The sequence below is a fragment of the Neorhizobium phenanthreniclasticum genome (assembly GCF_040066075.1).
In the GTDB taxonomy this organism is placed as follows: Bacteria; Pseudomonadota; Alphaproteobacteria; order Rhizobiales; family Rhizobiaceae; genus Neorhizobium; species Neorhizobium petrolearium.
Window position 1 is genome coordinate 166,155 of sequence record NZ_JBEAAL010000006.1, and the last position, 54,718, is coordinate 220,872.

56 protein-coding genes, 1 tRNA gene and 1 other annotated feature (2 of these 58 only partly in view) are annotated in these 54,718 nt (G+C 61.7%); of the genes, 29 read left to right on the forward strand and 28 right to left on the reverse strand.

Annotated features, from left to right (window positions below; translation table 11 throughout):
- On the reverse strand, positions 1–570 hold the start of the coding sequence (gene rnd / locus ABK249_RS10835) for a ribonuclease D (RefSeq protein WP_348862850.1). 576 nt of this gene lie to the left of the window's left edge; the window shows 570 of its 1,146 coding nt (coding positions 1–570); its start codon is at positions 568–570; the stop codon falls past the left edge of the window.
- 77 nt (positions 571–647) lie between these two features.
- Complete coding sequence (locus ABK249_RS10840) at positions 648–1,886, reverse strand: MFS transporter (protein ID WP_227702398.1); 1,239 nt, start codon at positions 1,884–1,886, stop codon at positions 648–650.
- 171 nt (positions 1,887–2,057) lie between these two features.
- Here ABK249_RS10840 and ABK249_RS10845 point away from each other — a divergent pair, with 171 nt between their 5' ends.
- The 3 genes from ABK249_RS10845 (at position 2,058) to ABK249_RS10855 (ending at position 5,142) form a co-directional block, all read left to right on the forward strand.
- Positions 2,058–2,588: an isoprenylcysteine carboxyl methyltransferase family protein gene (locus tag ABK249_RS10845; protein WP_037150632.1), complete on the forward strand. Its 531-nt coding sequence runs from the start codon at positions 2,058–2,060 to the stop codon at positions 2,586–2,588.
- Between the two features lie 169 nt (positions 2,589–2,757).
- On the forward strand, positions 2,758–4,548 hold the full coding sequence (gene aspS, locus ABK249_RS10850) for an aspartate--tRNA ligase (RefSeq protein ID WP_348862851.1): 1,791 nt from the start codon (positions 2,758–2,760) through the stop codon (positions 4,546–4,548).
- Positions 4,549–4,560: 12 nt separating this feature from the next.
- On the forward strand, positions 4,561–5,142 hold the full coding sequence (locus tag ABK249_RS10855; protein ID WP_348862852.1) for a hypothetical protein: 582 nt from the start codon (positions 4,561–4,563) through the stop codon (positions 5,140–5,142).
- Between the two features lie 18 nt (positions 5,143–5,160).
- On the opposite strand, the gene ABK249_RS10860 is transcribed toward ABK249_RS10855, so the two are convergent.
- Genes ABK249_RS10860 through ABK249_RS10870 form a run of 3 tightly spaced genes read right to left on the reverse strand, consistent with a single transcriptional unit; the run spans position 5,161 to position 8,777 of the window.
- Positions 5,161–6,312, reverse strand: coding sequence for a serine hydrolase domain-containing protein (locus ABK249_RS10860; protein WP_348862853.1), 1,152 nt, complete (start codon positions 6,310–6,312; stop codon positions 5,161–5,163).
- 38 nt (positions 6,313–6,350) lie between these two features.
- Entirely contained in the window at positions 6,351–7,358 is a 1,008-nt protein-coding gene (locus tag ABK249_RS10865; protein ID WP_227702401.1) for a lysophospholipid acyltransferase family protein, read from the reverse strand.
- A 6-nt stretch (positions 7,359–7,364) separates the two neighbouring features.
- Positions 7,365–8,777, reverse strand: coding sequence for a cytochrome P450 (locus tag ABK249_RS10870; protein ID WP_037150641.1), 1,413 nt, complete (start codon positions 8,775–8,777; stop codon positions 7,365–7,367).
- A gap of 192 nt (positions 8,778–8,969) precedes the next feature.
- Here ABK249_RS10870 and ABK249_RS10875 point away from each other — a divergent pair, with 192 nt between their 5' ends.
- Both ABK249_RS10875 and ABK249_RS10880 read left to right on the forward strand, forming a co-directional pair.
- Positions 8,970–9,293, forward strand: coding sequence for a DUF1236 domain-containing protein (locus ABK249_RS10875; RefSeq protein ID WP_037150643.1), 324 nt, complete (start codon positions 8,970–8,972; stop codon positions 9,291–9,293).
- A 93-nt stretch (positions 9,294–9,386) separates the two neighbouring features.
- Positions 9,387–9,444, forward strand: a sequence feature (sul1 is cis-regulatory element that is thought to sense ions involved in sulfur or methionine metabolism; They are found in Alphaproteobacteria).
- A 72-nt stretch (positions 9,445–9,516) separates the two neighbouring features.
- Positions 9,517–11,004 carry a SulP family inorganic anion transporter gene (locus ABK249_RS10880; RefSeq protein ID WP_227702402.1) on the forward strand — a complete coding sequence of 496 codons (1,488 nt, stop codon included), beginning with the start codon at positions 9,517–9,519 and terminating at the stop codon, positions 11,002–11,004.
- Positions 11,005–11,064: 60 nt separating this feature from the next.
- Here the strand turns inward: ABK249_RS10880 and ABK249_RS10885 are convergent, their stop codons facing one another.
- Positions 11,065–12,255: a hypothetical protein gene (locus ABK249_RS10885; protein ID WP_037150646.1), complete on the reverse strand. Its 1,191-nt coding sequence runs from the start codon at positions 12,253–12,255 to the stop codon at positions 11,065–11,067.
- A gap of 232 nt (positions 12,256–12,487) precedes the next feature.
- Here ABK249_RS10885 and parC point away from each other — a divergent pair, with 232 nt between their 5' ends.
- Positions 12,488–14,773, forward strand: coding sequence for a DNA topoisomerase IV subunit A (gene parC, locus ABK249_RS10890; protein ID WP_037150648.1), 2,286 nt, complete (start codon positions 12,488–12,490; stop codon positions 14,771–14,773).
- Here the strand turns inward: parC and ABK249_RS10895 are convergent, their stop codons facing one another.
- From ABK249_RS10895 to ABK249_RS10920, 6 genes are all read right to left on the reverse strand, one after another.
- Positions 14,774–15,016, reverse strand: a complete 243-nt coding sequence (locus ABK249_RS10895) for an AbrB/MazE/SpoVT family DNA-binding domain-containing protein (protein ID WP_227702403.1) — start codon at positions 15,014–15,016, stop codon at positions 14,774–14,776. It abuts the gene before it with no gap.
- A gap of 61 nt (positions 15,017–15,077) precedes the next feature.
- The gene (locus tag ABK249_RS10900; RefSeq protein WP_227702404.1) at positions 15,078–15,977 is read right to left on the reverse strand and encodes a DMT family transporter; all 900 of its coding nucleotides are present in this window, start codon (positions 15,975–15,977) and stop codon (positions 15,078–15,080) included.
- A gap of 15 nt (positions 15,978–15,992) precedes the next feature.
- Complete coding sequence (locus tag ABK249_RS10905; RefSeq protein ID WP_227705093.1) at positions 15,993–16,754, reverse strand: arginyltransferase; 762 nt, start codon at positions 16,752–16,754, stop codon at positions 15,993–15,995.
- 120 nt (positions 16,755–16,874) lie between these two features.
- On the reverse strand, positions 16,875–17,333 hold the full coding sequence (locus tag ABK249_RS10910) for an RDD family protein (protein ID WP_227702405.1): 459 nt from the start codon (positions 17,331–17,333) through the stop codon (positions 16,875–16,877).
- A gap of 62 nt (positions 17,334–17,395) precedes the next feature.
- The gene (gene hemB / locus ABK249_RS10915; protein ID WP_227705094.1) at positions 17,396–18,412 is read right to left on the reverse strand and encodes a porphobilinogen synthase; all 1,017 of its coding nucleotides are present in this window, start codon (positions 18,410–18,412) and stop codon (positions 17,396–17,398) included.
- A gap of 77 nt (positions 18,413–18,489) precedes the next feature.
- Positions 18,490–18,867 (reverse strand): cupin domain-containing protein, encoded by a 378-nt coding sequence (locus tag ABK249_RS10920; RefSeq protein WP_227702406.1) that lies wholly within the window; start codon positions 18,865–18,867, stop codon positions 18,490–18,492.
- A gap of 117 nt (positions 18,868–18,984) precedes the next feature.
- On the opposite strand from ABK249_RS10920, the gene ABK249_RS10925 reads away from it, so the two are divergent.
- The 7 genes from ABK249_RS10925 to ABK249_RS10955 all read left to right on the forward strand — a co-directional run bounded on the left by ABK249_RS10925 (position 18,985) and on the right by ABK249_RS10955 (position 25,565).
- Positions 18,985–19,422 carry a DUF6163 family protein gene (locus ABK249_RS10925; RefSeq protein ID WP_227702407.1) on the forward strand — a complete coding sequence of 146 codons (438 nt, stop codon included), beginning with the start codon at positions 18,985–18,987 and terminating at the stop codon, positions 19,420–19,422.
- A gap of 233 nt (positions 19,423–19,655) precedes the next feature.
- On the forward strand, positions 19,656–20,171 hold the full coding sequence (ldtR, locus tag ABK249_RS10930; protein WP_037150934.1) for a transcriptional regulator LdtR: 516 nt from the start codon (positions 19,656–19,658) through the stop codon (positions 20,169–20,171).
- Positions 20,172–20,528: 357 nt separating this feature from the next.
- A complete protein-coding gene (locus ABK249_RS10935; RefSeq protein WP_037150937.1) occupies positions 20,529–21,860 on the forward strand; it encodes a L,D-transpeptidase family protein in 1,332 nt (443 codons plus the stop codon).
- A gap of 175 nt (positions 21,861–22,035) precedes the next feature.
- Positions 22,036–23,325 (forward strand): serine hydroxymethyltransferase, encoded by a 1,290-nt coding sequence (glyA, locus tag ABK249_RS10940; protein WP_227702408.1) that lies wholly within the window; start codon positions 22,036–22,038, stop codon positions 23,323–23,325.
- Between the two features lie 29 nt (positions 23,326–23,354).
- A complete protein-coding gene (nrdR, locus tag ABK249_RS10945; protein WP_037150667.1) occupies positions 23,355–23,834 on the forward strand; it encodes a transcriptional regulator NrdR in 480 nt (159 codons plus the stop codon).
- A 13-nt stretch (positions 23,835–23,847) separates the two neighbouring features.
- Entirely contained in the window at positions 23,848–24,951 is a 1,104-nt protein-coding gene (ribD, locus tag ABK249_RS10950) for a bifunctional diaminohydroxyphosphoribosylaminopyrimidine deaminase/5-amino-6-(5-phosphoribosylamino)uracil reductase RibD (protein ID WP_227702409.1), read from the forward strand.
- On the forward strand, positions 24,951–25,565 hold the full coding sequence (locus ABK249_RS10955) for a riboflavin synthase (protein WP_227702410.1): 615 nt from the start codon (positions 24,951–24,953) through the stop codon (positions 25,563–25,565). The genes ribD and ABK249_RS10955 overlap by 1 nt, the downstream gene beginning before the upstream one ends.
- Before the next feature lie 3 nt (positions 25,566–25,568).
- On the opposite strand, the gene ABK249_RS10960 is transcribed toward ABK249_RS10955, so the two are convergent.
- The gene (locus ABK249_RS10960) at positions 25,569–26,183 is read right to left on the reverse strand and encodes a GNAT family N-acetyltransferase (RefSeq protein WP_227702411.1); all 615 of its coding nucleotides are present in this window, start codon (positions 26,181–26,183) and stop codon (positions 25,569–25,571) included.
- Positions 26,184–26,278: 95 nt separating this feature from the next.
- The gene (locus ABK249_RS10965; protein ID WP_227702412.1) at positions 26,279–26,563 is read right to left on the reverse strand and encodes an acylphosphatase; all 285 of its coding nucleotides are present in this window, start codon (positions 26,561–26,563) and stop codon (positions 26,279–26,281) included.
- Between the two features lie 710 nt (positions 26,564–27,273).
- On the opposite strand from ABK249_RS10965, the gene ribH reads away from it, so the two are divergent.
- From ribH to ABK249_RS10985, 4 genes are all read left to right on the forward strand, one after another.
- On the forward strand, positions 27,274–27,729 hold the full coding sequence (gene ribH, locus ABK249_RS10970) for a 6,7-dimethyl-8-ribityllumazine synthase (RefSeq protein ID WP_037150676.1): 456 nt from the start codon (positions 27,274–27,276) through the stop codon (positions 27,727–27,729).
- 4 nt (positions 27,730–27,733) lie between these two features.
- Positions 27,734–28,213 carry a transcription antitermination factor NusB gene (gene nusB, locus ABK249_RS10975; RefSeq protein ID WP_037150948.1) on the forward strand — a complete coding sequence of 160 codons (480 nt, stop codon included), beginning with the start codon at positions 27,734–27,736 and terminating at the stop codon, positions 28,211–28,213.
- Positions 28,214–28,227: 14 nt separating this feature from the next.
- Positions 28,228–29,448, forward strand: a complete 1,221-nt coding sequence (locus ABK249_RS10980) for an MFS transporter (RefSeq protein WP_227702413.1) — start codon at positions 28,228–28,230, stop codon at positions 29,446–29,448.
- A gap of 215 nt (positions 29,449–29,663) precedes the next feature.
- Positions 29,664–31,805: a sodium-translocating pyrophosphatase gene (locus ABK249_RS10985; protein ID WP_348862855.1), complete on the forward strand. Its 2,142-nt coding sequence runs from the start codon at positions 29,664–29,666 to the stop codon at positions 31,803–31,805.
- A gap of 74 nt (positions 31,806–31,879) precedes the next feature.
- Here ABK249_RS10985 and ABK249_RS10990 read toward each other — a convergent pair whose 3' ends face one another.
- The gene (locus ABK249_RS10990; protein ID WP_227702414.1) at positions 31,880–32,404 is read right to left on the reverse strand and encodes an outer membrane protein assembly factor BamE; all 525 of its coding nucleotides are present in this window, start codon (positions 32,402–32,404) and stop codon (positions 31,880–31,882) included.
- A gap of 224 nt (positions 32,405–32,628) precedes the next feature.
- Here ABK249_RS10990 and ABK249_RS10995 point away from each other — a divergent pair, with 224 nt between their 5' ends.
- The 7 genes from ABK249_RS10995 (at position 32,629) to ABK249_RS11025 (ending at position 37,625) form a co-directional block, all read left to right on the forward strand.
- Positions 32,629–33,177 (forward strand): ubiquinol-cytochrome C chaperone family protein, encoded by a 549-nt coding sequence (locus tag ABK249_RS10995; RefSeq protein ID WP_037150686.1) that lies wholly within the window; start codon positions 32,629–32,631, stop codon positions 33,175–33,177.
- A gap of 6 nt (positions 33,178–33,183) precedes the next feature.
- Positions 33,184–33,750 carry a YceD family protein gene (locus ABK249_RS11000; protein WP_037150688.1) on the forward strand — a complete coding sequence of 189 codons (567 nt, stop codon included), beginning with the start codon at positions 33,184–33,186 and terminating at the stop codon, positions 33,748–33,750.
- A gap of 148 nt (positions 33,751–33,898) precedes the next feature.
- Positions 33,899–34,945: a phosphate acyltransferase PlsX gene (plsX, locus tag ABK249_RS11005; protein WP_037150950.1), complete on the forward strand. Its 1,047-nt coding sequence runs from the start codon at positions 33,899–33,901 to the stop codon at positions 34,943–34,945.
- An 18-nt stretch (positions 34,946–34,963) separates the two neighbouring features.
- The gene (locus ABK249_RS11010; RefSeq protein WP_037150690.1) at positions 34,964–35,935 is read left to right on the forward strand and encodes a beta-ketoacyl-ACP synthase III; all 972 of its coding nucleotides are present in this window, start codon (positions 34,964–34,966) and stop codon (positions 35,933–35,935) included.
- A 119-nt stretch (positions 35,936–36,054) separates the two neighbouring features.
- Positions 36,055–36,393, forward strand: coding sequence for an integration host factor subunit alpha (locus ABK249_RS11015; protein WP_037150692.1), 339 nt, complete (start codon positions 36,055–36,057; stop codon positions 36,391–36,393).
- A gap of 156 nt (positions 36,394–36,549) precedes the next feature.
- Positions 36,550–37,086 (forward strand): MerR family transcriptional regulator, encoded by a 537-nt coding sequence (locus ABK249_RS11020; RefSeq protein WP_037150693.1) that lies wholly within the window; start codon positions 36,550–36,552, stop codon positions 37,084–37,086.
- A 104-nt stretch (positions 37,087–37,190) separates the two neighbouring features.
- The gene (locus tag ABK249_RS11025) at positions 37,191–37,625 is read left to right on the forward strand and encodes a BA14K family protein (RefSeq protein WP_348862859.1); all 435 of its coding nucleotides are present in this window, start codon (positions 37,191–37,193) and stop codon (positions 37,623–37,625) included.
- 133 nt (positions 37,626–37,758) lie between these two features.
- Here the strand turns inward: ABK249_RS11025 and ABK249_RS11030 are convergent, their stop codons facing one another.
- Positions 37,759–38,805, reverse strand: a complete 1,047-nt coding sequence (locus ABK249_RS11030; RefSeq protein ID WP_227702419.1) for a phytanoyl-CoA dioxygenase family protein — start codon at positions 38,803–38,805, stop codon at positions 37,759–37,761.
- Between the two features lie 288 nt (positions 38,806–39,093).
- Here ABK249_RS11030 and ABK249_RS11035 point away from each other — a divergent pair.
- Positions 39,094–39,170: transfer RNA gene (locus ABK249_RS11035), tRNA-Pro, on the forward strand.
- Between the two features lie 151 nt (positions 39,171–39,321).
- Here the strand turns inward: ABK249_RS11035 and ABK249_RS11040 are convergent.
- The 6 genes from ABK249_RS11040 to ABK249_RS11065 all read right to left on the reverse strand — a co-directional run bounded on the left by ABK249_RS11040 (position 39,322) and on the right by ABK249_RS11065 (position 44,912).
- Positions 39,322–39,510 carry a hypothetical protein gene (locus tag ABK249_RS11040; RefSeq protein ID WP_227702420.1) on the reverse strand — a complete coding sequence of 63 codons (189 nt, stop codon included), beginning with the start codon at positions 39,508–39,510 and terminating at the stop codon, positions 39,322–39,324.
- 439 nt (positions 39,511–39,949) lie between these two features.
- On the reverse strand, positions 39,950–40,246 hold the full coding sequence (locus tag ABK249_RS11045) for a DNA-binding protein (protein ID WP_227702421.1): 297 nt from the start codon (positions 40,244–40,246) through the stop codon (positions 39,950–39,952).
- Between the two features lie 31 nt (positions 40,247–40,277).
- A complete protein-coding gene (locus ABK249_RS11050; RefSeq protein ID WP_227702422.1) occupies positions 40,278–41,534 on the reverse strand; it encodes an O-antigen ligase family protein in 1,257 nt (418 codons plus the stop codon).
- Positions 41,531–43,084: an undecaprenyl-phosphate glucose phosphotransferase gene (locus ABK249_RS11055; protein ID WP_037150699.1), complete on the reverse strand. Its 1,554-nt coding sequence runs from the start codon at positions 43,082–43,084 to the stop codon at positions 41,531–41,533. The genes ABK249_RS11050 and ABK249_RS11055 overlap by 4 nt, the downstream gene beginning before the upstream one ends.
- A gap of 78 nt (positions 43,085–43,162) precedes the next feature.
- The gene (locus ABK249_RS11060) at positions 43,163–44,323 is read right to left on the reverse strand and encodes a glycosyltransferase family 4 protein (protein ID WP_227702423.1); all 1,161 of its coding nucleotides are present in this window, start codon (positions 44,321–44,323) and stop codon (positions 43,163–43,165) included.
- 13 nt (positions 44,324–44,336) lie between these two features.
- Positions 44,337–44,912, reverse strand: a complete 576-nt coding sequence (locus ABK249_RS11065; protein WP_037150702.1) for a polysaccharide biosynthesis/export family protein — start codon at positions 44,910–44,912, stop codon at positions 44,337–44,339.
- 185 nt (positions 44,913–45,097) lie between these two features.
- Between ABK249_RS11065 and ABK249_RS11070 the strand changes: the two genes are divergently transcribed.
- The gene (locus ABK249_RS11070) at positions 45,098–47,332 is read left to right on the forward strand and encodes a GumC family protein (RefSeq protein WP_227702424.1); all 2,235 of its coding nucleotides are present in this window, start codon (positions 45,098–45,100) and stop codon (positions 47,330–47,332) included.
- A 5-nt stretch (positions 47,333–47,337) separates the two neighbouring features.
- Here the strand turns inward: ABK249_RS11070 and ABK249_RS11075 are convergent, their stop codons facing one another.
- The gene (locus tag ABK249_RS11075; protein ID WP_227702425.1) at positions 47,338–48,585 is read right to left on the reverse strand and encodes a GNAT family N-acetyltransferase; all 1,248 of its coding nucleotides are present in this window, start codon (positions 48,583–48,585) and stop codon (positions 47,338–47,340) included.
- A 104-nt stretch (positions 48,586–48,689) separates the two neighbouring features.
- Entirely contained in the window at positions 48,690–48,902 is a 213-nt protein-coding gene (locus ABK249_RS11080) for a DUF2842 domain-containing protein (protein ID WP_037150708.1), read from the reverse strand.
- Positions 48,903–49,051: 149 nt separating this feature from the next.
- On the opposite strand from ABK249_RS11080, the gene ABK249_RS11085 reads away from it, so the two are divergent.
- Both ABK249_RS11085 and ABK249_RS11090 read left to right on the forward strand, forming a co-directional pair.
- Positions 49,052–50,152, forward strand: coding sequence for a COX15/CtaA family protein (locus ABK249_RS11085; RefSeq protein ID WP_227702426.1), 1,101 nt, complete (start codon positions 49,052–49,054; stop codon positions 50,150–50,152).
- A 98-nt stretch (positions 50,153–50,250) separates the two neighbouring features.
- Positions 50,251–50,676, forward strand: coding sequence for a DoxX family protein (locus ABK249_RS11090; protein ID WP_348862861.1), 426 nt, complete (start codon positions 50,251–50,253; stop codon positions 50,674–50,676).
- Here ABK249_RS11090 and ABK249_RS11095 read toward each other — a convergent pair.
- The 4 genes from ABK249_RS11095 to ABK249_RS11110 all read right to left on the reverse strand — a co-directional run bounded on the left by ABK249_RS11095 (position 50,673) and on the right by ABK249_RS11110 (position 54,341).
- Complete coding sequence (locus ABK249_RS11095; RefSeq protein WP_348862863.1) at positions 50,673–51,512, reverse strand: aminoglycoside phosphotransferase family protein; 840 nt, start codon at positions 51,510–51,512, stop codon at positions 50,673–50,675. The genes ABK249_RS11090 and ABK249_RS11095 overlap by 4 nt on opposite strands.
- Positions 51,512–52,444: an N-acetyl-gamma-glutamyl-phosphate reductase gene (argC, locus tag ABK249_RS11100; protein ID WP_037150716.1), complete on the reverse strand. Its 933-nt coding sequence runs from the start codon at positions 52,442–52,444 to the stop codon at positions 51,512–51,514. The genes ABK249_RS11095 and argC overlap by 1 nt, the downstream gene beginning before the upstream one ends.
- A 65-nt stretch (positions 52,445–52,509) precedes the next feature.
- Positions 52,510–53,466: an agmatinase gene (gene speB / locus ABK249_RS11105; RefSeq protein ID WP_227702428.1), complete on the reverse strand. Its 957-nt coding sequence runs from the start codon at positions 53,464–53,466 to the stop codon at positions 52,510–52,512.
- 83 nt (positions 53,467–53,549) lie between these two features.
- A complete protein-coding gene (locus ABK249_RS11110) occupies positions 53,550–54,341 on the reverse strand; it encodes a phenylalanine 4-monooxygenase (RefSeq protein WP_037150722.1) in 792 nt (263 codons plus the stop codon).
- A 151-nt stretch (positions 54,342–54,492) separates the two neighbouring features.
- Between ABK249_RS11110 and ABK249_RS11115 the strand changes: the two genes are divergently transcribed.
- On the forward strand, positions 54,493–54,718 hold the start of the coding sequence (locus ABK249_RS11115; RefSeq protein WP_037150725.1) for an Lrp/AsnC family transcriptional regulator. The gene runs 236 nt beyond the window's last position; 226 of the gene's 462 nt are visible here — the first part of the coding sequence; it begins with the start codon at positions 54,493–54,495; its stop codon lies off the right edge, out of view.

Here is a 54,718-nt window from a genome sequence, read left to right on the forward strand (position 1 = left end):
GTCGTAGGTCTCGGGCGATTCGAGGATCGCCATTTCCTCGGTGAGCCACAGCGCCCGGCCTTCGCGCTCGAGTTGCTCCTTCAGCGACAGATAGACGTCGCGCAGATGGGTGACGTCAGCCAGCGCATATTCGAGCTGTTTGTCGGAAAGCGGTCGCCGGCTCCAATCGGTGAAGCGCGAGGACTTGTCGATATGCACGCCCTTGATGCGGTTCACGAGCTGGTCATAGGAGACCGAATCCCCGAAACCGCAGACCATGGCGGCCACCTGCGTGTCGAAGATCGGATGCGGCACGAGATTGCCGAGATGGTAGACGATCTCGATATCCTGCCGGGCGGCGTGAAAGACCTTGGTGACCGAAGGGTTCGCCATCAGCTCGAAGAAGGGTTTGAGGTCCAGCCCCCTGGCGAGCGGATCGACCAGCACTTCCAGCCGCGGGCTTGCCATCTGGATGAGGCAGAGCTCCGGCCAGAAGGTCGTCTCCCGGAGGAATTCGGTATCGATGGTGATGAAGTCCGATTTGGCCAGCGCATGGCAGGCTTCCTCGAGGGCGGCGGTCGTTTCGATCATTTTTGCGTTCATTTGAGGGTGATCAACCTTCCTTTCGCGTCCGACGGCATATGTCAATACAGAACGGGATTTAAGTGTTACTCGCGCTCGTCTTTATCGGGAGGACCGGCGAGCCTGTTGAAATAGGCGGAGGTCCGGAGCAGAGCGCGGAAACGCGAGCTGCGCTCGGACGGCGGCACGGGCGGCCGCGCGCCCATGCGCCGGATCGTAAACACCAGGAAGCCCGCAAAGATGAAGGACGTATAGGCGAAGAAGGCCCGCGGTCCGTAATATTCGAGCAGCATGGAGGCGAGCAGCGGCCCGATCGTCGCACCCACCGACCAGTAGAAGAGCAGGCCCGCAGAGACCAGCGCGTGTTCGCCTTCCTTCGCGTAGTCGTTGCCATGCGCCGAGCAGAGCGAATAGAGCGGCATCGAAAAGGCGCCGAACAGGAAGACGCTGACGATGTTGGCCGTCTCGTTGGTTCCGGCCCCGAAGGAGAGATAGGCGCCGGTAATGATCGAGCCGATCGTCGTCCACAGGATGACGCGCCGCCGGTCGAGCCTGTCGGAATAGATGCCGAGCGGATATTGCAGCACGACGCCGCCGATGATGCCGGCGCTCATGAAGGTGGCGATCGAGGTGATGCTCATGCCGATCTCCTCGGCATAGATCGGCCCGATATTGCGGAAGGCGGCCATGGAAAGGCCGACCGAAATGACGCCGACCACCGCGAGCGGCGAGATGCGCCAGACGGCCTTGAGATCGAAGGCGATCTTCTCAGGCGGGGCAGGGCTCGACCTGTCAGCGAGCGAGATCGGCACGAGCGACAGCGTCAAAGCGATCGCAATGATATTGAAGACGAGTGGACCTTCGATACCCGCCACCGGGATGATGTATTGTGCGATCGTCACGGAGCTCAGGTCGACCAGGCGATAGATCGAGAGCGTCCGGGCGCGGTTGGCATTGGTGACCTTGGCGTTGATCCAGCTCTCGACGGTGGCAAAGAGGCTTGCGACCGCGATGCCGATCAGGAAGCGCATGGCGAACCAGACGGCCGGATCGACGATCATCGACATGCCGAGCGAGGCGGATGCCGTGATTGCAGCCATGGCGGAGAAGGTGCGGATATGGCCGATGGCGCGCAGCAGCCGTGTCACGTAGATGCAGCCTATCGCGAAGCCGACGCTGTAGCCGGCGCCGATCATGCCGATGACCGAGGGGGAAAAACCCTCGGCAGAGCCGCGCAACGCGATATACGTTCCCTGCAGTCCGTTGCCGCCGATCAGGATGCCTGCGGTGACGAGAAGGGGGATCAACGGACGGATATGGTTCATCGAACTTTGTTGCGTGAGGCAGGGCTTGAATCGCGCCGATCGATGCGCTCAGAGCAACTCATAGACGAAGAACGTTACATCTGTCTTGGAAAATTCACCCGCAGTCGACCCATGCCTATGGTTTCGCGACGGGGCTTCGGTTAATTGCTGACGACCGGAGGCTTAATCGTCATGAGTCCCATTCTCATTGTTATTTTCCTCGCTGCCGCTGCAGCCCGAATCGCAAGCGTCGTCGTGTCGAAGCGGCATGAGCGGCAGCTTCGAAAGCAGGGGGCGGTGGAATATGGCGCATTGAACAGCGCGCTGCTGGCGCTGGCTCACACGGTCTTTTACTTCGCGGGACTGGGTGAGGGGTGGATCAGGCAGGCTCAATTCGACGCCGTGTCGATGACGGGCCTCGCCATCTTCGTCGCCGCGATGCTGATGCTCGTATGGATCGTCGGACTGCTTGGTGATATCTGGACGGTGAAGATCATGATCGCGCCGAACCATCCGATCAGCCGGCATATGCTGTTCCGCGTGATCCGGCATCCGAACTATTTTCTGAACATCCTGCCGGAACTCATTGGTTATGCCTTGATCTTCCACGCCTATCTCACGCTGGCGATCGGGCTTCCGGTCTATCTCGTCATCCTCGCCATCCGCATCGTGCAGGAGGAAAAGGCGATGCGGGACCTGTTCCGGGGCACTGGCGCGGCTTGATGGCAGTCCTATATCCGGCCTCGGGTTCGAAGCGTTTTTGCCCGCAAACCGGTTCTGCCTTGACAAAGCAGGCCCATCATGCGCTTTTCGCGCCGATTTTCCATGAGACCGGCCGGCAGTGCCGCGCACGCCGACAAGCCGTCACACGCATCAGTCCAGGATTCTTGAAATGCATCGTTACCGCAGCCACACCTGTGCCGCCCTTCGGAAGTCCGATGTCGGTTCCACCATCCGCCTGTCCGGCTGGGTGCATCGCGTGCGAGACCATGGCGGCGTTCTCTTCATCGATCTGCGCGACCATTACGGCACGACGCAGATCGTCGCCGACCCGGATTCGCCGGCCTTCCAGATGGCCGAGACCGTGCGTGGCGAATGGGTGATCCGCGTCGACGGCCTTGTCAAGGCCCGCTCCGAGGACACGGTCAACCCGAACATGGCGACCGGCGAGATCGAACTCTACGCGCAGGAAATCGAAGTGCTCTCCGCGGCGAAGGAACTGCCGCTGCCGGTCTTCGGTGAGCCGGATTATCCGGAAGACGTGCGCCTGCGCTACCGCTTCCTCGACCTGCGCCGCGAGACGCTGCATAAGAACATCGTCAAGCGCACGCAGGTCATCTCGGCCATGCGCCGCGAGATGACCAATGTCGGTTTCACCGAATATACGACGCCGATCCTGACCGCCTCCTCACCGGAAGGCGCGCGCGACTTCCTGGTGCCGAGCCGTATCCACCAGGGCAAGTTCTTCGCGCTGCCGCAGGCGCCGCAGCAGTACAAGCAGCTTCTGATGGTGGCAGGCTTCGACCGCTATTTCCAGATCGCCCCCTGCTTCCGCGACGAGGACCCGCGCGCCGACCGCCTGCCGGGCGAATTCTACCAGCTCGACCTCGAAATGAGCTTCGTGACCCAGGAAGACGTCTGGAACACGATGGGGCCGCTGATGACCTCGATCTTCGAGGAATTCGCCGACGGCAAGCCGGTGACCAAGGAATGGCCGCGCATCCCCTATGACGTCGCGATCCGCAAATACGGTTCCGACAAGCCGGATCTCAGGAACCCGATCGTCATGGAAGCGGTGACCGAGCATTTCGCCGGCTCCGGCTTCAAGGTCTTCGCCAACATGATCGCCTCCAATCCGAATGTCGAGATCTGGGCTATCCCTGCAAAGACCGGCGGTTCGCGCGCCTTCTGCGACCGGATGAACGCCTGGGCGCAGCAGCAGGGTCAGCCGGGCCTCGGCTATATCTTCTGGCGGCAGGAAGGCGCAGTCCTCGAAGGCGCCGGCCCGCTCGCCAAGAATATTGGCGAGGAGCGCACCGAGGCGATCCGCAACCAACTCGGACTGGAAGGGGGCGATGCCTGCTTCTTCGTCGCCGGTGATCCGCAGAAATTCTACAAGTTCGCGGGCGAGGCGCGCAGCCGCGTCGGCGAGGAACTGAACCTCACTGACAAGGACCGTTTCGAGCTCTGCTGGATCGTCGATTTCCCGTTCTACGAATGGAACGAGGACGAGAAGAAGATCGACTTCGCGCACAACCCGTTCTCCATGCCGCAGGGCGGGCTTAATGCGCTGGAAAACAAGGAACCGCTGGCGATCAAGGCATTCCAGTACGACGCCGTCTGCAACGGCTTCGAGATTGCCTCGGGCTCGATCCGCAACCAGTCGCCGGAAACCATGGTCAAGGCCTTCGAACTGGTCGGCCTGTCGCAAGCTGATGTCGAGGAGCGCTTCGGCGGCCTTTACCGCGCCTTCCAGTACGGCGCCCCGCCGCATGGCGGCGCCGCTTTCGGGATCGACCGCATCGTCATGCTTCTGACGGGCGCGAAGAACCTGCGCGAGATCACGCTCTTCCCGATGAACCAGCAGGCGCAGGACCTTCTGATGGGCGCGCCGTCGGAAGCAACGCCGACCCAGCTCCGCGAACTCTCGATCCGGGTCATTCCGCCGCAGAAAAAGGACTGAGCGGCGGCTCTAATGGAGGAGCGCCTTTCGGGCATTCTGATTGCGGGAAGTTCAAACGTCGGCAAGACGACGCTCGCCAGGCTTCTGGCGGACGCGCTTGGCTGGCGGATGATTTCTACCGACAGCCTTGGGCGACATCCAGGCCGCCCTTGGCCTCAGGTCCGCCAGCCCGTTGCCGAATATTATTCTCGCCTTTCGCCTGAGACGATCTACTGGTTTCTGAAGGTACACCACGAGAATATGTGGCCTCGGCTTGAGCAGATCATCAAGGAAGAGAGCGAAGCCGAGAGACGTTTCGTGTTCGAGGGTTCGGCGCTTCGCCCGGAATATATTGCGCCGCTGGTTTCCGAGAAAATTGCGGGGGTGTGTCTTTATGCGGATGCGGATTTCCTGCAGGCAAGGATGCGATCCGAAGCAAAATATGGTGAGGCCGACGACATCAGCCGCGGTCTCATCGACAAATTCATAGAACGATCCTTGCGCGACAATTCCGAAATGCGCGCGTCGGCAAAGGAACATGGATTGGAGGCAATCGATGCCGCCGATCCCGACGCCGTCGCGGGCCTTTTCGACAGGCTGACGTCTCGCGCGTGAAGGCGGCAGGGAGCCTGCCTAGAGCGAAGCGGCAACAGCCTTCTTGATATCCAGCGTGAACTGGCCCCACATGCCTTCGAGCGTGGTGTTGGTGAGCGCCACCACGGTGAGCTTCTTCGCCGGATCCATGAACCAGTGGTGGCCGTAAACGCCGCCCCATTGCAGTGTGCCGGGCGAGACAGGCAGAGCCGCTGCCGCCGGGTCGAGGATGATCGCCCATCCGAAGCCGAACCCGAAGCCCGGTCGCGTCGGCTCCAGGAGGTTCCCGACCTGGTTCGTCATCATTTCCTTGACCGTCTTCTCCGAAAGCAGCGGCGCGCCGCCCTTGCGGACTGTCTCGAGCACGGCCAGCACGTCGCCTGCGGTTCCCGCCATGCCGCCGCCGCCGGAATGGAAGGAGAGGGGATCGAAGATGCGGTCGGGCGCGAAGGTTACGGAGCCGTCGAGTGCCCAGACCTTTTCCGTTTCGCCCATCCGCTTCGGCTCGGGCGATGCGTCCACGTAAGGGGCGGCCAGCCGGCTGCGGTCGACCACCGTGAAAGCCGTGTCGGAAAGGCCGAGCGGCTGCATGACGAGTTCCGCCACCGCATCGCCCAGACGCTTGCCGGTCTCCTTTTCGATGACGGCGCCGAGCACGTCCATGGAGACGGAATATTGCCAGCCGGCGCCGGGTTCAAAGAGCAGCGGCACGGAGGCGATGCGGCGAAGGTTTTCGTCGAGCGACAGGCCCGGCTGGTCGACACCGTCAGAAACGCCGGCGCGGGCATAGGGGCCGTTCTCCGCGGCGAAAGCATAGCTGAGACCGGAAGTATGTGTCAGCAGATGCCGGATCAGAATGACCGGTTCGTTTCCGTCTTCGAGACGCGGCCTGAAATCCGGCAGCCATTTCGTGACGGGAACGTCCAGCCCGATCCGCCCCTGCTCGACGAGCCGCATCGCGGCAATCGTCACGATCGGCTTGGTGACGGAGGCAAGACGGAAGATCGTATCCTCTTTCATGGCGAGGTTGGCCTCGCGGTCCGCAAGGCCGGCGGCGCGGCGATAGACGGTCTCGCCGTCCCTGGCGATCAGCACCACCGTGCCGACCAGCCGTTGCGATGCAAGGGCGGTGTCGATCGCGTTATCGACGGCGAGGTAGGTCTTCTGCTTGCTTTCATCGAAGGGAGTCATAAGCCAAATCTCCTGTCTTGACCGGCCCCGATATGCATTCAGAGCGGCACGATCCGGTTGTCGAGGAAGAACCATTGGCCCGGATGGGCGGCGATGATCGGCTCGACCACGGAATTGAGCAATACTACATCTTCGATCAGCCGGCTTCCCGGCGAGTCCTCCGGCGGCAAATCGACCGGCGGCAAAGCATGGAAGGTGAAGCGCGTCCCGCCGTCGCGGGTCAGATAGACGGGCTGGATGAGTGCGCCGGTCTTTCGCGCCATCCGCGAGACCAGTGCGTAATTGCCTTGCAGATGCGGCCTTCGTCCGAAGAAGGGGGCGCGCATGATCCCGCCGAATCCCTCGTCGCAATAGATGAGTAGGTTGCCGCCGGACTGGAGAATTCTCAAGGCAGGCCGGACATAGCTCCTGCCGGGCGGCAAGAGGCCAAGCCCGCCGCGCCGCCGGATGCGGTCGGTGATCCACTGGTGCGAGCGGCGCTTCGGCGGATCGTAATTGGTGGTGACGGTAAGCCCCATGTTGATCAGGCATTGCCAGAGAATTTCGAGGTTCCCGGTATGGAAGCCGATGAAGATCACCGGGCGGCCGGAGCACTGGGCAACGAGGTCTTTCGTGCCGACGAAGCGGATGTTGCGGCCGGCAGCCAGCCTTTGCAGGACGGAATATTCCGCCCGCTGCCGCCCCTGCGAATCGGCAAACTCTTCCGCCCATCGGTCGATCTCCGCCTCCGATGCATTCGGCCGGATGACCCTGAGATTGTTCCTCACACGGGAGAGAGCCTTTTTATGCCAGCGCGGCACGGCAAAGCGGCCAAGCGCGCCGCCGATTTCGGAAACCGCCTTTGCCGGCAATAGCTTGAAGGCAAAGAACATCAGGATTTCGCCGGCGTTGCTCAGGGCGTCGGGGCGCCAGAAATCGAGGAAGCGCTGCCGGGGCTCGCCGCCGGCGAAGAAATCGCCAAGCGTCGGCGCATCGGTTTCCCTGTAGAGCCAGGCCTTGCGCTTGGTCGGGCTTGCGGTGGGCGGCATATCTCCAGTCTCGGTCATCGACCCTCACCGCCGATGGAGGGTGACGGGCAGGCCGCCGCGGGGCCTCAGCGTCAGCCGGCTGACGGGCTCGACCCTGTGGTCCTCCGGCACGCGCAGGCGAAACCTTTGGGCGAGCACGGCAAGGCAGAGGATCGCTTCCGTGAGACCGAATTGCAGGCCCGGGCATATGCGCGGGCCGCTTGCGAAGGGAATATAGCTGTAGGGCGTCGGCCGCTTTTCCAGGAAGCGCTCCGGCTTGAAGAGATGCGGATCGGCGAAAAGCGAAGGTGTCCGGTGCAGGACCCACGGCACGATCAGGATGAGGGAAGCAGGCCTGACGTCGAGGTCGCCGATCAGGTCGGCCTGCTTCGCCTGTCGGGCGAGGATCGGGACGGGCGGATAGAGCCGAAGCGTTTCCTCGATCACCGCCGTGCACCATTTCAGGTTGGGTACATCCGCGACGGTCGGCACGTTGCTGCCGCAGATCTCTTCGATCTCCGCATGCACCGCCTCCTCGACCCACGGCGCCCTGGAGAGCAGATACCAGGCCCAGGTGAGCGTCGCGGCGGTGGTCTCGTGGCCTGCCATGAAGATGGTCGCCGCCTCGTTGCGGAGCGCGACCACGTCGAGATTGAGTTCCGGATTGCGCTTCTGCCTGCGGATCAAGAGCTCCACCATCGAATTGTCGTCGCCCTTGCCGGCCAGGTGATCCTCGATCACCCGGTCGATAATGCCATGGATGCGCTTGACGGAACGGCGGAGCGAAGGGGTTCGAAGGAGCGGCAGGCCTTCGTCGAAGCCGAGGAAATAGCCGATATTGATGGAGTCGATCAGCGCCTGATAGCTGGTGAATCCGTCGGTGACCATGCCGGCGCGTTCCTCGCCGAGATCATTGCCGAAGACGCTGCGGGAGATGATTTCCGCCGTCAATCCCGCCATCTCGTAGAGCGCATTGACGGACGCGCCGTCCCCGAGTCCCGTCCAGCGTTCGGCCAGTTCGAGCGACGTGTTCTTCATGATATCGCCGAAGGCGGGCACGCGGTGCTTGTGGACGATGTCCGCGACAAGCGGGCGCCTCTGTTTCCAGGTTTCGCCGTCCGAAATGAACAACCCGTCGCCGAGCAGATATTCCAGCGCCCGGCGCATCTGTGGCGTCTTGCGTTCGAAATTCTCGTGCCGGGTCGCGACCACGTATTTGATCGCCTCGGGGGAGTTCACGGCAACGATCTGCCGCCCGAAGAGCTTGATGTCCCGGACCGTTTCCCGGTGGTCGCTCTGTCGCCAGATCGACAGGAAATCCTGGCGTGCAGTCATCAGCCGCTGCAACTGGTTGCCGGGCCGGCCGCTGTAATAGGAGGGGTGGGCCGGCTCGAAACGCTTGCGGGCGGTCTCCAGCTTCTCGATCGTCTGCGTTTCCGCGGCAAGCCATGCCAGCATGGGAATAGAAACCTTTCATAGATAGCGGCGCTCCCCGAACATCGAGCCTGCCCATTGCGCCGCACCGCGGTTTTCACCTGCGCCTGCCTACGGCGTCAAGGTGTCGTTTGCCGCATTCAGCGCAAGCGGGGAGCGCGGGAACGATCGCTCGTTTGCATTGTTAGGTCGGCTCAAGCACAGGGAGAGAAGAACATGCACAAGACTCTCGCGGCTGTTTCCGCAGCGTTGATCGCTCTTTCGGGCGCAGCCTATGCACAAACGACAATCATCACGAAGGATCCGGCGGTTACCGGCTCGACGACGATGGAACTGCCCGGCGAGGTCCGGACCTATGTGATGGAACAGACCGTTCCGTCGGTCACCTATGACGGCACGCTCGCGGTTGGCACTGCGCTGCCGGACACCGTGGAAATCCATACCATCCAGGATCATCCGGACTACGCCTACACGGTCGTCAACGAACAGCGCGTCGTCGTCAATCCGCAAACGCGTACGGTAATCCAGGTTCTGGAATAACGCACCAGGAGAACCAGGAAGCCCGGCAAGGACAGCCGGGTTTTCGCTGTTGGTGTTGCGGCGCAGCATTTCGCAGGCTATTGTGTCGCATCACAAGGACTCGGGTGAAACTCCCGGGTGGCTCTTCCGGCCGCCGATCCGCCGGACAACGCAAAGCATCAGCCGTTCCGACACCCGGATATCTCTTTCCTGGCGGATGCAGTTCTTTTTGCGAAGTTTCCTGATGAACAAACTTTCTGCGTACCGCCGTGAATGGTTTTCCAACATTCGTGGCGATATTCTTTCGGGCATCGTGGTGGCGCTTGCCCTGATTCCGGAGGCAATCGGATTTTCGGTCATAGCAGGGGTCGATCCCAAGGTCGGTCTCTTCGCCTCTTTCGCCATTGCCTGTGTCTCGGCGTTTACGGGAGGGCGACCGGGGATGATTTCGGCCGCGACGGCTGCGACTGCCGTGCTGATGGTGACGCTGGTCCGCGATCACGGCCTTCAATATCTTTTCGCCGCGACATTGCTGATGGGCGCGCTGCAGATTCTGGCGGGGCTTGCAAAGCTTGGCCGGGTCATGCGCTTTGTCTCGAAGTCGGTCATGACCGGTTTTGTCAATGCGCTCGCGATACTGATCTTTATGGCACAACTTCCCGAACTGATCGGCGTTCCGGTCGAGACCTATGTCATGATCGCGGCGGGGCTTGCCATCATTTATCTTTTCCCGAGGATCACGAAAGCCATCCCTTCGCCTCTGGTCGCGATTGCTGTCCTCACCGGAGCATCGGTCTTCCTCGGCATGGATATCCGCACAGTGGGCGACCTTGGAGAACTGCCATCCGCGCTGCCGGTCTTCGCCCTGCCGAGCGTGCCCCTGACGTGGGAGACGCTTCAGATCATCTTTCCCTATTCGCTTGCTCTTGCTGCGGTCGGTCTATTGGAATCCCTGCTGACGGCAAGGATTGTCGACGACATGACCGACACGACCAGCAACAAGAGCCAGGAATGTATCGGCCAGGGTGTCAGCAATATCGCCTCCGGTCTCATCGGCGGCATGGGCGGCTGCGCGATGATCGGTCAGTCGGTCATCAATGTTTCCTCGGGTGGACGCGGCAGGCTGTCGACCTTCGTGGCCGGGGCTTTCTTGCTCTTCCTCATCGTTGTGCTCGACGATCTCGTCCGCATCATCCCGATGGCCGCTCTGGTTGCCGTGATGATCATGGTTTCGATCGGCACGTTTTCCTGGCGCTCGATCGGTGACCTCAGGCACAATCCGCTGCCGTCGTCGGTCGTCATGCTGGCAACCGTGGTGACGGTTGTCGCGACCCACGATCTGGCCAAGGGGGTTCTGGTCGGCGTGTTGCTGTCCGGCATTTTCTTCGCCGGCAAGGTCGCCCGTCTTTTCCACGTCCGCTCGGAACTCAACGCCGATGGCACGAGCCGGACGTATAGAGTTGACGGTCAGGTATTTTTCGCCTCCACGGAAAGCCTGATCAAGGCTTTCGACTTTGACGAGCCAATAAAAAGAGTGCTGATCGACGTGAGCGAGGCCCATCTATGGGATATTTCCGCAGTCGGCGCGCTTGACGACGTCGTGCTGAAATTCCGCCGGCGTGGAATCGATGTGAGCGTTCACGGTGTGAATGAAGCAAGCGCCAGCATGATCGATCGCTTTGCGCTTCACGACAAGGAGCATGCCTCGTTTGCAACTCCGGCATCTCATTGATGGAGAAAGAGCCCCGGAAAGCTCTGCTCTCCGGGGCGCCAAAAATTGAAGCTTGCCGTTTCAGTCGTTCGCCGTGACCTCGATGCCGAGTACCTTCGGTAGCGTGTCGGGGGCGCCCATGGCAGCGCCCATGACCATCGGGAATGGAACGCCGTTTTCGGGCTCGGCGCTGATAGTGAAGCTGCCGGGATTGTCGAGATAGGTGTTGACCGCCGCGCTCACCATGTTCTGCAGTTCCGGCAGGTTGTACTGCGCGAGCATCATCGGCGCCATGCCCTTCAACATCTGGGCCATCTGCTCGCCGGTGGTGCCTTGGCTCTTGCCCGCATAGTCGAGTGCGCGCTTGGTGATGCCGGCATCCTCGAAGCGGATTTCCGCACTGTTGAAGGTGAGGCGTTGCATCAGGCCGAGCATGGCGAGGCTCGCGGCTTGCTGCGCCTCTTCCTTGTTGGGGTTCGCTTCCATCGCCTTGGCGGTCTCGTTTGCCGATTTGATGAAGTCCAGCGTGTAGCCGGAGATGCTGAACGTGAGATTGAGGCGGCCGATATCGGCGAAGTCGAGCGCATATTCGTCGACGTCCAGTGCACCGTCTTCCGGCGCCCAGCTTCCCTGCATCGTCACCTTGCCGTCGAGGGAGGCAATGCCGAGCTGCTGAAGGGCTTCCCTGGCCTTGGCGTCCTCGATGAGGCTCAGGTCGCTCTTGATGCCGTTGGCCTGGAGATCGAAGCCGATGGAGGAATTGTCGTCTGCCACTTCCGTCGTTAGGTTCGTTTCATCGACAGAGAAGGCAGGCTTGCCGTCGATCGTTGCAGCCATCTTGCCGATATGCGCCTCGTCATAGAGAAGGACCGCGTCCAGGCTGTTGGCGGTAGGATCGGATGGGACGACAAGGCCGCTCATCGAGATGTCCGAAGCGGTGAAAGTCGTCTTGTCCTGCGTGATGTCCACATTGTCGAAGGAAGCGGTTTCGATCGTGTAGCCGCCGTTGTTTTCCTCCACGCCTTCGAGGCGGATCGTGCCAAGCGGAAAGCTCGGCTGACCGGAGGTGGCGGTGAACCTGGCATTGGTAAGTGTCACATCCGAACCGTTGACCGCGACCGATTCTGCAGAGAGGCTGCCGCTGCTCTGGACCGAAATCGCATTGCTGATCTTGGCGACGAGGTCGTTGCCGTCCAGCGCGAAGGCCGGCCCGGCCAGTGTGGAAAGCACGACGCCGGCGAGAAGCAGCCGGGCCCTGGTGGAGTATTGCATCGATTTTTCCTCCTGGCGGGCAAAGGTTTGGCCCGCGATCATTTGAGTTGGTGCGGCAGTTATAGGCGAGGATGTTGAAACGTCCATCGGATTGTTCGGTATTTCTCGCGGCGAAATTGCGGCTTTGCCCTGGGAACGAAAGGATGGCGAAATTCATCGCTGTGGCCCGTTCTCCACAGACGCTTCGTACATGATTCTTGCCGGGAATCAGGCTTTCCGGTAGTCAAGGCCCATGGGACAAAATCTGACACCTCCTTCCGGCGGCGACGGCGGAGACAATATTCTTCCGGTGGACCTGAAGGCTGCGCTCGAGGAGCGTTATCTCGCCTATGCGTTGTCGACCATCATGCATCGTGCTCTGCCGGATGTGCGTGACGGGCTGAAGCCGGTCCATCGCCGCATCATCCACGCTATGAGCGAGATGGGCATCCGCCCGAATTCGGCCTTCAAGAAATGCGCCCGCATCGTCGGCGATGTCATTGGTAAGTTCCATCCGCATGGTGATCAATCCGTCTACGACGCGCTTGTTCGCCTTGCCCAGGATTTCTCGCAGCGTTATCCGGTCGTCGACGGGCAGGGGAATTTCGGCAATATCGACGGAGACGGCGCCGCCGCCTACCGTTATACCGAAGCCCGTATGACCGAGGTCGCCGGTCTCCTGCTGGAGGGGATCGAGCAGGATGCGGTCGATTTCCGTCCGACCTACAACGAAGAGGACAGCGAGCCGGTCGTCCTTCCGGGCAGCTTTCCCAATCTTCTTGCCAACGGCACCTCGGGTATCGCCGTCGGCATGGCGACCTCGATCCCGCCGCATAACGTGCATGAGCTGTGCGATGCGGCTCTGCATCTGATCAAGCATCCGGACGCGACCGTCGAGGACCTGATGGCCGACCCGGCCGATCCCGCCAGGGGCGGCATCGAGGGGCCCGACCTGCCGACCGGCGGCATCATCATCGATAGCCGGGCCTCTATGATCGAGGCCTACAAGACCGGCCGCGGCGGCTTTCGCGTGCGCGCCCGCTGGCAGATCGAGGATCTCGGCCGTGGCGGCTATCAGATCGTCGTCACCGAAATCCCCTTTCAGGTGCAGAAATCGCGGTTGATCGAGAAGATCGCCGAGCTGCTGCTCGCCCGCAAGCTGCCGCTGCTGGAGGATGTGCGCGACGAATCGGCGGAAGACGTTCGCATCGTTTTGGTGCCGAAGAGCCGAACGGTGGACGCCACGCTGCTGATGGAATCGATGTTCAAGCTGACGGAGCTGGAAAACCGCTTCCCGCTCAACATGAATGTCCTCTCCATGGGCCGCGTGCCGAAGGTGATGGCGCTCAACGAGATTCTGAGCGAGTGGCTGGGACACCGCAAGGAAGTGCTCATCCGCCGCTCGCGTTTCCGGCTGGCGGCGATCGACCGGCGGCTCGACATTCTCGGCGGCCTTCTCATAGCCTATCTCAATCTCGATGAGGTGATCCGCATCATCCGCGAGGAGGACGAGCCGAAGCCGGTGATGATTGCGCGCTGGTCGCTCACGGATACGCAGGCGGAAGCCATCCTCAACATGCGGCTGCGCAACCTGCGCAAGCTCGAAGAGTTCGAGATCCGCACCGAGTTCGACGAGCTCACCAAGGAAAAGGCGGATATCGAGGCGCTGCTGGCGTCCGACGACAAGCAGTGGCGGGTCGTCGAGCACCAGATCCAGGAGGTCCGCAAGAGTTTCGCCAAGGGCCGCGGCAAGCCCTATGCGCGCCTGACGAGTTTTGCCGACGCGCCGGAGGCGGATATCGAAGCGATCAACCAGGCGATGATCGAGAAGGAACCGATCACCGTCGTCGTCTCGCAGAAGGGCTGGATCCGCGCGCTCAAGGGGCACATGTCCGATACGTCGAACCTCACCTTCAAGGAAGGCGACGGGCCGAAGCTCGCCTTCCCGGCGCAGACGACCGACAAGCTGCTGCTGGTGACGACGGGAGGCAAGGCCTACACACTCGGCGCCGACAGGCTGCCGGGCGGCCGCGGCCACGGCGAACCGGTCCGCATCATGGTCGACATGGAGAACGATCAGGACATCCTGACCGCTTTCGTGCATGACCCGTCGCGCAAGTTGATCCTCGCCTCGACTGCGGGCAACGGCTTCGTGGTGGCGGAAAGCGAAATGATCGCCAACACCCGCAAGGGCAAGCAGATCATGAACGTCGGCATGCCGGACGAGGCGAAGCTCGTCGTGCCGGTTTCGGGCGATCACGTCGCTGTGGTCGGCGAGAACCGCAAGATGCTCGTCTTCCCGCTCGTCCAGCTTCCCGAGATGAGTCGCGGCAAGGGCGTGCGCCTGCAGCGCTACAAGGACGGCGGCATTTCCGACGTCAAGTGTTTCGCGATGGCCGACGGGCTTTCCTGGGAAGACAGCGCCGGCCGTGTCTTCACGCGCAACAAGGACGAGCTTCTGGAATGGATAGGCGACCGCGCCTCCGCCGGACGCGTCGTGCCGAAGGGCTTTCCGAGAAGCGGGAAATTTGCGGGGTGATCAGGTCTTCGCCAAGTGGCTGAGGGCGACGTGATATTTCCTCATCGCCATCTTGGCGGCGAGGAGTTGACGCTGGAAGTCTTCATCCGACACGTTTTTGGGATCGAACAGCTCCATGCCTGTATCGTCCGCATGGATTTCGAGTACATGGCCTTCTTTCCAGCCGAGACGATCGAGGACGTCCTGCGGCAGGACGATGCCATAGTCTTCGCCGATTTTCTGGATGGTGGCCTTCGTGCTCATTGCTGCTCCTCACGGTTGAGCTGTGATGCTGCCATAGATAGATTGAAATGCGAGCGCTATATCAGGCGGAGGTTGCCATCTGCGCCTTCACCCTCTCCACTCTCCGCATCTGCCAGAGCGAATAGCCGATCAGCGCCAGGATGAGGATCGCGCCGCCGAGAAGCGTGCGGGAAGAGGGGATTTCCGAAAAGATCAGCCAGACCCAGATCGGCGCAAGGATCGTTTCGAGCAGGTAGAACATGCCGACTTCCGGGCCGGAGAGATATTTCGGGCCGGTTGCCAGGCACCAGAAGGCGAGCGGCATCATGACCGCTCCGTCGAATATCACCCAGAAGGGATCGGGGACCGAAAAGCCGCCCGTGCCGGCAAGGGAAGATATGCCCACGAAGGCAAGTCCGATCAGCCCCGGCATGACAGCCGCGACGAGCGGCACGAAGCCCATGTCGATGCGCGTCGCCCGGCCGATGGTGATCGCCAGCGCCAGCACCAAGGAGACCAGAATTGCCAGCGCATCGCCGAAGAGATGCCCCCCGGAAAGGCCGCCCGAAACGATCAGTCCGACACCCAGGAGCATTATCAGCATGGTGAGAAGCGTCGCAGGCGAGGGGCGTTCCTTCAGCACCAGCCATCCAAGGAGCGCGGCGAACATCGGCGTGAAGGCGACGATGAAGACGACATTGGCGGTCGCCGTGTTGAAGATGGCGCCGAGGAACGCGATCGTCGAAATGCCGTAGCAGAAGCCGGCGGCGAGGCCCGCCTTGCCGGGGATCAGGATCGGGCGGCTGGAACCGAAGCGGCGGACGAGGAGCCAGAGGAGGATTGCCGCCAAGAAGGTGGTGACGCTGCGCAATAGGATCGTCGACCACAGTTCGCCATGGCCGAGCCTGACGAGCGGCACGTCGAAGGAGAGCGCGAGCCCGCCGATGGTGGTGAGCACGAGGCCCTTCTTGTGACTGTTCATGGAGAGGGTCGGGTATCAGGCGTCGGTTGAGGGATCGTAGAGCTCCCAGCCGCGCGGGGTGAGATGCTCCTGCGGCAGGAAGCGGGTCTTGTAGCCCATCTTTGAAGAACCCTTGACCCAATAGCCGAGATAGACATGCGGCAGGCCGAGCGCCTTCGTGCGGTTGATGTGGTCGAGGATCATGAAGGTGCCGAGCGACCGCTTTTCGAGTTCGGGGTTGAAGAAGGAATAGACCATGGAAACCCCGTCGCTCATCATGTCGGTGAGTGCCACGGCCAGCAATTCCCCCTTCGGCTCATTGCTGATGCCCGAACCCGGCTCGCGACGGCGGTATTCGATGATGCGGGTGTTGACATGCGTATCCTCCACCATGATGGCGTAGTCGAGTGCCGACATGTCGGACATGCCCCCGCGCTGGTGCCGGTCATCGAGGTAACGGCGGAAAAGCGAGAATTGCTCGGTGGAGGGTTGCGCTGGATAGACGGTCGAGACCAGGTCGCTGTTGGTCGCGAGCACGCGCCGCATTGAACGGTTATGCTCGAAATCATTGGCGAGGATGCGGACCGAAACGCAGGCGCGACAGGATTCGCAAGCCGGGCGATAGGCGATGTTTTGCGATCGTCGGAAACCGCCTTGGGTGAGGAGATCATTCATTTCGGCGGCGCGCGGACCGACCAGGTGAGTGAAGACCTTGCGCTCCATCTCGCCCGGAAGGTAGGGACAAACTGCCGGGGCCGTCAGATAAAACTGCGGTGAGGGCGTTGCCTGGGTATTCATTGCGTCGCGGTGGTCCCGTCTTGTCATCGTAATCCATACCATGGCGCATAAAAGTAAAACGTCAACCATGTGCAGCGTGGCACAGCACCGCTTGCACGACAAACGTTCTGTCGGTGACGGTTACGCGGTCCGGATGATGACGGTGCCGAGCAGCATGTCGTGCACGAGACGCGAGCGTTCGGTGAAGAGGCCGACGAGCAGGATGAGCGGCGTCAGCACCGAATTGATGATCCAGAAGATCACCGTGTGGGCGACCGCCGTCAGGAAATCCATCCGCCGGCCGTCGAGACGGGCCATGGCAACCCCCATGGCGCGCATGCCGGGCGAGGCCTGGTTCGGGCCGCCGAGCGTCAGGCCGAAATAGAGAAGCGCGACGATCACGAAGAGCGCGGGATAGAGCATGAAGCCGAGCCCGAGCGTGATGATGCCGAGGAAGAAGACGACGACCGCTGCCGGAATGCAGAGCAGCAGGATGATCAGGTAATCGATGACGAAGGCAAAGACCCGCCGCGAAAGGACGCCGCTATAGGCGCGCCAATCGTCGGGGGCGGCATAGGCGGGGTTCGGGTCGAGCGTCATCGGGTTCGTGTCTCCTGTTTCTACCCCAAGGATATGGGTAGAAACCATTTATACAACAAGTCTCAGCGGCTTTTTGCCAGTTTCTTCGCCGCATCCACCGCGAAATAGGTGAGGATGCCGTCGCAGCCGGCGCGCTTGAAACAGAGCAGCGTCTCCATCATGATCCGCTCGCCGTCGATCCAGCCGTTCATCGCGGCCGCCTTGATCTGCGTATATTCTCCCGAGACCTGATAGGCGAAGGTTGGCAGCCCGAAGGCTTCCTTGATGCGCCAGCAGATATCGAGATAGGCAAGACCCGGCTTCACCATCAGCATGTCGGCGCCTTCCTCGACGTCGAGTGCTGCGTCGCGCAGGGCCTCGGTGCCGTTCGCCGGCGAGATATAGTAGCTGTTCTTGTCACCCTTCAGGAGGCCGCTCGTGTTGATCGCCTCGCGATAGGGTCCGTAGAAGCCGGACGAGAATTTCGTCGCATAGGACATGATGCCGACATCCTGGTGGCCTGCGGCATCGAGCGCGTGGCGGATCGCGCCGATGCGGCCGTCCATCATCTCCGACGGCGCGATGATGTCGGCACCGGCGTCCGCCTGCATCACGGCCGCCCTGACGATCTGATCCACCGTCTCGTCGTTGACGATCACGCCATCGCGCAGGATTCCGTCATGGCCGTGGCTGGTGAAGGGGTCGAGCGCCACGTCGGTGATGATGCCGATATTCGGTACCGCCTTTTTGATCGCCGCCGTTGCATGATTGATCAGATTGTCTGGAACAAGGCTGTTGGAGCCGGTCTCGTCGCGCAGTTCCATTTCGATGTCGGGAAATGTGGCGATCGCCGGAATGCCGAGATCGGCGGCCTCTTTTACCGCTTCCACTGCCTTGTCGACGCTCATGCGGCTGACGCCGGGCATGGCCGCGATCGGATCGACGATGCCGGTGCCGGGCACGATGAAGATCGGCCAGATCAAATCATCGACCGTCAGCCGGCTTTCCTGGACGAGGCGGCGCGTCCAGTCGGCCTTGCGGTTGCGCCGCATGCGGCGATGGCCGGTGATCTCGTCGACCAGATGCGTCTTGTCCATGATAGAGCTCCATTCTTCTGCAATTGCGCCGCTATTATCATGGAGCAGGATCTTTATGAATGGGCGGGATCGCCGCAGCGCTAAATCCAGAGATCGTTTTGGGCGGTGCGTTCGCCGCCTTCGTGACCGGTGTTTAAAACGCCGCGCGGCTCCACCAGCATCATCTTTACTTCCTTTTCGGCAAACGGCTTGTGTTCGACACCCTTCGGCACGACGAACATTTCGCCGGGACCGATATGGACGGAGCCGTCGCGGAAATCGATCCGCAAATCTCCTTCGAGAACGATGAAGGTTTCATCAGTCTCGGGATGATCATGCCAGATGAAGTCACCCTGGATGCGGACGAGCTTGAACTGGTAGTCGTTCATTTCTGCTACGACGCGCGGCTGCCAGAGGTCGGGAATCCGCTGCAGTTTTTCGGCAAGATTGATTGATGCGCGGGAAAAGTCGCTGCTCATGTCTGCTCCTTCGGTTGGCGGCAGATTTAGCCGGGCCGAATTCAAAGCTCTTGAACGATTGTGCAGGCGCTGGTCCGGCACTGGCGGTTGGCGGCCGGGGCGGCTAGTGTAGATCCTATGGAGCCTGATTCACTGAACGTACCGAGGCGCACGCTGACGGAAATCCTTTACGTGATCTTCCTGCGGATGATCGCGCTCATCTGCTTCTGGTTCGGCCTGCAATATTGGGCGATGCTGGTCGGCTATTCGCTGCATGGCATGGCGCGCTTCGATCTCCTGAGCCTTCCCTGGAAGGTGGCGGCGTCTTCTCTCGCGGTTCTTTTCCCGGTCGCCTCGCTCGGTCTCTGGCTTGCGGTTTCCTGGGGACCGGTGCTTTGGGCGATCGCTGCCGTGACGCAGGTTCTGATGTATATGGTCTGGCCCGAAATCTTTGGCTACAACCGACTCGTGCCCCTCATGCACGGTCTCGTGGCGGCGCTTTATATCGTTTTCCGCCTCTCCTTATGGATCGAAGCCCGCCGCAAAGCCGAGCGGGTAAGGATTGATTTACCCTGAAATTAAAGCTTTTGGGGCTGCATTTGACGAAAAATATCCGGCTAAGTTGTTGATTTGTAATAGCCTGAAGTGTCGGCTCTCATAGCCGGCAATCGGCCGCCGGAATTCGACGCGCCGCGTTAAGCCTTTGTTAAGCCTATGTTTTAAGTCGAATTTTATGCGTATTGGATAGTGTCTGTCTCAAGGCGGGAAGAAACAAACACCGCCAAACAAAACAGAGTGAGGCAGTCATGATGAACACGAAACTGAAGCCGCAGGCGGCACCGGCAGTAGCAGAACCGCATGAAGAAACCATTCGCTCCCTTTACATGGAATCGCTGCATCTGGTCGAACGCCTGCACCGCCGTCTTCTCGATGTGATCAAGGATGAATTCGACCGCCAGGGCCGCGACGATGTCAACGCCGTTCAGGCACTCCTGCTGTTCAACATCGGCAATTCGGAACTGACGGCCGGCGAACTGCGCTCCCGCGGTTACTATCTCGGCTCCAACGTGTCCTACAACGTCAAGAAGCTGGTCGACCTCGGTTTCATCAACCATCAGCGTTCACGCATCGACCGCCGCTCGGTCCGCATCAGCCTGACGCCGGAAGGCCAGGCGATCGCCGAAACCGTCGCCAGGCTCTACGAGCGTCACATCGGCTCGATCGAAAAGGTCGGCGGCATCGGCGAAGGCGAGTTCAGCCAGATGAACAAGCTGCTGCAACGCCTCGACCGTTTCTGGAACGACCAGATCCTCTATCGTCTGTAATCGAAAGCTCCAGCAGCCGTCTCATCCACAGGGGCGGCCGCCGGCAAAAGACCTCCTCAGCGATCGGAACCGGATGCGTCCCCTGCGCCTCCGGTTTTCGCGGTTGACGGGCAAAGGGCATGCAAAAAGATCACATGCCCCGCACGGCATTGTGACACGCCGGCACCTGACACCAATTCGCCATATTGCTATGGGACCCGCTGAACCAAAGGGCCGGTGGGGTTTCGTGCGGGACTTCGTGCTTCACGATATCGCGATGACGACGAGGCCGTGGCCGGCGGCGCATTCTTTTGCGCATTTGTTAACCATATCCCGGTAGGCGTTTAAGACGATACTCGGGACCAGATGGGTAGTATGATGTCGAAAAAGACCGGATCCGAAGTTCTGTCCCGCCGCGCGTTGCTCCGCTCGGCCGTTTCCGCCGGAGCTGCGGCGCTTGCCGCACCTGCTCTTGCGCAGTCGGCCGTCGACGACCTCATCAATGCGCCGCGCCGCGGCACCTGGGACGATCAGTTCGACGCCAAGGCGGCGTCGCGCACGGCCGTCGGCGTCGTCTCCAACAATCCGGTTCTCGGCCCCGGCGGTCCGGCGAACATCCAGCAGGCGATTTTCGATTATCAGCAGATCGTTTCGAACGGCGGCTGGCCTGAAATCAATCCCGGCCAGCAGCGTCTCAAGATCGGCGTCGTCGATCCGTCCGTTCAGGTTCTGCGCCAGCGCCTGATGATTTCCGGCGACCTGCCGCGGGAAGCCGGCATCTCGTCCGCTTTCGATTCCTATGTCGACGGCGCGGTGAAGCGCTTCCAGGCCCGTCACGGCCTGCCGGCCGACGGCGTTCTCGGCGAATTCACCGTCAAGGCGCTCAACGTATCGGCCGACGTCCGCCTGCAGCAGTTGAACACGAATCTCGTCCGTCTCCAGACGTTCTCGGGCGATCTCGGCCCCCGCTACGTGATGGTCAACATTCCGGCCGCCTATATCGAGGCGGTGGAGAACGACCGCGTGGCGCTGCGCACCAATGCCGTCGTCGGCCGCATCGACCGGCCGACGCACGCCATCAACTCGAAGATCTACGAAGTCATCCTCAACCCCTATTGGACGGCTCCGCGCTCGATCGTCGAGAAGGACATCGTGCCGCTGATGCGCAAGGATCCGACCTATCTCACCCGCAACAACATCCGCCTGATCGACGGCAAGGGCAACGAAGTCGCGCCGGAAACGGTCGACTGGTTCGCTCCGAAGGCGCCGAACTTCATGTTCCGTCAGGACCCCGGCAAGATCAACGCCATGGCCTCGACGAAGATCAATTTCCACAACCCGAACAACGAATACATGCACGACACGCCCCAGCAGGGCCTGTTCAACAAGCTGATGCGCTTCGAATCCTCGGGCTGCATGCGCGTGCAGAACGTTCGCGACCTCATCACCTGGCTGCTGCGGGACACGCCCGGCTGGTCGCGCCAGGAGATCGAGCGCGTCATCGCCGGCCGCGTCAACACGCCCATCAAGCTGGCGGAGGAAGTGCCGGTCTATATCGTCTACGTCACGGCCTGGTCGGCGAAGGACCGCGTCGTGCAGTTCCGCGACGACATCTACGAACTCGACGGCAATCAGGAACTGGCGCTGCAGACCACGACCGGTGTCGAGAAGCCGGCCGGTTCCATCGAGGACGACATGCTGCCGCAGTAAGCCGGCGCAGTCGTCAGACCATCGAAGGCCGCATCCGCAAAGGGTGCGGCTTTTTCGTTCAAAGGCTTTTCGCCGCGTCTTCAGGCCCGCAAATGTCGTTCTCCATATTGCCCTGTACCCGGCAGGGCGCTAAGACGCGACATCGCATGCCCCACCCCTTCGAGGAGCCTCGCACATGTCGAACACCAATGCCTTCTTCTCCCGTCCTCTCGCCGAATCCGATCCGGAAATCTTTGGTGCGATCGAGAAGGAACTGGGTCGCCAGCGCCATGAGATCGAGCTGATCGCTTCGGAAAACATCGTTTCCCGCGCCGTGCTCGAAGCGCAGGGTTCGATCATGACCAACAAGTATGCGGAGGGTTATCCGGGCAAGCGCTATTACGGCGGCTGCCAGTTCGTCGACATCGCCGAGGAACTGGCGATCGAGCGCGCCAAGAAGCTTTTCGGCGTCAACTTCGTCAACGTCCAGCCGAATTCCGGCTCGCAGATGAACCAGGCGGTTTTCCTGGCGCTGCTGCAGCCCGGCGACACGTTCATGGGCCTGGACCTCAATTCGGGCGGACACCTGACCCACGGCTCGCCGGTCAATATGTCCGGCAAGTGGTTCAACGTCGTTTCCTACGGTGTGCGCGAAGGCGACAATCTCCTCGACATGGACGACGTGCAGAAGAAGGCCGAGGAGCACAAGCCGAAGCTGATCATCGCCGGCGGCACGGCCTATTCCCGCATATGGGACTGGAAGCGTTTTCGCGAGATCGCCGATTCGGTCGGCGCCTACCTGATGGTGGATATGGCCCATATCGCCGGCCTCGTTGCAGGCGGCCAGCATCCGTCGCCGTTCCCGCACTGCCATGTGGCAACGACGACGACGCACAAATCGCTGCGCGGCCCGCGCGGCGGCGTCGTCATGACGAATGACGAGGAACTGGCGAAGAAGATCAATTCGGCCGTCTTCCCGGGCCTGCAGGGCGGTCCGCTGATGCACATCATCGCCGCCAAGGCGGTCGCTTTCGGCGAGGCGCTGCAGCCGGAATTCAAGGAATATGCCGCGCAGATCGTCAAGAACGCCAAGGCGCTTGCCGAGACGCTGAAGGCCGGCGGCCTCGACATCGTTTCCGGCGGCACCGACAACCACCTGATGCTGGTCGATCTCCGCAAGAAGAACGCCACCGGCAAGCGCGCCGAAGCAGCCCTCGGCCGCGGCTACATCACCACCAACAAGAACGGCATTCCATTCGACCCGGAAAAGCCTTTCGTAACCTCCGGCATCCGCCTCGGCACGCCGGCCGGCACGACGCGGGGCTTCAAGGAAGCGGAGTTCAAGGCGATCGGCAACCTGATCGTCGAGGTTCTCGACGGCCTGAAGGTCGCCAATTCCGACGAGGGCAATGCCACCGTGGAAGCCGGCGTTCGGGAAAAGGTCGTGGCGCTCACCGGCCGTTTCCCCATGTACCCTTATATGTAAGCCGAAAACCTAAGACCTAAGGAGAAGCGATGCGCTGCCCCTATTGCGGCTCGGAAGACACGCAGGTCAAGGACTCGCGCCCGGCGGAGGACAATACCTCCATCCGCCGGCGGCGCATCTGCCCGGATTGCGGCGGCCGCTTCACCACGTTCGAGCGGGTGCAACTGCGCGAACTGATGGTCACCAAGAAGACCGGCCGCAAGGTGCCGTTCGACCGCAACAAGCTGGTGCGCTCCTTCCAGATCGCGCTGCGCAAGCGGCCGGTCGACAACGACCGCATCGAGCGGGCGGTCTCCGGCATCGTCCGGCGACTGGAAAGCTCGGGCGAAAGCGAGATTTCGTCGGAGGAAATCGGCCTGCAGGTGCTGGAAGCCTTGAAGAGCCTCGATGACGTGGCCTTCGTGCGCTACGCGTCGGTCTATCGCGATTTCTCCCATGCGGAGGATTTCGAAAAGGTGATCGCCGAGATCAATGCCAAGATCGCTCGCGATCCCGGCGTGGAGCCATAGGAAAGCGTGACGGATGACCGCGGCTGATGACGAAAAGTTCATGACGCGGGCGCTCGAACTGTCGCGTCGGCATACCGGCCTGACCGGCACCAACCCATCGGTCGGCTGCGTCATTGTCAAGGACGGCGAGATCGTCGGCGAGGCGGTAACGGCGCCGGGCGGCAGGCCGCATGCGGAAGCCCAGGCGCTCGCGATCGCCGGCGACAAGGCGAGGGGGGCGACCGTCTATGTCACGCTCGAACCCTGCTCGCACTACGGCAAGACGCCGCCCTGTGCCAATGCGCTGGTGGAAGCCGGCGTCGCCCGCGTCGTCACCTGCCTGACCGACCCGGACCCACGTGTCTCCGGCCGAGGATTGGCGATCCTCGAGGAGGCGGGCATCATCGTGGAAAACGGCTTGATGGAGAAGGAGGGACGGCGGGCGCTCGCCAGCTACCTCATGCGTCAGACGAAGGGCCGCCCCTATGTGACGCTGAAGCTTGCGGTTTCCGCCGATGGCATGCTTGGCCGTCCGGGTGAAGAGGTGGCGATCACAGGGCTGCTCGCCAAGGACGAGGTGCATCGGCTGAGGGCTCAGGCCGATGCCATCCTCGTCGGCATCGGTACGGTGCTTGCGGACGACCCGGAACTCACGGTCCGAATTCCCGGTATGGAGGACAGGTCGCCCACCCGCATCGTTCTCGACAGGCGGCTCGTCCTGCCGCTGACCTCCAATCTTGTGCGGACGGCGAAGGACGTGCCGGTGATTGCGGTTGCCGGCGAACCGCCGTTGTTCAGCGACGATCCGGATCAGGCCGTCATCGAGCGCCGGGAGGCCCTCAGGGCGGCCGGTGTCGAAACGCTCCAATGCGACCCGCACGATCTGGAACTGCTGTTGGGAGCGCTGTCGACCCGGGGGATCTCCTCCATCCTGGTCGAGGGCGGGGCTGCGGTCGCGAAATCCTTCCTGAATGCTGGCCTCGTGGATCGCATCCTGCTGTTCCAGGGCATCGGCACGATTGACGGCAACGGCCTTGAATCGCCCGTCGTGCCATCCGATATCCCGGACGGCTTCGAGCTGGTCGGCGAAGCCGCATACGGTCCTGACCGCGCGTTCGAATACGAAAGGGTCTCCTGATGTTCACCGGAATTGTCACCGATGTCGGCACGGTCTCCGAACTGACGCCGATGGACGAGGGGCTGAAGCTCAGGATCGCCACCAATTACGATCCGAAGACGATCGATATGGGCGCCTCGATCGCCCATGCCGGCGTCTGCCTCACGGTGACCGCTCTTCCGGACGGAGGCAGCAACGAGCGCTGGTTCGAGGTGGAAGCCTGGGAGGAGGCGCTCAGGCTGACGACGGTCTCCGCATGGACCGAGGGTACACGGATCAATCTTGAAAGGCCGCTGAAGATCGGCGACGAGCTCGGCGGCCATATCGTTTCCGGCCATGTGGACGGCAAGGCGGAAATCCTTGCGATCGAGCCGGAAGGCGAGGCGGTGCGCATCCGTCTTCGCGCGCCGGAACATTTGGCTCGCTTCGTCGCGCCGAAGGGTTCGGTCGCGCTCGACGGCACGTCGCTGACGGTCAACGCGGTCGAGGGCACGGATTTCGACGTGCTCCTGATCCGCCATACACTGGCCGTCACCACCTGGGGCGACCGCAAGCCGGGCGACTTCGTCAATTTCGAGGTCGACACCATGGCCCGCTATGCCGCGCGCCTGGCGGAGTTTCCGGCAAAGGGCTGAGGTCTACGCCGCCCGTGCGCCTGCTTCACGGGCAAGCACGACGATCGGGCCGTGGTAGTTGCTGCGGGCGAATTCGTGGAAACCGAACTTGGCGGCAAGCCGCAGAGAGGCCTGGTTTTCCGGGCTGATGATGCAGGTCATTCGCTGGCCTGGAAAATGCGCATCGGCCCAGGCAAGGAGCGCGCCGACCGCCTCCGTCGCATATCCCTTGCCGTGGGCGGAGGGGATGAGCGCCCATCCGGTTTCAAGCGTACCTTCGATAGAAGGCTCGAAATCGCGGCGCATGTCCTGGAAGCCTGCCTCGCCGAGAAGCCGGCCCGTCGCCTTTTCCTCGATCGCCAGGAAACCGAAGCCCATCAGGTGCCACATGCCGTTGACCCGCAGCATCCGCCCCCAGCTGTTTTCCCGCGTAGAGGGAACCCCCGTGATGAAGCGAACAACCTCCGGATCGGCCCAGAATGCCGCATAGGCATCGAAATCCTCGATCCGGTGCGGTCTGAGGATGAGCCGCTCGGTCTCGATCGTTGGGATGCCGGCGCCCTTGCGGGACGTAGCCTGTTCGAACGGGTCGAACGTGAAATCGGCGGAATTGGCGACGGGCCCAGTCGGTTCGTTCATGGCGCGCTCCTCTTTTCTGCGAGGAAAAGACCACGCTTTGTGGCGCTCTGCCAGCCCGAACTTTCAATGTCTTCTTTGGCGCATCGTGGGCGCCGTCACCGGCTGATGCGGAACTCCGTCGGAAACTCTGCCAGTGTGGTCGCTTGTGTTTCCACACCGGAAACCGATGCGGCCGGAGGCCCGCGTCGAAAGCGCTCGATCATCATCGAGACCTCGGCATGAGGGCCTGCAATCAGGGCGACCACCGCCCCGTCCTCTTCGTTGCGGACCCAGCCCGTCAAACCGAGCCGGACCGCCTCGTCGCGTGTCCAGACGCGGAATCTGACGCCCTGGACCCTCCCGGTTATTCTGACAAGGACGGCATTATGATCATCGGACATGGTCGCCTCCTCTTGGCAACGCCATTGAAATGGAAACGAGGGAAGCGGGGTCAAGAGGCATCGGAGCGCGTTCGGCCGCCGGTTCCGCCAGCCGTTCATCCCCCGCGGCGAGGACGTTTCCCCTCTGCAGCTCAAATTCCTCAATCACTTGGCCCTTTTCTCATCCTCGCTCTTCCAACCCATGCCTACAATCTCTCCGCTTCCGTCGCCGGAGTGTTTCGCGAGACGTTCGCGGGCAGGCGGGGGCCGGCGCTTCCATCCGAACCGTAACGTGCGGGGACGGTGGAAGAGGTGAAAGCCATGGAGGAGAGCGGGCGACAAACCCGATCGCCTCCTATCAAGCCTCCCCCTGGCCGCCGGGTCAGGTTCGGTTGAGCCGTGCAAGTGGTGAGCCTGTCCCGAAAAGACGGGCGTGAACGAGACCACGCAGCGAGGCGAGATGATCACCTGTAGGGGCCGGAAGCCCCGAGAGAACGCCGAAGGCCACGCACATGCGCAGCCACCATATTATACATTTGAGAGGTTTCGCATGTGCGTGGGCTCTCCCGTAACTGATTGCGAACTACGCCGGCTTCCGCGCGTAGGCAGATCTGCTGTGCCGGCGCTGCAGGGCTGCGGCTCTAAAAACACTTGCCAATCCGCCCGCGCCATGATTTGACCGCCGCAATCGGGAAAGATGCAAATCCCGCCAATTTCCGCAGGAAAAACCCATGTCCGATACCAAGCCCCACATGCTGATCGTCGAGGCGCGCTTTTACGACGACATGTCCGATGCGCTGCTCGACGGTGCGACTCATGCGCTCAAGGAAGCGGGAGCGACCTATGACGTCGTGACGGTTCCGGGTGCCCTGGAGGTTCCGCCGGCGATCGCGATGGCGCTGGATGCAGCCGAGGAAGGGGGCAGGAATTACGACGGTTTCGTTGCGCTCGGCATGGTGATCCGCGGCGAGACCTATCATTTCGACATCGTCTCGAACGAATCCGCGCGCGCGCTGATGGATCTTGCCGTCTCCGAATCACTGGCGATCGGCAACGGCATCCTGACCTGCGAGAACGAGGAACAGGCCTGGGCGCGTGCGCGCCGTTCGGACAAGGACAAGGGCGGCTTTGCTGCCCGGGCAGCGCTTTCCATGATCGCGCTGCGAGAAAAACTTTATGGTGGTTGATTTCATGACAAAGGAAGGCGAACAGCCGGTCAAGCAGGCCAATCAGCGAGGCGCCGCCCGTCTTGCCGCCGTGCAGGCACTTTATCAGATGGATATAGGCGGCACTGGCGTGCTGGAGGTCGTGGCGGAATACGAGGCCCATCGCCTCGGCCAGGAACTGGACGGCGAGACCTACCTGAAGGCGGATGCCTCCTGGTTCCGCTCCATCGTCTCCGGCGTTGTACGCGACCAGACGAAGATTGACCCGCTGATCCGTGCCTCGCTGCAGGAAGACTGGCCGCTCTCGCGCCTCGATTCGACGCTGCGCGCCATCCTTAGGGCGGGTACGTTCGAGATTCTCGAGCGCAAGGACGTGCCGGTAGCCGTCATCGTCACCGAATATGTCGAAATCGCCCGTGCCTTCTTCGAAGAGGACGAGCCGCGCATCGTCAACGCCGTTCTTGACCGTATCGCCAAGCAGGCGCGCGGCGAAGCGAAGAAATAGCCGGGCAGGGACCTATGGACGCAACGGTGGACGGTCTTCAGAAGCAGTTGCAGACGGCCCGGCGCAGCGTCGCGCTCCTTGCCGCCACCCAGGCGATCCTGGGTTCGGGTCCGCCCATGGTCTTTGCGCTCGGCGGGCTCGCGGGTTATCAGCTTCTCGGTGACGACAAATCGCTTTCGACGGCGCCGCTGACCGGCTTCAATGTCGGCATGGCGGCGGGCGCCGTCGCGATCGCCGTCTCCTCGCGTTTCCTCGGCCGCAAGTCGAGCTTCATGCTGGGCGCACTTCTGGGTGCATTCGGCGCAGCCGTTGCGGCAATCGCGCTCTTCCAGGCGAATTTCTGGCTCTTCGCGCTGGGCCTCTTGCTGATCGGCCTCTGCAACGGCTTCACCCAGAAAATCCGCTTCGCCGCCGCCGATGCCTCGCCGTCCTTCTACAAGCCGAAGGCGATTTCCTGGATTCTGGCGGCCGGCGTCGTCTCTGCGGTGCTCGGCCCGCAACTTGCGATCTGGACCCAGGATCTGTTCGAGCCGGTTCTGTTTGCCGGTGCCTTCATGGCGATCATTCCGCTCTGCTTGCTGGCCATCGCCATGCTTTCGCCGCTGAAACTGCCGGAGGCTGTCGGCACCGCTTCGGCGGGGCCCGTACGACCGCTGCGCGAGATCGTGCTGACGCAGCGCTTCATCACCGGCATGGTCTGCGGCATCGGCTCCTATGCGTTGATGACCTTCATGATGACCGGCGCGCCGCTCGCCATGGTGATCGGCTGCGGTTTCCCGTCGGAAATGGCGACTCTCGGCATCCAGTGGCATGTGCTCGCCATGTTCGCGCCGAGCTTCTTCACCGGCATGCTGATCTCCCGCTTCGGCGTCGAGAAAATCGTCGCCGCAGGCCTTCTCATCCTCATGGGCTGCGCGGTCGTCGCCCATATGGGCATCGAACTCTGGAACTTCTGGGGTGCGCTGGTGCTGCTCGGCATCGGCTGGAACTTCGGCTTCATCGGCTCGACCGCGATCGTCGCCTCCAGCTATCGCCCGCACGAGGCCGACAAGGTGCAGGGTTTCCACGACATCATCCTGTTCACCACGGTGGCCCTCTCGTCGTTCTCCTCCGGCAAGGTCTTCACCGCTTATGGCTGGTCGTTCATGAACCTCATCATCTGGCCGGTGACGATCCTCTGCCTCGTCCTCATCCTGGCGCTGATGGCCAAGTCGCGTTCCACCAAATCTGCTTGAAGTCTTGCCCTTTCGGGCTTGACGCCGGTTCTTCTCCACCGCAATCTCGCCTCCGCGTGAGCGAACCCGAACTCCCGGGGAGGGGAGGCGGTCGCCTGCGCGGAAATGCGCATGGAATATTGCGGTGCTTCTGGCATCTTCGGGAAAGGTGCCGCGCCGCGGGGTGCATGGCCGGAGGGATTTGACCGTCCGGCGCTTAGGGAGAGGGAAAGCGAATGACCGTAATTTGGGGTGTGATCGTCTGCGGCCTGCTGTCGATCATTTATGCCATCTGGGCGACGCGCTCGGTGCTGGCTGCCGATCAGGGCAATCAGCGCATGCAGGAGATCGCCGGCTATATCCGTGAAGGTGCGCAGGCCTATCTGACGCGCCAGTACATGACCATCGCCATGGTCGGCGTCGTGGTGGCCATCCTGGCCTGGCTGCTCCTGTCCGGCTCGGCGGCGATCGGCTTCATCATCGGCGCTGTGCTTTCGGGCGCTGCCGGCTTTATCGGCATGCATGTATCGGTCCGCGCCAACGTGCGCACGGCCCAGGCCTCCTCGCAGAGCCTTGCCGCCGGCCTCGATATCGCTTTCAAGTCGGGCGCGATCACCGGCATGCTGGTGGCGGGCCTCGCTCTCCTCGGCGTTTCGATCTACTACCTAATCCTGACCTCCGTCCTCGGTCACCCGAGCGGCTCTCGTGAAGTGATCGACGCGCTCGTGGCGCTCGGCTTCGGTGCCTCGCTGATCTCGATCTTCGCCCGTCTCGGCGGCGGCATCTTCACCAAGGGCGCGGACGTCGGCGGCGATCTCGTCGGCAAGGTCGAAGCCGGCATTCCGGAAGACGATCCGCGCAATCCGGCAACGATCGCCGACAACGTCGGCGACAATGTCGGCGATTGCGCCGGCATGGCTGCCGACCTCTTCGAGACCTATGCGGTGACCGTCGTCGCCACGATGGTCCTTGCGGCGATCTTCTTTGCCGGTGCGCCGATCCTCGAAACCGTCATGGTCTATCCGCTGGCGATCTGCGGGGCCTGCATCGTCACCTCGATCATCGGCACGTTCTTCGTGAAGCTCGGCTCCAACGGCTCGATCATGGGCGCGCTCTACAAAGGTCTGATCGTCACCGGCCTGTTGTCGATCCTCGGTCTCGGTGCGGCCACATCGCTCACCATTGGCTGGGGAACGATCGGCATGATCGCGGGTATGGAAATCACCGGCACGAATCTGTTCATCTGCGGCCTGCTCGGCCTCGTGGTGACGGCGCTGATCGTGGTGATCACCGAATATTACACCGGCACCAACAAGCGGCCGGTGAACTCGATCGCGCAGGCCTCGGTGACCGGCCACGGCACCAATGTCATTCAGGGCCTGGCCGTATCGCTCGAATCGACCGCCCTCCCGGCGATCGTCATCGTCGGCGGTATTATCGCCACATACCAGTTCGGCGGCCTGTTCGGCACGGCGATCGCGGTGACCACCATGCTCGGCCTTGCCGGCATGATCGTCGCGCTCGACGCCTTCGGCCCGGTGACGGACAATGCCGGCGGCATCGCCGAAATGGCCCACCTGCCGCCGGAAGTGCGCAAGTCGACCGACGCGCTCGACGCGGTCGGCAACACGACCAAGGCCGTCACCAAGGGTTATGCGATCGGTTCGGCGGGCCTGGGCGCGCTGGTTCTCTTCGCCGCCTATTCCAACGACCTGCAGTATTTCGCCGCCAACCCTGCCGAATATCCCTATTTCAGCGGCATCGGTGAAATCTCCTTCAGCCTGTCCAACCCCTATGTTGTCGCTGGCCTGATCTTCGGCGGCCTGATCCCTTACCTCTTCGGTGGCATCGCCATGACCGCCGTCGGCAAGGCGGGTGGTGCGGTGGTCGAGGAAGTCCGCCGCCAGTTTCGTGAGAAGCCCGGTATCATGGAAGGCACGGAAAAGCCGGATTACGGTCGTGCGGTCGACATGCTGACCAAGGCGGCGATCCGCGAGATGATCGTGCCGTCGATGCTTCCGGTTCTGGCGCCGATCGTCGTCTATTTCGGCGTTCTGCTGATCTCCGGCGGCGACAAGGCCTCGGCCTTCGCAGCACTCGGTGCATCGCTGCTGGGCGTCATCGTCAACGGCCTTTTCGTGGCGATCTCCATGACGTCGGGCGGCGGCGCCTGGGACAATGCCAAGAAAAGCTTCGAGGACGGCTTTACCGACAAGGACGGCGTCAAGCACTTCAAGGGCTCGGATGCGCACAAGGCCTCCGTCACCGGCGACACCGTCGGCGATCCCTACAAGGACACGGCCGGCCCGGCTGTCAACCCGGCGATCAAGATCACCAATATCGTGGCGCTGCTGCTGCTTGCGATTCTCGCTGGTTGATATCTTCTGCCTGAAACGGAAAAGGCCCGCGGGGAGCGATCTCCGCGGGCCTTCCCATTCGCAGTCGGCTTTAATCAGTTCCCGAGATTCTGGAAGATGCTGCGGGCTGCGGCCGCACCGCCGCTGGCGGCGCCGGTGCCACCGGACAGGAGCTGCTGCAGGAAGGTGAGGTCGCGGCCGCCGGTCGGCGTCGTGCGCGAGATCGTGTCGAACACCTTGCCATCCTGCAGCGTGTAGTTGGCGCGGCGGGCGACGACGCCGTCCTTGTCGAAATAGATCGCCAGCACCGTCTGCTCGACGAGCCGAGGCTTCATGAAGGCGGCCGCCCGCGTGCGCTTCTGCGAGATGTAATAGAAGACCTCGCTGTCGAAGGTCGCCGTCGTCGACGGGGTGCCCATGGTGAGCAGCACCTGTTCGCGACTCGATCCGACTGGAATGAGGTTCAGCGACTGCTGGTCGATAACATAGCCGTTATACATGGTGTCGCCGATTTGCATGGACGTGCAACCCGAGACGGTGATGGATGCGACGACCATCGCCATCGCGGTCTTATTCAAGAATGTCATCTCGTACCCGAAAACCCGCTTGTTCAACCGCATTCCCCAACTCAACGCGCCCTTGCTGCTCATACCATTGTGGCTATTCGGGGACATAGGATTGATCTTGCTCCCGATATTCGGGCACAAAGATCATCGCCCCGTTCGCTGATCCGGCGGAACGGCATTGCAATTCGTGCCTGCTTCGGTAAACCAGCTTTCGTTTCCATGCAACATGGCCGGGCGCCGCTCTGGGTCATTCGCGGAAGCAAGGAACAGGAATTCGGATGATCTTCGGCCTTTTCAAGAAGAAGAATCGCAATCAGTCGATCGTCGACCGGCAATACGCGGCCTTGACGTCTGCCGCGCGCGTTCCTTTCTTTTATAGCGATCTCGACGTGCCCGACACGGTGATGGGGCGTTTCGAAATGCTCTCGATCGTGATGATCCTGTTCTTTCGCCGCACGGCGAAATCCGACGCCAGCGGCCAGGAACTCGCCCAGGAGATCGTTGATGCCTTCTTCCAGGATATCGACCATTCGATCCGGGAACTCGGCATCGGCGACCAGAGCGTGCCGAAGCGGATGAAGAAACTGGCAGGCATGTTCTACGGGCGCCTGGAGACTTATGCCGCAGCCCTGGAAGAGAGGGATGGCGGGGCACTTGCGGCAGCGGTCCGGCGCAATATCTATCCGGAGAGAGAAGATGCGCCCGCGATGCGTGGGTTGGCGGAGTGGATGATTGCGGCCGAAGTGACACTTGCCGGAGTGTCCGAAGACGAGATTTCCCGCGGGCAGGTCGTTCTGCCGCCGCCGGAGCCTTTGGCGGGAAAGTGAGGTTCCATGAAGAACAAATACGGCGGAGGCGACAAGCCTCCCTTTTCCTATCCCGTGAAAGTCGGGCACATCTCCGCCAATCCCGTGACGGTGCATATCGAGGCGAATGCGCGCGAGCTGGGGGAACTGGCTAGCCTTTGGCAGGTTCTTGCAGTCAATTCGCTGAAGGCAGACCTCCAGGTCGCCCGCTGGAAGAAGGATGGCGTGCGCCTCAAAGGACGGGTCACAGCGGATATCGTCCAGGCCTGCGTAGTGACGCTTGAGCCCGTCAGTTCGAAGATCGACGAGGATTTGGAACAGATCTTCGTGCCGGAAGGCTCGAAACTTGCACGGATCGTCACCAGCGATGCCGCCGAGATGGTGCTTGATCCGGAAGGGCCGGATCTTCCGGAGACCTTTTCCGGTGATACGATCGATGCCGGCGCAGTGGTTGCGGAATTTGCAGCACTTGCCATCGATCCCTATCCGCGCAAGCCCGGTATCGAGTTTGCCGATCACCTGGAAGACGATGCGGATGAGACGCCGGCACGACCCAACCCCTTCGCAGTCCTGAAAGATTGGAAAAAGGACTGAGGGCGGTTGTAAGCGGCAACAAAAACTATATTTTGGCCACGAATTCGCCGGCAGGGCCGCGCATGAGCGGGGTCGCTGGAGACGATAAACTGGCGCATGGCTCCATGATCGGGTGATGCGCTCGGCGAAGATTAAGGATCAGGGACGCGTGATCAGAATTTCTCTCGACGCCATGGGTGGTGATTTTGGTCCCGAGGTCGTCATCCCCGGTGCCGCCAAGGCATTGGAGCGCCATCCGGATGTGACTTTCCTCATCTATGGCCTGAAAGCCCAATGCGAGCCGTGGCTGGCGAAATATCCGAAGCTTCGGGACAGGTCGGTCTTCCATGACTGCGAGTTGGCCGTCAGCATGGAGGAGAAGCCAAGCGCGGCTTTGCGCCGCGGCCGCTATGTCTCGACCATGTGGCGGTCGATCGAAGCCGTCAAGCTCGGCGAGGCGGATGTCGTCGTCTCGGCCGGCAATACCGGCGCGCTGATGGCGATGGCGAAATTCTGTTTGCGCACCATGGCCAATATCGAACGGCCGGCGATCGCAGGCATCTGGCCGACGCTGAAGGGGGAAAGCATCGTGCTCGACATCGGTGCGACGATCGGCGCCGATGCCCAGCAGCTTCTCGATTTCTCGTTGATGGGCGGCGCCATGGCTCGCGCGCTCTTCGAAGTGGAACGGCCGACCGTCGGGCTTCTCAATGTCGGCGTCGAGGAAGTGAAGGGTCAGGAAGAGGTTAGGGAGGCGGGCCGCCTGATCCGTGAAGCCAACCTGCCGACGATCGCCTATCACGGTTTCGTGGAAGGCGACGACATCGGCAAGGGCACCGTCGACGTTGTGGTGACCGAAGGGTTCACCGGCAATATCGCGCTGAAGGCGGCAGAAGGCACCGCGCGGCAGATCGCTACGCTTTTACGCGAGGCGATGTCCCGTACCGTCTTCGCCAGGATCGGTTACCTGTTTGCCAAGGGCGCCTTCGACCGGTTGCGCGAGAAGATGGACCCGCGCAAGGTCAATGGCGGTGTTTTCCTTGGGCTGAACGGTATCGTCATCAAGAGCCATGGCGGTACGGATGCGGAGGGTTTCGCTGCGGCGATCGACGTCGGCTACGACATGGCGCGCAATGATCTCAATGAAAAGATCGCGCAGGATTTGAATTTTTATCATGCCCGTCGCCAGCCGCCGGCTGGTCCCGAAGCGGCATGACGACAGGATGTAGTGTAAATGATCCGTTCAGTGGTTCGCGGTTACGGAGCAGCGCTCCCAAAGCGGGTAATGACCAACAAAGAGTTGGAAGGTGTCGTCGAGACTTCCGATGAATGGATCGTCCAGCGGACCGGCATTCGCCAGCGCTACATCGCGGGCGAGGGGGAGACCACGGCTTCGCTTGGCGCGGAGGCGGCGCGCGCGGCGCTTGACAATGCCGGCCTGACGCCGGACGACATCGATCTTGTGCTGGTCGCGACCTCGACGCCCGATAATACTTTTCCGGCGACGGCCGTCGACATCCAGAGGCGGCTCGGCATGACCCACGGCTATGCCTTCGACATGCAGGCTGTCTGTTCCGGCTTCGTCTATGCGATGGCGACCGCCGATCTGTATATCCGCGGCGGCATGGCGAAGCGCGTGCTCGTCATCGGCGCGGAAACCTTCTCCCGCATCCTTGACTGGAAGGACCGGACCACCTGCGTGCTCTTCGGCGACGGCGCTGGCGCGCTCGTTCTGGAAGCGCAGGAAGGCAAGGGCACGATCTTCGACCGCGGCATACTGACCGCGCATCTGCGCTCCGACGGCACGCACAAGGAGAAGCTCTACGTGGATGGCGGGCCTTCCTCGACCGGCACCGTCGGCCATCTGCGGATGGAGGGCCGCGAGGTCTTCAAACATGCCGTCGGCATGATCACCGACGTGATCGAAGCTGCGTTCGCCGCGACCGGTACGACTGCGGAAGATCTCGACTGGCTGGTTCCGCATCAGGCCAACCGCCGCATCATCGACGGCTCGGCCAAGAAACTCGGCATTCCGCTCGAAAAAGTGGTCGTGACGGTCGACCTGCACGGCAACACGTCTGCTGCCTCGATTCCGTTGGCGCTCTCGGTCGCGGCTTCCGACGGGCGCATCAAGAAAGGCGATCTGGTCATGCTGGAAGCGATGGGGGGAGGCTTCACCTGGGGTGCGCTGCTCGTCCGCTGGTAAGGCGATACCGTGCGGTCAAACCAAATAAGTGATTGAGCACAGGTGCTTGACCCTCGCGCCCAAGCAAAATACTCTCTATCGGCTTCGAAAAGATCAATATCGAGAATTGGGCGGGGATCATGGCCGGCAAGACAGTGACACGAGCGGACCTTGCAGAATCGGTATTCCGCAAGGTCGGGCTTTCGCGGACGGAATCGGCCGAGCTTGTCGAGACGGTCATCGATGAGATTTGCAACGCGATCATCCGGGGCGAGGTCGTCAAGCTTTCCTCCTTCGCAACATTCCAGGTGCGGTCCAAGAACGAGCGGATCGGTCGCAATCCGAAAACCGGCGAGGAAGTGCCGATCTCGCCGCGTAGGGTCATGACTTTCAAGGCTTCCAACGTTCTCAAGCAGCGCATTCTGAAGGCGCATACGGCACGCAAGGCGAAGCAGAAGCCGGCAAGCCCGGTCGCCTGACGCGGCTGCAGTCTTCTCCAATCTTGTGAACATACTTGAATCTCGCGGCTTAAACCGTTGAGATATGTTCGATTCGCCGCATAATCATTGAATGTCTCGGAGGCTGGATGCCTATCGGCGGGGAGAATCGGCAGTTCGCTGTTGGGAGAGTGACACTTGGACAAGAGCCCGGACGCCTTTCGTACGATCAGCGAGGTCGCAGACGATCTCGATCTGCCCCAGCATGTGCTGCGTTTCTGGGAGACGCGCTTTCCGCAGATCAGGCCGATGAAGCGTGGCGGCGGACGGCGCTACTACCGTCCCGAAGACGTGGATCTGTTGAAGGGCATCCGCCATTTGCTCTATGACCATGGTTATACGATCAAGGGCGTTCAGAAGCTCCTGAAGACGAACGGCAACAAGTTCGTTGCGGCGATTGCTTCCGGCGACCTTGCCACCATGGAAGCGCTCATGGCGGCAAACACCGAGAAGCATGTCGAGCCGAAGGTCAGCACGACCGAAGAAGATCAGATCGTCGGGCGTCCCAAGGTCAAGCCAAGCGGCCGGTTTTTCGGCTTCGGCTCTTCCCATGACGACGATGTGCCGGAAGTCTCGGTCGGCAAGTCGAGCGTCGGCAAGGAGGATCGCGCGCTCCTGCAGGAGGCGCTGTTCGATCTTCTGGAATGCAAGCGCCTGCTCGATCAGGTCAGGTAGAGCACTAATCTTTGCGCATATAACGATGAATTTACCATTCACCTCTGGTTCAGGCGAAAAGGAGGAATATTTTCTTCAATAGGAAGGATCAGAGGAGGTGAATTATGAGGAAGAAGCTCGCAATCATCGGCTTGTCCCTGATCACGGCTTTCACAGGTGTCGCGCCGGCCCAGGCCTTTCCGTTGGTGAGCGCGCCGAGGATCGAGGCGCCGCAGGCCGCAGAACAGGTGCAATACTGGCGACATCGCGATCGCCGGGACCGCCGCTACTATCGCGACCGCTATTACCGCGACCGCTACTACCGCCGTCATCATCGTCACGGTCCGGATGCCGGCGCGATCATCGGTGGTCTGGCTTTGGGTGCGATCATCGGCGGTGCGCTGGCACAGCCACGCTATGCGCCGCCGCGCCGGTACTACAGAGGCGCAAGCGCCCATACGCGCTGGTGCTATGCCCGCTACCGGTCGTACAGGGCTTATGACAACACGTTCCAGCCCTATCACGGCCCACGCCGCCGGTGCATCTCGCCGTATTACTGAGGTCGCGGAAAGCTCCGCTCCGTCGCCGAAGGCGGGGCGGGTTCCCGTGTCCGGAGCGGCTTTGCAGGCGTCGTGTGCATTCGGTGGATTTTTCCCTTGCACCGGCAGTCGGTGGAGCCGGCGATCAGCGGTTCTATGTGCGAGGCTGGCGGGGGCGAACCTTGCCGATCAGGCGCATCGGTGAGCGATAGAGGCCAAGCCGCGTCGCCAGGTTTTCGACATGCCAGGCGAGGGTTTGCTTGCACCCGCGAACAAAGGGCAGCCGGGCAAGATCGGGGCCGACGAAGGGAAGAAACGGGTTCAATCGCTGCGAGGTATAGATTTCCACTCTTATGGAAGGGCGGGCGGAATATCCGCGAGCGTGAAATCCGAATGTGTCGCCGATAATCAGCGTATTTGCCGGAACTGCAAATGCGGTCGGCGGCGGCAGATGCAATCGCTTCAGCATGGATCGGGAAATCCTGAACGCTCCGCCGGACTTCGCGCGGGCGGCGCTGATGCTCATGCGTTTCTGCCAGGCAAGCCGGCGCCTGGTAAGTTTATGCGATCCCGCGACATAGGTGAAAGGCCCTTCGTCCTCGGGCACGTCATGGAGGAAATACCAGGCTTTCACCGTCGGATGAAATGTATCCATATGCAAATTGGTCTGCGGATCCTTCTTGTCGAGATGAACGGAAGGCGTGCCGAAAATCGTTTGGACCGAGACGAGGGGTTCGCTATTGAAGCCACCGACATAGCGAACGGCATTCAACCAGCTGCTATCGTCCAAGAGAGCCCTTATCGTCGGGGAATCGCCGAGAATGCCCGGCCACAGCGGCATGCGGCGCGTGACGGCAGCCCCCTCCTTCATTTCAAGCGCCGGCGCTTCCAGCGCATCGATCTCGGCAACGAGTTTCCGGAACGCCGCTTCGGGAAGGAGGTTGCGGCGTTCAATGTAACCGTTTTCGGCAAAAAAGTTGCGTTCTTCTTCCGGAACGAGATGCTGCAATTTCCGGCGCCGTGACGCGGCGATTTTCGCGGCCAGCTTCACACGCCAGATATGCAATCCGCGCCGGTTCAGCCGTTCATTGCCAAGAATGGGATTCTTCCGGAAACTCTTTGCGGTGGAAAAAATCTGCAGCGTGTAGAGGGGTGACAGGACGATCGTCTTCAATAAACGTAAAAGGCCGCTTCTCGCCACTCGTTCTTCCTTCTCATGCCAATGAAACCGGAGAGAGTAACAGGATAGAAACTCGCACGGCCCTGTCAACGGTCACGGCGAAGCACTTTCCGGACGGGGCTTGTTGAGGCTTCGATACCGGCCCTCGTCGCAAGCCGCTTCCTCCCTCGGGGTGGATGAAGAACATCCGGCTTTCCGCCTCCAAAGTCCCACGTGGGACTTTTGTACCGATTTGTTCTCCGTGACCGAAAATAAGGGCTTGCATCCGCAAGCCCGAAAGACTAGGGAAATCCTGCTCATAGAGCTGGTCGGGGCGTAGCGCAGCCCGGTAGCGCACTTGACTGGGGGTCAAGGGGTCGTGGGTTCAAATCCCGCCGCCCCGACCATTTAACTCTTTGAATTCCCCGTCATAATCGTTGTTCCTGTGTCTGCCCGGCAGAGGGGTGGCGCGGGGACAAGACCGAAAAGCGACCTGTTCAGGACTTCGGGAAACGAGGGTCGAATCTGCTTATCATGCAAGATTGTGGACGCCGGCACTCAGCGGAAGCGCGGTGCCCGGCTGGCGTTCATCAGAAGTTCCTGCTGGGATGCGAAGGGGCCGAGAAGCTTCAGGAGACGGGCTTCCTCCCGCCTGTCTAGGCGATAGCGCTTGGCGAACTCAGCGACGCTCCAGACTTTCTTCAAACCCTTGTTCTCAACTTCGCCGATGTTGATGTTTGTCGTCATGGCCTTCCCCTCTTTTGCTTATTCAGACCTCAATGTTCATGAATGAATCTTTGTTCCCGGAATTCTGCGCTTTTATTGTTAAAAATGTACATGCTAATTGGCCCTCGGGTCCCTTAGACTTTGATACTGCCCTCACGAAGATCGTCTGGACGCAATCAGGTGCTTTCCCGATAAACGTGGAAACCGAAGCCGACAATGATCAGGATCAAACCGACGATGACGAGATGGCAATCGTCGGGGCAGGTCATGCGCGGCGCCTTTCACCGTCCGGATCGGTGAAACACGCATGAAGACCAGGGAGATCTTGAGGCGCAGCCGGCCTTCTCTCCAGATCAGGATGATTTTTAAGCCCGATCTGCCTGAAATCTGAATCCTGGTCTACATCAAAAGGTTAGCGGGATATTACCCGAAAACCGCTCACACCTTTCGGCATCCCGCTCTAGCCGTCGTTGGCGGCATTGAGGTTCTGCGGTCGGATGCCTTCGTCATGGAACTGCTGGCGCAGCCGGACACCTGGTCCCGCGCCGGGATCGTCGCCCTCGCCGGCGCCGAGGAAAAGGATGCCTCTCGATTCGAAGATGGTGCGCAGCCGTTCGGTTACCCCCGCATCGGCGAAGACCTGGGCGGCTTCGGCTTCCTCGATGGCGGTTTTGGAAAGACCGGAAGCGGCGGAAAGGTCCTCCACCGTCATTCCCGTCATGGCACGCGCGGCGCGCAATTGAGAGGCGATCAGCATGGGAACAGATTTGGCGCGAAGAGGCCGGAAGTCAAGTCCGGGCTGTGGCAGGCGAGGCAGGCCGACGGGAAAGAGTGTGGCGATGTTCGAGTGCGGCGCAGCCCCAGACGATGCCGAGCAGCAGGTAGAAATGCCGCCAGTGGTCGGTGTCGATGACGTTGCCGATGATCGCATGGCCGAGGATCATCACCCAGGCGATCATCAGGTAGGGCTGCCAGGGGCGTTCGCGCAGCATGTAGCGGAAGCCGAACCACAGCGTCGACCAGATCATGACCTGATAGGTGATCGCGCCGAGCCAGCCATAGGTCGTCAGCGTCTTCAGCCAGATATTGTGCTCGTCTTCGCCGAATATCTTGCCGAACGCCATCGGTCCCAGCCCGAGCGGCCGTTCCATCGCCATCAGGAAGCCGATCTTGTGGCGTTCGAAGCGTCCGAGACGTGCGCCGTCGTATTCCTGCACCAATCTCGCGCGGTTCGTGAAGAGATCGGAGACCTGCGGAAATTGCAGCGCGATCGCAAGCGCCAGTACGAGGAAGACCGCAGCCCCCACCGAGATCGCCAGGATCTTGAAGCGGAAGGCGGTCGTCCGCTCTTTCAGCAGCATGACGACGACGAGCGCGACGCCCGCAAAGACGAGCAGGCCCCAGGCGGCGCGCGAGAAGGACAGGAAGATGCCGAGCGCCAGGATCAATATGCCGAGGATCAGCAGCGGCGCCTTCAAAAGCGGTCCCGTCAGCAGGCGGTAGAGCAGGTAGAGGAGGGGGGCGACCAGATAGGGGCCGAAGACGTTCGGGTCCTGGAACGCGCCCATGGCGCGGTTGTAGCGGGTGAAGACATGCGCGCCCGGAAAGACGTTGAAGTAACCGGCAATACCGAGCGTCGCCGTGATGATCGCCGCCGCCACCCATGCCTTGAAGATCAGGTCGAGCCGCCGGTGATCGCTTTCGATCATCGCGGCATAGAAGACCGAACTCAACGCCAGGAAAGTCGAGACGGCGAAATACATCGGCGCCCCGCTCATGTCCTTCATGACGAACATGGTGGTGAGGCCGCTCAGGTTGAAGATGAGCAGCATGACCAGAAGCGGCGCGACCGTACGGGATATCGCAAGGCCCAGCAGGAACCAGATGGCGATCTGGATCACCATGATCAGTTCGTAAGGCGCGGGTTCCGAGATCACGAAGCCGGACAGGAAGACGCCGAAGGCGAGCATGCCGGAACCGGCGAGCTTCAGGGCCGCAAGCCGGCTGTCGAAATGCACCTGGTGATCATGGGAGAGTGCGCTCAATAGGCGTTGTCCGTGTTGAGCAGCCGGACCGGCGTGAGGAACAGGATCTTCAGGTCGAAGAGCAGCGACCAGTTCTCGATATAGTCGAGATCATAAGCCGTGCGGGCGCGGATCTTTTCGTCGCTGTCGAGTTCGCCGCGAAGCCCGTTGATCTGCGCCCAGCCGGTGACGCCGGGCTTGACGCGGTGGCGGGCGAAATAGCTCTCGACCACGTCGACATATTTGCGCGTTCCCGTTTGCGCACTCACCGCATGCGGGCGCGGGCCGACGAGGGAAAGCTCGCCGCGGAGCACGTTGAAGAGCTGCGGCAGCTCATCGATCGAGGATTTGCGCAGGAAGCGGCCGACCGGTGTCACGCGCGGATCGCCTTTGGTGACGGCCCTGATCGCGGTCTGGTCGCTCATGTCGGTGTACATGGAGCGGAATTTCAGCACCTCGATCACCTCGTTGTTGAAGCCGTGGCGCTTCTGGCGAAAGAGGATCGGCCCCTTGGACGTGGTCTTCACGGCGATCGCCGCGGCAAGCATGATCGGCCAGAAGAGCACGATCGCGATCAGCGAAAAGGCGATGTCGAAGACACGCTTGGCAACCGAATCCCAATCGCGGATCGGCTTGTCGAAAAGGTCGAACATCGGCACGGCGCCGACATGCGAATAGGAGCGCGGACGGAAACGCAGGCGGTTGGCGTGCGCGGCGAGGCGGATGTCGACCGGCAGCACCCAGAGTTTGCGCAGAAGCTGCAGGATGCGCTGCTCGGCGGTGGCGGGAAGCGCGATGATCAGCATGTCGATGCGGGCAAGCCGTGCGAATTCGACGAGTTCCGCAAAGGTGCCGAGCTTCGGATAACCGGCGACCACGGTCGGGGAACGTTCGCTGTTGCGGTCATCGAAGATGCCACAGATGCGGATGTCGTTGTCGGGCTGCTGCTCGAGCTGGCGCACGAGCTGCTTGGCAGGCTCGCCGCCGCCGACGATGACGGCACGGCGCTCCATGACCCCGTTTCGGGCCCAGTTGCGGATGGCGAAGGCGGTGAGCTGGCGTTCGAGGAACAGGAAGCCGGCGCCGGCGACGAACCAGACGAGAAGGGCGGCGATGGAGTAGGGGCGAGGCTCTGCGAAATAGAGGGCTGCGGCGGTCGCCAGAAAGCCGAGCGTCCAGCCGATGAAGACGCGGCTGGCAGTACGGCTGGCACCGCGCAGAGACGGAATCTGATAGGTATCGGCAACCTGCAACAGCAGGACCGTGAGTGTCGCCCCCGATGTGATGAGGGCGAAGCGGGCAAGAAAATCGCCGGTATCGATCGGCGCCATCAACGCACCGACGAGCAGGCCGATCGCCAGCAGCACCGCGAGTTCGAACAGGCGGAACTGGCCGATCAGCATGGTCGGCGAGGTGCTGTCGTTGCGAAACTGCTCGGCGATCTGCCGGGCAAACGGATTGAGCGCAGTGACATCCGCCGGATCAGGGCTTTCGCCGGTGTTGCGTATCTCCGAAGCCTTCCGGCGAAGACTTTCCATATCGAACTGTTCGGACTTGCTTGGCTGGTTCATGGCCGATCCCTTCGACCTCCGACCCCTGCGGGTTGGAAGGCATGCGAACCGCTTAGCAAAAAGAGGTGAAGGAAGCCTTTAACGATGTCCTGCAACAGGGTTGGGATCTAACAGATCTTGATACAGTTCCAGCATCTCCCGGGCCATGACCGAGGCGGAGAACACCGCCTTGAAGGCTTCCGGTTTCGGCATGACGCGATCCTTCCAGCCGGGCGTGGTGACCGCTTGTGTCATGACGCGGGCGAGATCCTCCGCATTGCCGGGCACTGCAAGGGCTTCACTCGTCTCGCCGAGCACTTCCGGAATGCCGCCGACCCGCGAGGCGATCACCGCCTTGCCGGCCGCAAGCGCCTCCAGCACGATATAGGGCATGGCTTCCGCGCGGGAGGGAACAACGACGATCTTCGCCTGAGCAAAAGCCTCCCGCGCCGGCATGGCCGGTTTCATCTCGATGCGGCGGCCAAGCCCGCGCTCCGCCATCATCGCCTCGTAACGGTCCCGGTCCGGCCCATCGCCGACCATCAGGGCCAGGAGTGGGTACCCGACGGCTCGCTCGGTCCGGGCGAAGGCGTCGATGAAGACATCCGGGCCTTTGAGGTCGCGCAGCATGCCGATATAGAGGAAATGCGGAGCCGACGGGTCGGCGGCGATCGTCTCGAACTCGGCATCCTTGATGCCGTTGTAGATGACTTTGGTGAGCGTGCGCGGCTTTCCGACCTTGGCTTCGTAGGTGCGCCGCTCGTAATCGCAGACAAAGACGAGGGCATCGCCGAAATGCTCCTGGAAACGTTCGAGGCCGAGCACGATTCGACCGGACAGGCTCGACCGATCGAAATGCAGGCTGCCTCCGTGAGGCGAATAAAGGCGGGCTACGCGATACTTGTTGACCCGCAGCGTTGAGCCGATCAGCCGGGCCAATGCGCCGCCCTTGGCGCCATGCCCATGCAGGATATCCGGCTTCAAACTTTTGATATGTTTATAACTTCTGTAGATGGCCATGAGGTCGGATGGAACGATCGCACGGCGCAGCGGAATACGGGTGAGGCCGAGCGAAAGCTGCGGCTCGATGCTTTGGAAAAGCCGGTCCTCATGCGCTCCGCCGGTCGAGCTGTCGCACAGAATGCCGACCTCGTGGCCTGCGGCCCGATGCTCCTCGACCAGATCGCGCACATGGCGGAAGATTCCGCCGACGGGCGATCGGAAGCAGTGGAGTATCCTCAAGGGCGCGCGCTCGGCCATATCTATGGTCCGGTCAGAAGAGCCGCTCACGGACATAGATCGTATCGCCTGCCAGCACCGGCGCGGTGACCGTCGTGCGGCCCGTGATCACCCGGTCGTTGATCTTGCGGGTGACGTCGACATCGCGCTGGTTGCCGCGGGAGGTGAAGCCGCCGGCAATCGCGATGGCGTTCTGGGCGGTCATGCCGGGAACGTAGGAATATTGTCCAGGCCGCCCCACTTCACCCATCACGAAGACGGGCCGATAGCGGTCGACTTCGATCGTCACGTCCGGATCGCGCAGGTAACCCTGCCGGAGGCGGGCAGCGATCGCGCCTTCCAGTGCCGGCATCGTCTGGCCGCGTGCCGCCACCTGACCGATCAGCGGGAAGGCGATATAACCGGCCTGGTCGACCGTATAGGTGTTGCTGAGGCTTGGCTGTTCGAAAACGCTGATGCGCAGCCGGTCGCCGCTGTCGAGCCGGTAAGGCTGGACCGTCGCTTCCTGAAAGCTTCTGGGCGCCGGCGCATTGCTCGTGCAGCCGGCAATCGCCGTCACGGCCACGGCAAGTGCGAGCGCCAGCACATGTTGGGGGCGAGCGAAGGACATTTCCGCTTCCGAGCTCCGGCTGTTCATACCATTGCGCCCGTTATCGATCCGTTAGGGTTAATGCCCGGTAAAGAGGCTGCAAGTTTGCGCTTTATGGTGGAGCCGGTGCTACCCTGAAAGAGCATTAACCCTCGCGTTACCATGATCCTTTACCATCCGCCGAAATCGATGAGTTGGAGCGTATGATGTCAGGCGTAAACGGCAGCAGTCAGGACGTGGATATCGATCTCGGGCGGATCATCTCGGCGGTCTGGGAGCGCAAGGCCAGGATCATCGGCGCTACAATCGTCGCTGCCGCCGTGGCCCTCGTCGGAACCAGCCTGATGAAACCGAGTTACCGGGGCGAGACGCGGCTGCTGATCGAGTCCCGGTCGCCCAACCTGACCGGAGGAGAGGGCACCCCGCAGGCGAACGATCCGATCCTCGACTCGCTCAACATCACCAGCCAGGCGCAACTCCTGCAATCCACCGACCTCATCAATCGGGTCGTTCGCGATCTCAAGCTTGCCGAGCTCGAGGAATTCGATCCGGCTGCGCAATCTCTGTTCCCCGATCCCCTGGTGCTGATCGGACTCAAGCAGGATCCGATGACGCTTGATCCGGAGGATCGGGTAATCCAGGAATTCCGTGAGAAGCTGCAGGTCTATCCGGTCGAAAACTCCCGCGTCATCGCGATCGAATTTTCCTCGCACGATCCGAAGCTCGCGGCCGACATCCCGAACAAGATGGCGGAGGTCTATCTCCAGATCCAGAGCAGCGCCAAGCTCGATACCCATTCGGAGACTGCCAAATGGCTCGAGCCGGAAATCGCCAGCCTGACGCAGAAGGTCAAGGAAGCCGAAGGGAAGGTGGCCGACTACCGCTCCTCCAACGGCCTCTTCCAGACCACGGAGACCAACAGTTTCTCGACCCAGCAGCTCAACGATATCTCCACCGAGCTTGCCCGGGTGCGGGCGGAACGGGCGAATGCCGAGGCGCGCGCCGAAAACGTCCGCGCCTCGCTCAAAGCCGGCCGGGCGTCCGATACGTTGACCGATGTGGTCGGCTCGCAGGTCATCCAGCGCCTGAAGGAAGCGGAAGCCAATCTGCAGGCTCAGGTCTCTGACCTGTCCACGTCGCTGCTCGAAGGCCATCCGCGGCTGAGAGGCTTGCGGGCCCAGCTCGCCGGCATCCGCCAGCAGATCGACGCCGAGACCAAGAAAATTCTTGCAAGCCTCGATAACGAAGCGGAAGTGTCGCGGCTGCGCGAACGCCAGCTCATGGCACAGCTCAACGGGTTGAAGGCTGATTCCGCCAAGGCCGGCGAGGAGGAAGTGGGGCTTCGCGCGCTCGAACGTGAAGCGGCTGCCCAGCGTCAGTTGCTCGAAACCTATCTTGCCCGCTATCGCGAGGCGACCTCCCGTCTCGACGGCAATGCCGCTCCGGCAGACGCCCGTATCGTGTCGCGCGCCGTCGAACCGTCCGAGCCCTATTTCCCGAAGGTCATCCCGATTGTGATCGTCGTATCGCTTGCGACCTTCATCTTCGGTTGCCTGATTGTCATGGTCATCGAGCTCTTCAGCGGCCGCGCACTCCGTCCGTCGGGGGTGCGCGAGGTCGAGGAGGGGGAGGTTGTCGCGCCGGTCGACGCGCCGCTGCCTGCCGAACCCGTGGCGGCCGCTCCTCTGCCGGTCCACCAGATGCAGGCGGAAGCCGCACGGTTCGATCGGCCCGCGCCAGCGCGGGAGGACGTCAGGACAACCGCCGAGAAGGTCCGCGCCAAGGTGGTCGGGGAGGCCCTTGCACGCGAGGTCGAGGAACGGAGCGACGCAATCGAAGCCGAGGAACGAAGCTTCACGATCGGTTCGGTCGCTCACTACCTCCTGCGCCACGACATTCCGGTTGCGATCGCCATATCACCGGCCGGTGACGAGGGCTCGGCCGCAACCGTCATGCTGGCTCGCGAGGTGTCCGAGCGAGGCTCCACCGTGGTCCTGATCGACATGACGGGCTCCACCTGCCCGACCGGCCTGATGGCGGACAATCCCAGGCTGCCCGGCATCACCGATCTGCTCTGCGGCGAAACCGTCTTTGGCGACGCCATCCATCGGGACCGGCTCTCCGACGCCCATATCATCCCGCACGGCATTTCCGATCCGGACCGCGCCATGCGCGGCGCGGATCGCCTGACGATGATCATCGATGCGCTGGCGGATGCCTATGACCTCGTGCTCATCGAATGCGGCCCGGCGGAGATATCCGGTATTTCGCGCCTGACCCGCGACGAGACGCCGGAGATCATCCTCTCCGTCCCCGGTTTCAAGGACGAGGACGTGGCAAAGCTGGTCGTGGATTTCGAAGGAGCGGGTTACCGCAATCTGCTGATCATGACAGAAGCCGGCGACCGGCATTCGCCGCGCCGCGGCCGCCGCGCCGCCTGATTGAATTATGCCGTGCTGGAGATCGGGGACTCCGGAGCCTTCTGGCAACGGTTGGATCGCCAACGCTGCACGATCGCATAAAGATGCGGATTGCGCTTGATCATCGCCTTGGCCCTGGTCACGACAACCCGCAGGGGACGCATGAATGTCCCCTTCCATGTCAGCGGCAACAGGATATCGTGCTGCACCGTTTCCTGTGTGCACCAGTTGCGCTTGTAGGGCTGGTCGCCGACGCCGAAGTCGAAGATCGAAGCACCCTCCCGGCAGGACAGTTCGATCATCAGCCAGAACAGAAGTTCGCCGGGGCTGGCTTCCGGGCATATGCTTTCGTCGATCGAGCCGAACTGGCAGATGACATGATCGCCCTTGCGCGACAGGCCGGCAATCGCGCAAATATGGCCTTCGTGCTCGCCACACAGACGGATGGCGTGCAGGGCAAGCGGTGTGTCGAAGCCATCAACCGGCACATCGAGCAGCCGGTGGAAGAAGTCGCGGATCACAGGTGCCGAAAAGACGTCCGGCAAGCCGAACATCGCCAGCCGTGCGCCCTTCTGATGAAAGAAGAGGTCGAGAAGCGCGTGCTTTTCGCTTTGCTCGGTGGCGATGACATGTTCATAACCGCCGATCGCTTCGAGCTTGCGGGTTGAAGAGCGAAACTTCTTGCGGCGGCTCTTGGCGCTCAACTGCGCGATCGTCGCCTCGAAATTCGCAAAGAGCGGAAGCTGGAAGGAATGGTTCTGGTTCTCGATCGTCGCGAGTCCGGACAGCGGGTGCTGCCTGTCGCGCCACATGAGCGGGATATTGTCGAGAACGATGAGATCGGCCTCGTTCCGCAAGGCGATCCGCAGCGCAAAGGCGAAATTCCGGAGATCCTCCGTATTCGGCGCTGCGAGGCCGTCATCGAAAAGGCCGGTATTGATGTTGTTGAATCGGTCGCCGGGAAAGCGGGCGATCCGAATGCCGTTCTCTTGCACGATTTCGAGTGGCAGGATCAAAACCACACGTCCGCCGGCAATCCCCTGAACGATCGTAAGCGCGCTTTCGTGCGCTTCTGTCCAGGCAAGGCACCAGTCGAAACCCTGATGCAGCGAGTTCTTCGTAAATCCTTCGAGGCGGCGCCATTCCGCTTCGACTGAGCGCGGATCGCGTGAGATGACAAGCGTCAGTTCGGAAAAACGCATCGCGGTGTCGCCAGCCCGCTCTCCAGGCGTCTCGATGGCCTGCTCCCCGTACTGGACTTTCCGCTGCTGCATGGCGCGCCCGCTATTGCCTCTTGCAGGCAGGATAGGGAAGGAGCGCCAAGATTCGGTTTATAGGCAACAAAACCGCTGCTGCTGGTTAATCGGCGGTAAAAAGGTTATTTTCCAGGCTTCGGCCCGGCCATCCACTTGATGATCAGCATCGCCGGCAGCACCCAGAGCATGCCGGAGAGCAGGAAATAGAGGAAATGCACCCACCAGGGCGAGGTGGCGAGGAGCAGCGTCGCGAAAGTCGTGGCGAGAAGCGCATATGTGATCACCAGAATGATGATCAGGATGGTGCCGATGAAACTTCTCAAACGCGGGACCAAAATGCTTCTCCTTTATGGCGACCGCCTGTCCGCGACCGCATGCCGCAAAGCGCCGGGGCTTGTTTTGCACGGGTCGATGGGGCAAAGCAACGCGAAAGAACAAAAGGCGTATGAATGCGTCTTTGGCGTGAGCGACAGGAGCGTGCCCCATGTCGGCGACCGATGCCGTGATCATCGACGTTTTGAAACAGACGAAGCGCCGCGAGCGCGACCGCAAGGCGGTGCGCATCTGGCTCGCCTTCGTTGTCTTCACGCTCTTCTGTCTGGTGCTCGTCGGAGGTGCGACGCGGCTCACCGATTCCGGCCTGTCCATCACCGAATGGAAGCCGATCCACGGTGTCATCCCGCCGCTTTCGGCCGAGGAATGGGAGGAGGAGTTCCGCCTCTACCAGCGCATCCCGCAATACCAGGAAGTCAACAAGGAGATGACGGTCGACGAGTTCAAGTCGATATTCTGGTGGGAATGGGCGCACCGCTTTCTGGCCCGCTCGATCGGCGTCGTCTTCGCCGTGCCGCTGATTTTCTTCTGGTTGACCGGTCGCATCGAAAGGCGGTTGCGCTGGCCGCTCACCGGCGTTCTGGCGCTCGGCGGCTTCCAGGGCTTCATCGGCTGGTGGATGGTCTCTTCAGGATTGACCAAGCTTGTCAGCGTCTCGCAGTACCGGCTTGCAACGCATCTGGTGATCGCCTGTCTCATCTTCTCCGCCTGTGTGTGGATCATGCGCGGCCTGTCTCCGCATAGTGACGATGTCGCGCCGGAAGGCCGGGCGAAGGCCGGCGCGGTGCTTCTGGCGGCGATGAGCCTTTTCCAGATCTATCTTGGCGCACTGGTCGCCGGCCTCGACGCGGGTTTCTCCTACAATACCTGGCCGCTGATGGACGGGGCGTTGGTCCCCGGCGATCTCCTCATCCAGCAGCCGTGGTGGATCAATCTCTTCGAGAACCCGAAGACGGTGCAGTTCGTTCATCGCGTCGGAGCCTATGCGCTTCTCGCGCTGGCGCTGTGGCATATGGTGGTGATGTTGAAGACCGCGCCTCGCACGACACATGCCCGCCGCGCAGTCGTGCTCTTCGGCCTGATCTGTCTCCAGGCCGTGCTTGGCATTGCGACGCTTCTCATGCAGGTGCCGCTTGACCTGGCGCTGACGCACCAGGCCGGCGCGCTGGTGGTCCTCGGCTTCGCGATTGCCCATTGGCGGGGTTTCATCGGCGAATATGCTCCGGAAACCGCGGTCGCAGTCCGGAATTAGCGTCGAAGAAATTTGCAGGCCCTTTGTCGGAAAGCGCTCCATCCGCCCGTCCTTGAAGCAGAGTTCAACGGCTGCGGCCAAGCAGAGAGGATAGGACAATGGCAAAGACAATCGCAATTCTCGTCGCAAGGCTGATCTTCGGCGGCCTGTTCGTCATGGCGACGACATTCAAGTTCATCGATATGCAGACGACCGCCGCATATATTGCGAGCGCAGGTTTTCCGTTCCCGCTGTTCCTGACCTGGGTCGCCGCGATTTTCGAGATCGCTCTGGCCGCTGCTTTCCTGAGCGGCGCGTTCTTCTCGGAAGCCGCATTGCTCGCAGGTGTCTATGTGATCTTCCTGGCCTTCGCCTTTCATGGGCCGAGCCACTGGGAAGGCAATCAAGCGGAGTTCGGCTTTTTCGTCGACCACTTCACGTTCCTGGCCGGCCTGCTGTTTGCCGCCGTGCACGGACCGGGCGAAAGGCTCGCCATCCATCTGGGGCTGAAGCAGGCATTCGCTCCGGTGCGGCAGGTCGCCTAGGCCTGGCGAAGGACGTTTTTGATTGCGGCGGCGACGGCAAGCTCGTCGCCGCGATCCTTCTCGTTGCCGTCTTCCTCGTGCCAGGCCGCAGACAGGCAGCCATAGGCGAAGGCATGGCGCAGGATGGTCCGGACGTCGCGCTTGAGCGTATCGGCAAACACACCGGCCATGAAGGCGATGCGTTCTTCATCGCGGGTGAGGTCGTGTCGGTCGAGCGGATTGGAGAACATGTTGGCGACGTCGAGCGCCGCGTCCCCGATCAGTCCTGCCGGGTCGATGATCAGCCAGCCGCGCGGCCCGAAGATGATGTTCTCGTGATGCAGGTCGCCATGCAGCGGCTTGATGTCCCGCTGGTCGGCGATCAGCGCTTGCGCCATCTCTGCCGCTTCCACGAACGGGCCGGTGATCCCGTTGCGATGATCTTCCTCGGCTTTCTTGAAGAGGCTTGAGAAATAACGTTGAAGAGGCTGGAGGCTCGCAGGCGGCGGGGTCTCGGATGGGCGATGGTATTCTGTGAGCACTTCGGCCGCGATCCGTGTCGCGTCCCGGTCGCCATGTGTGGCGATACGATCGCGCAGTGTCACCTTGCCCGCATGCTCCATCAGGAGAACATTTTGGGATCGGGCGATCAGCCGTACACAACCGATGCAGTCCCGCCAGCCCATGAAATCGGCGCCGCGAAGACTGTCCTCCAGCGCTCGCGGTTTCAGCACCTTGGCAATGTCGACTTCACCGCCGCCACGCGTCACTTCATAGACGGTGCCGACGACGGTGTCCGCAATCTGGCGTGCGCTTTCGATGAGCCATTCGGCGGGGAAGGGGAAGCTCTCGGTCATCAGGCCGAAAGCATCAGGTCCATGTTCTGGACGGCCGCGCCCGACGCACCCTTGCCGAGATTGTCGAGCAGAGCCACGAGATTGACATGTGCACCGCCCGGCGTACCGAAAACGAAGAGCTTCATCGTATCTTGACCGACGAGTTCCTCAGCATCGACGCGCGGCAGCGCCTTGCTTTCCTCAAGCGAAACGACGGTGACGATATCCTGCCCGGCATAATGCCCGACGAGCGTCGCGTGAATGCTCTCCATCGTGGCCCCGTCCTTGAGGTCTTCGAGGAAGAGCGGCACCTGCACGATCATGCCCTGCGCGAAGCGTCCGACGGACGGCGAAAAGAGCGGCGCGCGGTCGAGCTGGCCGTGAACCTTCATTTCCGGCACATGCTTGTGCTTGAGCGTCAGGCCGTAGAGGAAATTGTTGGCGCTGACGGCGTCGTCCCTCGATTGGTCTTCCATCTGTGCGATGAGCTGCTTGCCGCCGCCGGTATAGCCGGAAACTGCGTTGACCGTCACCGGATAGCCATCGGGCAGGAGGCCGGCGGCGCGCAGCGGCCGGATGAGGCCGACCGCGCCGGTCGGGTAGCAGCCGGGATTGGCCACATGGCGGGCCGACTTGATCTTGTCGGCCTGTGCCTTGTCCATTTCCGCAAAGCCATAGGCCCATGAGGGATCAACGCGATAGGCGGTCGAGGTGTCTATGACGCGCACCCTGTTGTTGCCGGCGAGCATCGAGACAGCCTCGCGCGAAGCATCGTCGGGCAGGCAGAGAATGGCAATGTCGGCGCTGTTCAGCAGGTCTTCCCGCATGGCGGCGTTGCGCCGCTCCGCTTCCGGGATAGACAGCAGCTCGACGTCGCGGCGGCCGGCCATGCGGGTGCGGATCTGCAGTCCCGTCGTGCCATGTTCGCCGTCGATGAAGATTTTCGCTGTCATTGTCTTTGTCCTGTAAGATCAGTGCCTTGGATTGAGAGCCGGAATCATTGTGCCAGCTTGTTGATTCAGTTTTTTAACGCGCCACGTCGCTCCGCGCGCAGCCCGAGCATATACATGGCAACCGTCGCCCCCGCAATGGCGGTGATATCGGCATGGTCGTAAGCCGGCGCCACTTCGACAACATCGGCGCCGCGGATATCGAGGGGGCCGAGCTTGCTGAGCACCGACAGGATTTTCGCGCTCGACGGGCCGCCGGCGACCGGCGTGCCGGTGCCGGGTGCGAATGCCGGGTCGAGGCAGTCGATGTCGAAGGTGAGATAGGCGGGCTTGCCGCCGGTATGCTCGAGGATCGTCCTGGCGATTTCGCTCGCGGTCATCTCCTCCACCTCATGGCCATAGAGGAGGCGGATGCCGAAATCCTCCGGCGCATGGGTGCGGATGCCGATCTGGATCGAACGGGCGGCATCGACGATGCCGTCGCGCACGGCGCGCGCCACGAAGGAACCATGGTCCATGCGTTTGTTGTCGTCGAACCAGGTGTCCTGATGGGCGTCGAATTGGACGAGGGCAAGCGGGCCGTGCCTGGCGGCGTGAGCCTTCAACAGCGGCCAGGTGATAAAATGGTCCCCGCCGAGGGTCAGCAGGAAAGCGCCGCTGCCAAGGATTTTCGCGGCTTCCCGCTCGATCGTTGCCGGTGTCTCTTGGTGGTTGCCATAGTCGAGCAGGCAATCGCCGTAGTCGATGACCGCCAGATCCGCGAAGAGATCGCGTGAGAAGGGATATTGCGGGTCGTTGTCGAAGATGGCGGAAGCCCGGCGGATCGCCTGCGGCCCGAAGCGCGCACCCGGCCGGTTGGACGTCGCCGCGTCGAAAGGGATGCCCCAGACCACCGCATCGACGCCGGTCAACGCCTTGGTAAACCGCCGGCGCATGAAGGAAAGCGCGCCCGCAAAGGTTGGATCACTTGCGGCGGAGGTGAGGCTGGTTGCCGTGAAGGCGTGATCGATCGACTTTTCTGCCATGGCATCCCTCCATCATTCAGTGGTGGGACGTTGGACAATCGGAGCCGGCAAGGCAAGCCTGAGTGAAACAAATTCCTCTTTGCTCAGGAGGCCTTGGCTTCGAATGCCGGCGGAAAGTCGCCGAGAGTCTTGGCTTCGTTGATGCGCGCGCCGATATCCTCCTCGATGATCGATTCCAGCTGCGCGAAGCTCTTGATGACGTAATAGATCGGCTGCACGATATCGATGCGGTAGGGCGTTCTGAGCACCGTCATCAGGTCGAACGGTCGGAATTCGCATTCCTTGCCTTCCATCGCGGCCCCCGTTTCGCTGGGGGAGGAGACGATGCCGGCGCCGAAGCAGCGGCGCCCCTGCGGCGTATCGATCAGGCCGAACTCGACGGTGAACCAGAATATCCGGAACAGATGCCATGAATAGCCCTTGCCGAGACTGACAGCTTTCTCGCCGAAGCGGCGCACGAAATTGGCGTAGCTCTGGTTGGTCAGCAAGGGGCAGTGGCCGAAGACCTCGTGGAAGATATCCGGCTCCTCGATGTAGTCGATATGCTCGCGGCGGCGAATGAACGTCGCCAGCGGAAACTTGCCCTGCGACAGCAATTCATAAAAACGCGATGGCGGGATGAGGGCGGGCACGCCCTCCACCCCGAAGCCTGTGGTCTCGTTGAGTCGCCGATTGACGTCGCGAAGCTGCGGAACCTTGTCGGGCTTCAGCCCGAGCGTTTTCACGCCGTCCAGATATTCCCGGCAGGCCCTGTCGGCCAAAAGCGTCATCTGCCGCCTGTAGAGTTCGCTCCAGATTTGGTCTTCCTCGGCGGTGTAGTGATAGACGCCGTCCGCATCCGGCAGGTTCGCCGTATAGGTGCTTTCCTTGGTCATGACCGGCCTCCCGTGATCAGTCCAATGAGCCGGGGCGCTCCAGCCTCCGGCTGTCAGATCACCATTATATCCCGGGAAAAGCGGGTAAACATTTCAGGATTGCCGGATTAGGATCTGAAAATGGGAGAATATTCCAGGAGGAGAAGCCAGAATGAAAGAAAACCTGCAAGCTGCCCGCAGGCTTCTGCAACTCGTGCAGACCGGAGATGGGTTGTCGCTCTCCGAACTGGCGGAGAAAGCCGGCATGTCGCAAAGCACCGCCTGGCGCAAGATTCAGGAACTGGAGGCCGAAGGCGTCATCCGGAAGAGGGTTGCTCTTCTCGATCCGGCAAAGCTCGACCTCAAGCTCTGCATCATCGCTCATGTGACCCTGGAGG

Coding starts and splice junctions, on each gene's coding strand:
- ABK249_RS10840 (WP_227702398.1), bottom strand. CDS start 1,886: ATGAACCATATCCGTCCGTTGATCCCCCTTCTCGTCACCGCAGGCATC.
- ABK249_RS10845 (WP_037150632.1), top strand. CDS start 2,058: ATGAGTCCCATTCTCATTGTTATTTTCCTCGCTGCCGCTGCAGCCCGA.
- aspS (WP_348862851.1), top strand. CDS start 2,758: ATGCATCGTTACCGCAGCCACACCTGTGCCGCCCTTCGGAAGTCCGAT.
- ABK249_RS10855 (WP_348862852.1), top strand. CDS start 4,561: ATGGAGGAGCGCCTTTCGGGCATTCTGATTGCGGGAAGTTCAAACGTC.
- ABK249_RS10860 (WP_348862853.1), bottom strand. CDS start 6,312: ATGACTCCCTTCGATGAAAGCAAGCAGAAGACCTACCTCGCCGTCGAT.
- ABK249_RS10865 (WP_227702401.1), bottom strand. CDS start 7,358: ATGACCGAGACTGGAGATATGCCGCCCACCGCAAGCCCGACCAAGCGC.
- ABK249_RS10870 (WP_037150641.1), bottom strand. CDS start 8,777: ATGCTGGCATGGCTTGCCGCGGAAACGCAGACGATCGAGAAGCTGGAG.
- ABK249_RS10875 (WP_037150643.1), top strand. CDS start 8,970: ATGCACAAGACTCTCGCGGCTGTTTCCGCAGCGTTGATCGCTCTTTCG.
- ABK249_RS10880 (WP_227702402.1), top strand. CDS start 9,517: ATGAACAAACTTTCTGCGTACCGCCGTGAATGGTTTTCCAACATTCGT.
- ABK249_RS10885 (WP_037150646.1), bottom strand. CDS start 12,255: ATGCAATACTCCACCAGGGCCCGGCTGCTTCTCGCCGGCGTCGTGCTT.
- parC (WP_037150648.1), top strand. CDS start 12,488: ATGGGACAAAATCTGACACCTCCTTCCGGCGGCGACGGCGGAGACAAT.
- ABK249_RS10895 (WP_227702403.1), bottom strand. CDS start 15,016: ATGAGCACGAAGGCCACCATCCAGAAAATCGGCGAAGACTATGGCATC.
- ABK249_RS10900 (WP_227702404.1), bottom strand. CDS start 15,977: ATGAACAGTCACAAGAAGGGCCTCGTGCTCACCACCATCGGCGGGCTC.
- ABK249_RS10905 (WP_227705093.1), bottom strand. CDS start 16,754: ATGAATACCCAGGCAACGCCCTCACCGCAGTTTTATCTGACGGCCCCG.
- ABK249_RS10910 (WP_227702405.1), bottom strand. CDS start 17,333: ATGACGCTCGACCCGAACCCCGCCTATGCCGCCCCCGACGATTGGCGC.
- ABK249_RS10920 (WP_227702406.1), bottom strand. CDS start 18,867: ATGAGCAGCGACTTTTCCCGCGCATCAATCAATCTTGCCGAAAAACTG.
- ABK249_RS10925 (WP_227702407.1), top strand. CDS start 18,985: ATGGAGCCTGATTCACTGAACGTACCGAGGCGCACGCTGACGGAAATC.
- ldtR (WP_037150934.1), top strand. CDS start 19,656: ATGAACACGAAACTGAAGCCGCAGGCGGCACCGGCAGTAGCAGAACCG.
- ABK249_RS10935 (WP_037150937.1), top strand. CDS start 20,529: ATGTCGAAAAAGACCGGATCCGAAGTTCTGTCCCGCCGCGCGTTGCTC.
- glyA (WP_227702408.1), top strand. CDS start 22,036: ATGTCGAACACCAATGCCTTCTTCTCCCGTCCTCTCGCCGAATCCGAT.
- nrdR (WP_037150667.1), top strand. CDS start 23,355: ATGCGCTGCCCCTATTGCGGCTCGGAAGACACGCAGGTCAAGGACTCG.
- ribD (WP_227702409.1), top strand. CDS start 23,848: ATGACCGCGGCTGATGACGAAAAGTTCATGACGCGGGCGCTCGAACTG.
- ABK249_RS10955 (WP_227702410.1), top strand. CDS start 24,951: ATGTTCACCGGAATTGTCACCGATGTCGGCACGGTCTCCGAACTGACG.
- ABK249_RS10960 (WP_227702411.1), bottom strand. CDS start 26,183: ATGAACGAACCGACTGGGCCCGTCGCCAATTCCGCCGATTTCACGTTC.
- ABK249_RS10965 (WP_227702412.1), bottom strand. CDS start 26,563: ATGTCCGATGATCATAATGCCGTCCTTGTCAGAATAACCGGGAGGGTC.
- ribH (WP_037150676.1), top strand. CDS start 27,274: ATGTCCGATACCAAGCCCCACATGCTGATCGTCGAGGCGCGCTTTTAC.
- nusB (WP_037150948.1), top strand. CDS start 27,734: ATGACAAAGGAAGGCGAACAGCCGGTCAAGCAGGCCAATCAGCGAGGC.
- ABK249_RS10980 (WP_227702413.1), top strand. CDS start 28,228: ATGGACGCAACGGTGGACGGTCTTCAGAAGCAGTTGCAGACGGCCCGG.
- ABK249_RS10985 (WP_348862855.1), top strand. CDS start 29,664: ATGACCGTAATTTGGGGTGTGATCGTCTGCGGCCTGCTGTCGATCATT.
- ABK249_RS10990 (WP_227702414.1), bottom strand. CDS start 32,404: ATGCGGTTGAACAAGCGGGTTTTCGGGTACGAGATGACATTCTTGAAT.
- ABK249_RS10995 (WP_037150686.1), top strand. CDS start 32,629: ATGATCTTCGGCCTTTTCAAGAAGAAGAATCGCAATCAGTCGATCGTC.
- ABK249_RS11000 (WP_037150688.1), top strand. CDS start 33,184: ATGAAGAACAAATACGGCGGAGGCGACAAGCCTCCCTTTTCCTATCCC.
- ABK249_RS11010 (WP_037150690.1), top strand. CDS start 34,964: ATGATCCGTTCAGTGGTTCGCGGTTACGGAGCAGCGCTCCCAAAGCGG.
- ABK249_RS11015 (WP_037150692.1), top strand. CDS start 36,055: ATGGCCGGCAAGACAGTGACACGAGCGGACCTTGCAGAATCGGTATTC.
- ABK249_RS11025 (WP_348862859.1), top strand. CDS start 37,191: ATGAGGAAGAAGCTCGCAATCATCGGCTTGTCCCTGATCACGGCTTTC.
- ABK249_RS11040 (WP_227702420.1), bottom strand. CDS start 39,510: ATGACGACAAACATCAACATCGGCGAAGTTGAGAACAAGGGTTTGAAG.
- ABK249_RS11045 (WP_227702421.1), bottom strand. CDS start 40,246: ATGCTGATCGCCTCTCAATTGCGCGCCGCGCGTGCCATGACGGGAATG.
- ABK249_RS11055 (WP_037150699.1), bottom strand. CDS start 43,084: ATGAACCAGCCAAGCAAGTCCGAACAGTTCGATATGGAAAGTCTTCGC.
- ABK249_RS11060 (WP_227702423.1), bottom strand. CDS start 44,323: ATGGCCGAGCGCGCGCCCTTGAGGATACTCCACTGCTTCCGATCGCCC.
- ABK249_RS11065 (WP_037150702.1), bottom strand. CDS start 44,912: ATGTCCTTCGCTCGCCCCCAACATGTGCTGGCGCTCGCACTTGCCGTG.
- ABK249_RS11070 (WP_227702424.1), top strand. CDS start 45,098: ATGTCAGGCGTAAACGGCAGCAGTCAGGACGTGGATATCGATCTCGGG.
- ABK249_RS11075 (WP_227702425.1), bottom strand. CDS start 48,585: ATGCAGCAGCGGAAAGTCCAGTACGGGGAGCAGGCCATCGAGACGCCT.
- ABK249_RS11085 (WP_227702426.1), top strand. CDS start 49,052: ATGTCGGCGACCGATGCCGTGATCATCGACGTTTTGAAACAGACGAAG.
- ABK249_RS11090 (WP_348862861.1), top strand. CDS start 50,251: ATGGCAAAGACAATCGCAATTCTCGTCGCAAGGCTGATCTTCGGCGGC.
- ABK249_RS11095 (WP_348862863.1), bottom strand. CDS start 51,512: ATGACCGAGAGCTTCCCCTTCCCCGCCGAATGGCTCATCGAAAGCGCA.
- argC (WP_037150716.1), bottom strand. CDS start 52,444: ATGACAGCGAAAATCTTCATCGACGGCGAACATGGCACGACGGGACTG.
- speB (WP_227702428.1), bottom strand. CDS start 53,466: ATGGCAGAAAAGTCGATCGATCACGCCTTCACGGCAACCAGCCTCACC.
- ABK249_RS11110 (WP_037150722.1), bottom strand. CDS start 54,341: ATGACCAAGGAAAGCACCTATACGGCGAACCTGCCGGATGCGGACGGC.